The 57328-nt window shown below is 60.6% G+C and carries 54 protein-coding genes and 2 pseudogenes (1 of these 56 cut by a window edge); 23 read left to right on the plus strand and 33 right to left on the minus strand.

The annotated features are described in order from the left end of the window. The 5 genes and pseudogenes from BS629_RS20615 to BS629_RS20635 all read left to right on the plus strand — a co-directional run. Nucleotides 1–379: pseudogene (locus tag BS629_RS20615) on the plus strand (sugar ABC transporter ATP-binding protein); the annotation flags it as partial. A gap of 43 nt (nt 380–422) precedes the next feature. Continuing rightward, nucleotides 423–1973, plus strand: a complete 1551-nt coding sequence (locus tag BS629_RS20620; protein ID WP_077988429.1) for a GMC oxidoreductase — start codon at nt 423–425, stop codon at nt 1971–1973. Between the two features lies 1 nt (nt 1974). Next, a complete protein-coding gene (locus BS629_RS20625; protein WP_018241683.1) occupies nt 1975–3630 on the plus strand; it encodes a GMC family oxidoreductase in 1656 nt (551 codons plus the stop codon). Between the two features lie 24 nt (nt 3631–3654). Next, on the plus strand, nt 3655–4833 hold the full coding sequence (locus BS629_RS20630) for a Gfo/Idh/MocA family protein (protein ID WP_018241684.1): 1179 nt from the start codon (nt 3655–3657) through the stop codon (nt 4831–4833). After that, nucleotides 4830–6914, plus strand: coding sequence for an FAD-dependent oxidoreductase (locus BS629_RS20635; protein WP_018241685.1), 2085 nt, complete (start codon nt 4830–4832; stop codon nt 6912–6914). The genes BS629_RS20630 and BS629_RS20635 overlap by 4 nt, the downstream gene beginning before the upstream one ends. Nucleotides 6915–6961: 47 nt before the next feature. On the opposite strand, the gene BS629_RS20640 is transcribed toward BS629_RS20635, so the two are convergent. The 3 genes from BS629_RS20640 to BS629_RS20655 form a co-directional block, all read right to left on the minus strand. Then, nucleotides 6962–7144: a hypothetical protein gene (locus BS629_RS20640; protein ID WP_018241686.1), complete on the minus strand. Its 183-nt coding sequence runs from the start codon at nt 7142–7144 to the stop codon at nt 6962–6964. 108 nt (nt 7145–7252) lie between these two features. Beyond that, the gene (xth, locus tag BS629_RS20645; RefSeq protein ID WP_026188363.1) at nt 7253–8047 is read right to left on the minus strand and encodes an exodeoxyribonuclease III; all 795 of its coding nucleotides are present in this window, start codon (nt 8045–8047) and stop codon (nt 7253–7255) included. Between the two features lie 170 nt (nt 8048–8217). Then, the gene (locus BS629_RS20655) at nt 8218–8706 is read right to left on the minus strand and encodes a hypothetical protein (RefSeq protein WP_018241688.1); all 489 of its coding nucleotides are present in this window, start codon (nt 8704–8706) and stop codon (nt 8218–8220) included. A 291-nt stretch (nt 8707–8997) separates the two neighbouring features. Between BS629_RS20655 and BS629_RS20660 the strand changes: the two genes are divergently transcribed. Continuing rightward, the gene (locus BS629_RS20660; protein ID WP_018241689.1) at nt 8998–9519 is read left to right on the plus strand and encodes a hypothetical protein; all 522 of its coding nucleotides are present in this window, start codon (nt 8998–9000) and stop codon (nt 9517–9519) included. Between the two features lie 27 nt (nt 9520–9546). Here the strand turns inward: BS629_RS20660 and BS629_RS20665 are convergent, their stop codons facing one another. From BS629_RS20665 to BS629_RS39270, 3 genes are all read right to left on the minus strand, one after another. After that, the gene (locus tag BS629_RS20665; protein WP_018241690.1) at nt 9547–10170 is read right to left on the minus strand and encodes a response regulator; all 624 of its coding nucleotides are present in this window, start codon (nt 10168–10170) and stop codon (nt 9547–9549) included. 2 nt (nt 10171–10172) lie between these two features. After that, nucleotides 10173–11561, minus strand: a complete 1389-nt coding sequence (locus BS629_RS20670) for a sensor histidine kinase (RefSeq protein WP_018241691.1) — start codon at nt 11559–11561, stop codon at nt 10173–10175. Nucleotides 11562–11623: 62 nt separating this feature from the next. Then, nucleotides 11624–11800 (minus strand): hypothetical protein, encoded by a 177-nt coding sequence (locus BS629_RS39270; protein WP_018241692.1) that lies wholly within the window; start codon nt 11798–11800, stop codon nt 11624–11626. Between the two features lie 166 nt (nt 11801–11966). On the opposite strand from BS629_RS39270, the gene BS629_RS20675 reads away from it, so the two are divergent. Then, entirely contained in the window at nt 11967–12818 is an 852-nt protein-coding gene (locus tag BS629_RS20675) for a class I SAM-dependent methyltransferase (RefSeq protein WP_018517685.1), read from the plus strand. Between the two features lie 50 nt (nt 12819–12868). Here BS629_RS20675 and BS629_RS20680 read toward each other — a convergent pair whose 3' ends face one another. Further along, on the minus strand, nt 12869–13162 hold the full coding sequence (locus tag BS629_RS20680) for a hypothetical protein (protein WP_018241694.1): 294 nt from the start codon (nt 13160–13162) through the stop codon (nt 12869–12871). Between the two features lie 199 nt (nt 13163–13361). On the opposite strand from BS629_RS20680, the gene BS629_RS20685 reads away from it, so the two are divergent. The 6 genes from BS629_RS20685 to BS629_RS20705 all read left to right on the plus strand — a co-directional run bounded on the left by BS629_RS20685 (nt 13362) and on the right by BS629_RS20705 (nt 17215). Then, nucleotides 13362–13760 carry a DUF1236 domain-containing protein gene (locus BS629_RS20685; protein ID WP_018241695.1) on the plus strand — a complete coding sequence of 133 codons (399 nt, stop codon included), beginning with the start codon at nt 13362–13364 and terminating at the stop codon, nt 13758–13760. Nucleotides 13761–13921: 161 nt separating this feature from the next. Continuing rightward, on the plus strand, nt 13922–14089 hold the full coding sequence (locus BS629_RS39275; protein ID WP_018241696.1) for a hypothetical protein: 168 nt from the start codon (nt 13922–13924) through the stop codon (nt 14087–14089). After that, the gene (locus BS629_RS20690) at nt 14086–14667 is read left to right on the plus strand and encodes a BA14K family protein (RefSeq protein WP_018241697.1); all 582 of its coding nucleotides are present in this window, start codon (nt 14086–14088) and stop codon (nt 14665–14667) included. Before BS629_RS39275 ends, BS629_RS20690 begins: the two co-directional genes overlap by 4 nt. 122 nt (nt 14668–14789) lie before the next feature. Next, nucleotides 14790–15104 carry a hypothetical protein gene (locus BS629_RS20695; RefSeq protein ID WP_018241698.1) on the plus strand — a complete coding sequence of 105 codons (315 nt, stop codon included), beginning with the start codon at nt 14790–14792 and terminating at the stop codon, nt 15102–15104. 61 nt (nt 15105–15165) lie between these two features. After that, nucleotides 15166–16050, plus strand: a complete 885-nt coding sequence (locus BS629_RS20700) for a hypothetical protein (RefSeq protein ID WP_018241699.1) — start codon at nt 15166–15168, stop codon at nt 16048–16050. Between the two features lie 163 nt (nt 16051–16213). Continuing rightward, nucleotides 16214–17215: a L,D-transpeptidase family protein gene (locus BS629_RS20705; RefSeq protein WP_018241700.1), complete on the plus strand. Its 1002-nt coding sequence runs from the start codon at nt 16214–16216 to the stop codon at nt 17213–17215. Nucleotides 17216–17280: 65 nt separating this feature from the next. On the opposite strand, the gene BS629_RS20710 is transcribed toward BS629_RS20705, so the two are convergent. After that, nucleotides 17281–18072, minus strand: a complete 792-nt coding sequence (locus tag BS629_RS20710; RefSeq protein WP_018241701.1) for a phenylalanine 4-monooxygenase — start codon at nt 18070–18072, stop codon at nt 17281–17283. A 123-nt stretch (nt 18073–18195) separates the two neighbouring features. Here BS629_RS20710 and BS629_RS20715 point away from each other — a divergent pair, with 123 nt between their 5' ends. Further along, nucleotides 18196–18657 carry an Lrp/AsnC family transcriptional regulator gene (locus tag BS629_RS20715; RefSeq protein WP_003547665.1) on the plus strand — a complete coding sequence of 154 codons (462 nt, stop codon included), beginning with the start codon at nt 18196–18198 and terminating at the stop codon, nt 18655–18657. Nucleotides 18658–18689: 32 nt separating this feature from the next. Here the strand turns inward: BS629_RS20715 and BS629_RS20720 are convergent, their stop codons facing one another. Further along, complete coding sequence (locus tag BS629_RS20720; protein ID WP_018241702.1) at nt 18690–19190, minus strand: Lrp/AsnC family transcriptional regulator; 501 nt, start codon at nt 19188–19190, stop codon at nt 18690–18692. 129 nt (nt 19191–19319) lie between these two features. Here BS629_RS20720 and hppD point away from each other — a divergent pair, with 129 nt between their 5' ends. The 4 genes from hppD (at nt 19320) to maiA (ending at nt 23549) form a co-directional block, all read left to right on the plus strand. Continuing rightward, nucleotides 19320–20429: a 4-hydroxyphenylpyruvate dioxygenase gene (hppD, locus tag BS629_RS20725; protein ID WP_018241703.1), complete on the plus strand. Its 1110-nt coding sequence runs from the start codon at nt 19320–19322 to the stop codon at nt 20427–20429. A 63-nt stretch (nt 20430–20492) separates the two neighbouring features. Further along, on the plus strand, nt 20493–21854 hold the full coding sequence (hmgA, locus tag BS629_RS20730; protein ID WP_018241704.1) for a homogentisate 1,2-dioxygenase: 1362 nt from the start codon (nt 20493–20495) through the stop codon (nt 21852–21854). Between the two features lie 40 nt (nt 21855–21894). Next, entirely contained in the window at nt 21895–22920 is a 1026-nt protein-coding gene (locus BS629_RS20735; protein WP_018241705.1) for a fumarylacetoacetate hydrolase family protein, read from the plus strand. Beyond that, entirely contained in the window at nt 22917–23549 is a 633-nt protein-coding gene (gene maiA / locus BS629_RS20740) for a maleylacetoacetate isomerase (RefSeq protein ID WP_018241706.1), read from the plus strand. Before BS629_RS20735 ends, maiA begins: the two co-directional genes overlap by 4 nt. Before the next feature lie 108 nt (nt 23550–23657). Here the strand turns inward: maiA and BS629_RS20745 are convergent, their stop codons facing one another. Next, the gene (locus BS629_RS20745) at nt 23658–24128 is read right to left on the minus strand and encodes an MEKHLA domain-containing protein (protein WP_018241707.1); all 471 of its coding nucleotides are present in this window, start codon (nt 24126–24128) and stop codon (nt 23658–23660) included. A gap of 90 nt (nt 24129–24218) precedes the next feature. Between BS629_RS20745 and BS629_RS39280 the strand changes: the two genes are divergently transcribed. The 4 genes from BS629_RS39280 to BS629_RS20760 all read left to right on the plus strand — a co-directional run bounded on the left by BS629_RS39280 (nt 24219) and on the right by BS629_RS20760 (nt 28651). After that, nucleotides 24219–24386, plus strand: coding sequence for a hypothetical protein (locus BS629_RS39280; RefSeq protein ID WP_018241708.1), 168 nt, complete (start codon nt 24219–24221; stop codon nt 24384–24386). Nucleotides 24387–24540: 154 nt separating this feature from the next. Then, the gene (locus BS629_RS20750) at nt 24541–25872 is read left to right on the plus strand and encodes a COG3904 family protein (RefSeq protein WP_018241709.1); all 1332 of its coding nucleotides are present in this window, start codon (nt 24541–24543) and stop codon (nt 25870–25872) included. Nucleotides 25873–25955: 83 nt separating this feature from the next. Next, nucleotides 25956–27221: a patatin-like phospholipase family protein gene (locus BS629_RS20755; protein ID WP_018241710.1), complete on the plus strand. Its 1266-nt coding sequence runs from the start codon at nt 25956–25958 to the stop codon at nt 27219–27221. A 461-nt stretch (nt 27222–27682) separates the two neighbouring features. Beyond that, nucleotides 27683–28651, plus strand: coding sequence for a hypothetical protein (locus BS629_RS20760; RefSeq protein WP_129557783.1), 969 nt, complete (start codon nt 27683–27685; stop codon nt 28649–28651). 39 nt (nt 28652–28690) lie between these two features. On the opposite strand, the gene BS629_RS20765 is transcribed toward BS629_RS20760, so the two are convergent. The 7 genes from BS629_RS20765 to BS629_RS20795 form a co-directional block, all read right to left on the minus strand. Next, nucleotides 28691–30514, minus strand: a complete 1824-nt coding sequence (locus BS629_RS20765; RefSeq protein WP_077988430.1) for a TniQ family protein — start codon at nt 30512–30514, stop codon at nt 28691–28693. After that, entirely contained in the window at nt 30511–31557 is a 1047-nt protein-coding gene (locus BS629_RS20770) for an ATP-binding protein (protein WP_011651520.1), read from the minus strand. The genes BS629_RS20765 and BS629_RS20770 overlap by 4 nt, the downstream gene beginning before the upstream one ends. Beyond that, complete coding sequence (locus BS629_RS20775; protein ID WP_011651521.1) at nt 31554–33803, minus strand: DDE-type integrase/transposase/recombinase; 2250 nt, start codon at nt 33801–33803, stop codon at nt 31554–31556. Before BS629_RS20775 ends, BS629_RS20770 begins: the two co-directional genes overlap by 4 nt. Before the next feature lie 4 nt (nt 33804–33807). After that, complete coding sequence (locus BS629_RS20780) at nt 33808–34524, minus strand: hypothetical protein (RefSeq protein WP_011651522.1); 717 nt, start codon at nt 34522–34524, stop codon at nt 33808–33810. A gap of 228 nt (nt 34525–34752) precedes the next feature. Next, nucleotides 34753–35121, minus strand: a complete 369-nt coding sequence (locus BS629_RS20785) for a hypothetical protein (RefSeq protein ID WP_077988431.1) — start codon at nt 35119–35121, stop codon at nt 34753–34755. Between the two features lie 798 nt (nt 35122–35919). Further along, nucleotides 35920–36732 (minus strand): hypothetical protein, encoded by an 813-nt coding sequence (locus BS629_RS20790; protein WP_011651525.1) that lies wholly within the window; start codon nt 36730–36732, stop codon nt 35920–35922. Between the two features lie 79 nt (nt 36733–36811). Further along, nucleotides 36812–37402: a type II toxin-antitoxin system VapC family toxin gene (locus tag BS629_RS20795; protein WP_011651526.1), complete on the minus strand. Its 591-nt coding sequence runs from the start codon at nt 37400–37402 to the stop codon at nt 36812–36814. Between the two features lie 105 nt (nt 37403–37507). On the opposite strand from BS629_RS20795, the gene BS629_RS20800 reads away from it, so the two are divergent. After that, nucleotides 37508–37690, plus strand: a complete 183-nt coding sequence (locus BS629_RS20800) for a hypothetical protein (RefSeq protein WP_041936267.1) — start codon at nt 37508–37510, stop codon at nt 37688–37690. Between the two features lie 237 nt (nt 37691–37927). On the opposite strand, the pseudogene BS629_RS40560 reads toward BS629_RS20800, so the two are convergent. The 16 genes and pseudogenes from BS629_RS40560 to BS629_RS20880 form a co-directional block, all read right to left on the minus strand. Further along, a pseudogene (locus tag BS629_RS40560) lies at nt 37928–38032 on the minus strand (sugar-binding domain-containing protein); the annotation flags it as partial. 303 nt (nt 38033–38335) lie between these two features. Continuing rightward, a complete protein-coding gene (locus BS629_RS20810; RefSeq protein WP_077988432.1) occupies nt 38336–39469 on the minus strand; it encodes a hypothetical protein in 1134 nt (377 codons plus the stop codon). A 1-nt stretch (nt 39470) separates the two neighbouring features. Further along, entirely contained in the window at nt 39471–41387 is a 1917-nt protein-coding gene (locus BS629_RS20815; protein ID WP_041936547.1) for a mechanosensitive ion channel family protein, read from the minus strand. A gap of 12 nt (nt 41388–41399) precedes the next feature. Further along, nucleotides 41400–42413, minus strand: coding sequence for an HAD family hydrolase (locus BS629_RS20820; RefSeq protein WP_011651530.1), 1014 nt, complete (start codon nt 42411–42413; stop codon nt 41400–41402). Continuing rightward, nucleotides 42410–43372 carry a formylglycine-generating enzyme family protein gene (locus tag BS629_RS20825; RefSeq protein WP_041936268.1) on the minus strand — a complete coding sequence of 321 codons (963 nt, stop codon included), beginning with the start codon at nt 43370–43372 and terminating at the stop codon, nt 42410–42412. The genes BS629_RS20820 and BS629_RS20825 overlap by 4 nt, the downstream gene beginning before the upstream one ends. 109 nt (nt 43373–43481) lie before the next feature. Beyond that, nucleotides 43482–45098: an arylsulfatase gene (locus tag BS629_RS20830; RefSeq protein WP_011651532.1), complete on the minus strand. Its 1617-nt coding sequence runs from the start codon at nt 45096–45098 to the stop codon at nt 43482–43484. Between the two features lie 242 nt (nt 45099–45340). Then, a complete protein-coding gene (locus tag BS629_RS20835) occupies nt 45341–46642 on the minus strand; it encodes a BatD family protein (protein WP_077988433.1) in 1302 nt (433 codons plus the stop codon). Beyond that, on the minus strand, nt 46639–48192 hold the full coding sequence (locus BS629_RS20840) for a VWA domain-containing protein (protein WP_077988434.1): 1554 nt from the start codon (nt 48190–48192) through the stop codon (nt 46639–46641). Before BS629_RS20840 ends, BS629_RS20835 begins: the two co-directional genes overlap by 4 nt. Beyond that, on the minus strand, nt 48189–49178 hold the full coding sequence (locus BS629_RS20845) for a vWA domain-containing protein (RefSeq protein ID WP_011651535.1): 990 nt from the start codon (nt 49176–49178) through the stop codon (nt 48189–48191). Before BS629_RS20845 ends, BS629_RS20840 begins: the two co-directional genes overlap by 4 nt. Next, on the minus strand, nt 49165–49686 hold the full coding sequence (locus BS629_RS20850) for a DUF4381 domain-containing protein (protein ID WP_011651536.1): 522 nt from the start codon (nt 49684–49686) through the stop codon (nt 49165–49167). The genes BS629_RS20845 and BS629_RS20850 overlap by 14 nt, the downstream gene beginning before the upstream one ends. After that, nucleotides 49686–50624 carry a DUF58 domain-containing protein gene (locus tag BS629_RS20855; RefSeq protein ID WP_077988435.1) on the minus strand — a complete coding sequence of 313 codons (939 nt, stop codon included), beginning with the start codon at nt 50622–50624 and terminating at the stop codon, nt 49686–49688. The genes BS629_RS20850 and BS629_RS20855 overlap by 1 nt, the downstream gene beginning before the upstream one ends. Beyond that, nucleotides 50621–51598: an AAA family ATPase gene (locus BS629_RS20860; protein ID WP_011651538.1), complete on the minus strand. Its 978-nt coding sequence runs from the start codon at nt 51596–51598 to the stop codon at nt 50621–50623. The genes BS629_RS20855 and BS629_RS20860 overlap by 4 nt, the downstream gene beginning before the upstream one ends. A gap of 56 nt (nt 51599–51654) precedes the next feature. Continuing rightward, nucleotides 51655–53301 (minus strand): arylsulfatase, encoded by a 1647-nt coding sequence (locus BS629_RS20865; RefSeq protein WP_041936269.1) that lies wholly within the window; start codon nt 53299–53301, stop codon nt 51655–51657. Nucleotides 53302–53470: 169 nt separating this feature from the next. Then, a complete protein-coding gene (locus tag BS629_RS20870) occupies nt 53471–54703 on the minus strand; it encodes an alpha/beta hydrolase (RefSeq protein WP_011651540.1) in 1233 nt (410 codons plus the stop codon). Further along, nucleotides 54704–55684: a SphA family protein gene (locus BS629_RS20875; protein WP_049778367.1), complete on the minus strand. Its 981-nt coding sequence runs from the start codon at nt 55682–55684 to the stop codon at nt 54704–54706. A gap of 33 nt (nt 55685–55717) precedes the next feature. Then, a protein-coding gene (locus tag BS629_RS20880; protein ID WP_011651542.1) for an SH3 domain-containing protein crosses the window boundary here: on the minus strand, nt 55718–57328 show its 3' portion. The gene runs 987 nt beyond the window's last position; 1611 of the gene's 2598 nt are visible here — the last part of the coding sequence; the start codon falls outside the window, past its right edge; its stop codon occupies nt 55718–55720.

Genomic DNA, 57328 nt, shown 5'->3' on the forward strand with positions numbered 1-57328 from the left:
GTTCGGCACGCCGGCCGAGATCTATAACAGCCCCTCCAACATCTTCGTCGCCGACTTCATGGGATCGCCGGCAATGAACCTGCTCAACGCCACCGTCGAAAACGGCGCCGGCGGGCTCGAAGTCTCGCTGGAGCGGCCGAATGCCGCCCCGCTGAGGCTCCCAGTCATCGCAGGCAACAATGGCCTGACCGCCTATACCGGCAAACAGGTGATCTTCGGCATCCGGCCGGAGGCCTTGACCGATCCCGATGGCGCCGACCGCAAGGCGCGCTCGCTGACCGAGGGCGACTGCCTGATCGAGGTGGTCGAACCGGCCGGCTCCGATACCTTCGCCGTCACCAAGCTCGGCGGCAAATCCGTCGTCGCCCGCCTGCGCGCCGANGGAAACACAGGCGCGGATCGTGTGATGGCCAGGTGCTAACATGAGCAGTTCACCTGACATCGTCATCATCGGTTCAGGCATCGGCGGCGCCACGGTCGCGGCCGGCCTGGCCGTGACCGGCGCGCAGATATTGATCCTCGAAGCCGGCGATCATATCGCCGACCTTCCGGTCAACCGCGACCAACGCGCGATCTTCCAGCGGGGACATTTTCGACCGAAGGAAACCTGGTACGAGGCGAACGGCAAGGGATTCAATCCCGGAAACTATTACAATGTCGGCGGGAATTCGAAGTTCTACGGCGCCGTGCTGTCGCGCTATCGCAAAGAGGATTTTGCAGTCATCGAACACCGCGAGGGTGTATCTCCAGCCTGGCCGTTTCCCTACGAAGCCCTGGAGCCATGGTACTGCCAGGCGGAGCGCATGTATCAGGTCCGTGGCAGTCTGGGCGAAGATCCCACCGAGCCGCACCACACGGCTGCCTACGAATACCCGCCAGTCCCCGACGAGGCGCCGATTGCCGATGTTAGGGCGCGCCTCAAGCAGAAAGGCCTGCATCCGTTTTCCCTACCGCTCGGCCTGGATCTTGACGCCTGGCTCTCCAAAGCACGCACGCCATGGGATGCGCATCCAAACGCACGGGACGGCAAGATGGATGCCGAGACTGCAGCCCTCGCAGTGGCGCTGAGACACGAGAACGTGCGGCTCGAAACCACTGCGCGTGTAACGAGGCTCGACGTTGGAGCGGGGAGCCGGATCGACCAGGTGACCTACATCAAGAACGGGCAGACGGTGACTGTTTCGCCTAAGATCGTGAACCTCTCCGCCGGGGCAGTCCAATCATCCGTGCTTTTGCTGCGTTCGAAAAACGACCGCTTCCCAAAGGGTCTGGCGAACTCTTCCGACCAGGTGGGCCGCAACTTCATGAATCACAATGCGTCCGCCGTCATCGGGGTCTCGCCGCGGTTCAGGAACACCTCCATCTACCAGAAGACGTTTGCCTTCAACGACTTCTATCTCTCCGACGGGGAGGGCGGACCGCCCCTCGGCAACGTGCAGCTCCTCGGTCGCATCTCTGAAAAGGTCCTCAAGGGCTCTCTGCCGCAGGCTCCGGAGTGGCTTCTGCGCTTCATCACGGGCCATGCCATCGACTTCTATGCGATGAGCGAGGACGTTCCCAATCCCGAAAGCCGTGTCATGGTGGATGGAGATCGGATTGTTCTCCAATGGCAACGAACCAACTGGGACGCCCACCTCGCACTTGTCGCCAAGTTGAAGCGGATTCTGAAGTCGATCGGATTTCCGATCGTGCTGTCGAGACCATTCGACAAGCGCACGCCCTCGCATCAGTGCGGAACGATCCGCATTGGAAACGATCCCGCGACTGCGCCGCTGAACGCGTACTGCCGTTCGTATGATCACGAAAATCTCTTCGTCGTCGACGCCAGTTTCCTCCCCACCTCGGCCGCGGTGAATCCTGCGCTCACCATCGCCGCCCAAGCGCTGAGAGTGGCAGATCATATCGCGTCGAAGGACTTTGCAGGCATGACACAGGCGCTGGCGGTCGCCAGGCCGGATGCAACAGGACAGTAAAATGGGATTCGATTACATCATCACTGGCGCCGGTCCGGCAGGATGCGTTCTTGCGAACCGGCTGAGCGAAGATCCCGATGTCAGCGTGCTCCTGCTCGAAGCGGGCGGAGGCGACTGGAATCCGCTCTTTCACATGCCGGCCGGCTTCGCCAAGATGACCAAAGGCGTTGCCAGCTGGGGATGGGAAACTGTTCCCCAGAAGCACATGAAAGGTCGGGTGCTTCGCTATACGCAGGCGAAAGTCATCGGCGGTGGCTCGTCCATCAACGCCCAGCTCTATACACGCGGAAACGCGGCGGATTATGATCTCTGGGCTCGTGAAGACGGTTGCGAGGGCTGGGACTACCGCTCGATCCTTCCCTATTTCAAACGCGCGGAGGACAATCAGCGCTTCGCTGACGACTATCACTCCTATGGCGGTCCGCTGGGCGTCTCGATGCCGGCTGCGCCGTTGCCGATCTGCGACGCCTATATCCGTGCAGGGCAGGAGCTCGGCATTCCCTATAATCACGACTTCAACGGACGCCAGCAGGCGGGAGTGGGATTTTATCAGCTCACGCAGCGCAACCGCCGCCGGTCGTCGGCTTCGCTCGCCTATCTCTCCCCGATCAAGGACCGGAAGAACCTGACGGTCCGGACGGGCGCGCGCGTCGCCCGTATTATCGTGGAGGGAGCCCGTGCGACAGGCGTCGAGATCGTGACCTCGCGCGGCTTGGAGATCGTGCGCGCCGAACGCGAAGTGCTGGTGTCATCGGGCGCGATCGGATCACCGAAGCTGCTTTTACAGTCCGGCATAGGACCGGCCGATCATCTGCGGTCGGTGGGCGTCAAAGTGCTCCACGATCTGCCGGGTGTCGGCGAAAACCTGCAGGATCACCTGGATCTTTTCGTCATCGCTGAATGCACCGGCGATCACACCTATGATGGCGTTGCAAAACTCCACCGGACACTTTGGGCCGGGATTCAATACGTCCTGTTCCGCACCGGTCCTGTCGCCTCATCGCTCTTCGAGACCGGCGGCTTCTGGTACGCCGATCCGCAAGCCCGTTCTCCTGATATCCAGTTCCATCTCGGCCTGGGTTCGGGCATCGAAGCCGGTGTCGAGCGGCTCAAGAATGCGGGCGTGACACTTAATTCCGCCTATCTGCATCCGCGCTCGCGGGGGACAGTCCGTCTGTCATCCTCAGACCCGGCTGCCGCCCCATTGATCGACCCCAACTACTGGTCCGATCCGCACGACAGGACGATGTCCTTGGAAGGGCTCAAGCTCGCGCGCGAGATCATGCAACAGGCGGCGCTGAAGCCCTATGTCATGGCCGAAAGGCTTCCAGGACCGAAGGTCATGACCGACGAGCAGCTTTTCGACTACGGCTGCGCCAACGCAAAGACCGATCATCATCCGGTCGGTACCTGCAAGATGGGGACAGGGCCTGACGCGGTTGTCGGGCTCGATCTCAAGGTCCATGGCCTGGAAGGCCTCAGGGTCTGCGATTCATCCGTCATGCCGCGCGTGCCGTCCTGCAATACCAACGCCCCGACGATCATGGTCGGCGAAAAAGGATCGGACCTCATTCGAGGCTTGCCGGCACTTGCCCCCACCATCTTCGCCTACGAACGCAACGATGCGAGGCCTCGGGCCCGCGTCGAAATCCGGTAAGCCATCTCGAGAGGAGAGACGACAATGTCTGAAGTCAGAGTTGCAGTGCTTGGCGCCTCGGGCTGGATGGGAAAGGTCCATACGATGGCCTATCAGACCTTTCCGCATTTCTTCGGAGTGTCGGACGGAACTGCACGGATCGTGGCTCTCGTCGAAGGCCCCTCAAAGGCAGCCGGGGATCTTGCCCTCAGGGCGCCGGGTGCAAAAATTCTTCAGGATTGGAATCTCGCGGTCGCTGATCCGGATGTCGATCTGATCGATATCTGCCTGCCCGACCACCTTCACTACCAGGTGGCCAAGGCGGCCTTGCTGGCCGGCAAACATGTCTATTGCGAGAAGCCGTTGGCAAACACCGCCGCTGAAGCGCGGGAACTGGCCGACATCGCCCGGGCGAAGGGTGTCATTACCCGCGTTGGACACGCCTTTCCTCGCAATCCTGTCCATGATCTGGCGAAAGACATCATTCAATCCGGCGAAATCGGCGAGATCAAGCTGTTCCGCGGCTGCCAGCACGTCGACATGTATGGCGATCCCTACGCGCCCTTCATGTGGCGCGCTGATGGAAAGCTTGCGCCGACCGGGATCGTCGGTGATACCGGTTCGCACATCTTCAGCTTCATGGATTTCCTGGTCGGCCGCGTCAGTTCGTTGATCGCCGACAATCTCATCGTGACGCCGCGCCGGCCTGTCGTCGAGGGCCTTGCCTATGGCGAGCAGGTGAAACTGTCAGGCAATGAGACCTGGGCCGATATCACCAATCCCGATGCGACGAACCTGCTGTGCCGGTTCGAGAACGGCGCTGGCGGGATCGTCGATTTCAGCCGTGTCGCGACCGGCCGCAAGTTCATGCAGACCTACGAAATCTATGGAACGAAGGGCAGCATCGCCTATACCTATGACGAGATAAACCGGCTGCGCTTCTACTCCAACGATGACCGAACGGGGCGGCGCGGCTTCCGGGAGATCGACGTTGGGCCTGAAAACCCCACCTTCAGGGCTTTCCTTCCCCTGCCGAATTTCGGCCTAGGCTACAATGAAAGCAAGATCATCGAGGTGGCCGAGGTGATCCGCTCGATCGTTGCAAACCGGCCGATGTGGCCGACATTCGATACCGGCCATCACATCTGCCAGATCGTCGACGCATGCATGGAGTCTTCTCGCGAGAGGCGCTGGGTCGACATCCCGCTGGCTGAACGCCGATGACCATAGACGTTCCGCAGGAAATTCTTGACGCACTGACCGATGTCGACATGCCGCGGCTACCAACCGAGCCCGCTCCTTCGGAAGTGATCCGGCTCGCCGGCGTCGAGGTGCCGGTCTATCGAGCGGGTTGCGTCATTGTCGGATCCGGCGCGGCAGGTCTGCGAGCCGCGGTGGAAATGAAGCGGCGCGGCGATGACGTCGTCATCGTCAGCCAAAGCGCGTGGGGTGGAACCTCGGCCTGTTCGGGATCCGACAAGCAGACCCTTCACACTGCAAATACGGCGGATCAGGGCGACAATTACAAGGCGATGGCCCGAGCCATCCGCAGCGGCGGCGCAATGGACGAGGACACGGCCTATGTCGAGGCTGTGGGTTCGTCCCGGATGATGGCGTCGCTTCAGTTCTTAGGTCTGCCGCTGCCGCAGGATCTGCTGGGCGGAACGCTCAGATATCAGACCGACCATGACGAAGTCGGCCGCGCTACCAGTTGCGGCCCGCGCACCTCGCGCCTGATGGTCAAGGTGCTGGCCGAGGAGGCGATCCGGCTTGGAGTGCCGTTCTTCAATCAGACCACCGCGGTCAAGATCCTCACCGAGGGTGGTGAAGCTGACCGCCACGTCGTCGGCATACTCGCCATGCGTGCCAGCGACCGCACGGAGGAGAACCCGCTGGGCATCGCGCTGTTCGTCAGTGGGGTGATCGTGCTTGCGGCCGGCGGGCCTGGCGAACTTTATCGCGACAGCGTTTATCCCAACGGCTGCTTCGGTTCTCTCGGATTGGCGCTGGAGGCCGGCGTCGACCTCGTGAACCTGACCGAAAGCCAGTTTGGTATCGGAACACGCAGGGAAGGGTTCCCGTGGAATCTGTCAGGCACCTACGTCCAGGCGATCCCGCATATCTACTCGGTCGATAGCGAAGGCAGGGAGCACCACTTTCTGGCAGAGTATTATCGCAGCACGCAGGAGCTGGCGTCGAACATCTTCCGCAAGGGCTATCAGTGGCCATTTCACGCGACGCGCATGCTCGATTTCGGCTCAAGCCTGGTCGACCTTGCCATCGCTAGCGAAACAGCCGCAGGGCGGCGCGTCTTTATGGATTTCAATCGCAATCCCCTATCCGTGCCGGGCGATCTGCCGTTCAGTCTGGAAAGACTGGATGAAGACGTCCGCGAATATCTAGACAAGGCCGGCGCCGACCAGGACATGCCGATCGATCGCTTGAAGCATATGAACCCGCTCGCGATCGAGCTCTACCGCCGCTACAAGATCGATATTGCCGAAGAGCCGCTGGAATTTGCGGTCAACAACCAGCACATGAACGGCGGCATCATGGTCGACACCTGGGGCCGCAGCAATCTCGGCGGCTGTTATGCGGTTGGAGAAGCGGCGGGCACACACGGCGTGACGAGGCCGGGCGGAGCGGCGCTCAATGCCGGGCAAGTCTTCGGCACCCGCGCGGCCGAGCACGCCAGCGCCAGCGGCAGGGCGAAGCTGGCCGCCACGGGGGATATAACCGGCAACGCAGAAGCAGGCATCGCCGACCTCCTTGCCGTCCTTCGGACCGAGAGCCCGCTCACCGTCAAATCTATCCGTTCGCAAGTGCAGGCACGAATGAGCGAGAAGGCTGGCATCATCTGCGATCAGGAGAGCGTAGGCAGAGCCTTGGTCGAAGCGCGGAAACTGAACGCTGAAATTCGCGCCGACGGCATTGCCTATGGTCGCGCAGCGGAGGCGGTTCGAGGTGTGCAATGGCGGCATATGGCGCTCGCGTCGGAAGCCGTGCTCAGCGCACTTGATTTCTTCATTCGCAATGGAGGCGGCAGCCGCGGCGCGCGCGCCATATGCGATGCTACGGGCGAATCCCTGCCGCTTGCGAGCGCAGGGCCGTTGCAGGATTATCGTTTCCGGAAGGAACGCGAAGTGCATCGGAAGGAGCAGATCGTCGTTCGGCTTGATGGTGATGAGATTAGGCTTTCAACGCGTGCGAACCGCACTTTCGATGAAAGCGCCAGATCCTTTTTCGAGCGAGACTGGCCAGCCTGGTTGACGGGCCGCATCTACGATCTGGACGCTGGCAACTGAGGGGATGCCAGGAACTTGAATCACTTCGAGAAGGGTCCATGGGTTGATCAATCAGGATTCGCAACGGGTGGCTGAACCCGGACGCGCTCGGTATCGTCAGAACCTTCGGCGATGGCTTCCTCGCTTCTGCGCACCCGCCTTGGCGGATCCTTGCCTTCGACAGGCTTCGGCGACAGCTGATCATCGGCCTGGATCTCGTCGGTGTTCAGGTAGTTCTTGCTTTCGTCCATATCGGTCACATCAGGTTGGAGAATTGCGGGGCAGGAATGCGATCCTTCACATCGGCGGCGCTTTACAGGCTAACTCCCGGCGCCATGACAGGTTCCCTCGCTCGCGGCTCATAGGTCGGCTTCCGCCTCGGAAACGTCGAGCTCGATCATGACTGGCGCGTGGTCGCTCGTATGCTCCCAGCCGCGCGGCTTTCGCCGGACGGTCGCCGATCGCAGCCACGGTGCGACGGCCGGACAGAGCAGGAAGTGGTCGATCCGAAGCCCAGCGTCACGTTCGAAGCTGTTCCGCCAGTATTTCCAGAAGGTGTAGATCCGCTCTTCTGGATGCAAATGTCTGACGGCATCGGTCCAGCCCTGGGCGACGAGATGAGCATAGGCCTTGCGCACTTCCGGCCTGAAAAGGGCATCGTCCAGCCAGCGTTCCGGCTTGTATACGTCGATCTCGGTCGGCATGACGTTGAAGTCGCCGGCCAGGATCGAAGGCACCCCGATATCGAGGAGTTCGATGGCATATTCGTGTAGGCGACGGAACCAGCGAAGCTTGTAATCGAATTTTGCTCCTGGGAACGGATTTCCGTTCGGAAGATAGAGGCATCCGATCAGGATACCGTCGGCGACAGCTTCGATATACCGGCTGTGGGTATCGTCCGGATCGCCGGGAAGACCGCGCCGCGTCAGGATCGGGGTCTTGCCCTTCGCCAGGATGGCCACCCCGTTCCAGGATCTCTGTCCATGCCAGACGGCGCCGTAGCCGGCCCGTTCGATCTCCTTTCGTGGAAACCCGGTGTCGTCTGTCTTCAATTCCTGGAGGCAGACCACATCAGGGGCGTCCTCCTTGAGCCAGCGCAGTAGGATCTGCAGCCGTCCATTGATGCCGTTGACGTTATAGGTTGCAATTTTCACGATGCCCCCCGGAAGTCGAAGCACGGACAGGCTCTACAAACGCTCCTGAGTTTTCGCCTCAGGAAATCCCCGCCCGCAATCGTCCCAATGGAGGCGGCTCTCCACACCGTAATGTTCCGCCGGCCGAACCCTCTCGGGGTGATCGAGCGAGCCGACTGCCACTTGGCTCCTCAACGCGTCGCACCAAAGACGAAGGCGATGCCGGCGACGATTGCGACCGCTGTCAGCGGCTGCCGGCGTATGCGATCCTCGAGGTCGTGGACGAATGTGCGAGCCTCCGCCTTTGCCAGGCGGGCTGTTCCAGAAGCCAGATTTGAAGCGGATTCGGCCATCCGACCGGCTTCTTTCTGAAGAGCGCGCATTTTTTCGCGATCGATATCGGAGGAGCGGGCAGCTTCACCGGTCGAGCGCAGGGCTTGATCCACGAGCTGAAACTCGTCCTCCAGCTTGGTGGGATCGGGCTCCCGCTTCACACGCTCGGCCGCCTCGACGTCGCTGCGGCCGGCGGGAATTGAGGTGTGGGTGGCTGACACCGGATCGGACGCCGGAAAGGTGTCCTCGATTGCTTTGTCGAGTTCGCCTTTTCGGGTCTGCTTCCGCTGCTCTGCCTGCTCTTTTCGCATGGACTGGACTGCGGGGGATTCGTTCGGGTTTGCCATCGGGGTTTCCTCTGTTGCACTTCGACAAACAAAGCGACGACGAGGGGAGAAGTTCCATAGAAATGCTTCCTGACCTCACAGAATAACAGAGATGGAGAAGCGAGTGACTCTGGGCTTGCGATCGCTCGGACTTTTCTGGACGCCGAGTATGGCAATCAATTAAGCCGGACCAAAGTCTTGCCGGCGCCTACTACCTAGGTCGGTTGCAATTTGTCTGCGGAACAGCGAGAAATCTTACGCGTCATATTTTGCATGGGAAAACGGCGAAGAACGGACGAACGAGGCTATGGCATGAGTATCCGGAAACGCGATTTTCTGCGATTGGGCGGCAGCGCGGCTGTTGCTCTCGTCGCTGCCGCATCACCAGCCACATTGAATCTCGGCGGTTTCCTTCCTGTTCTGGCGGTGGAGCGCGCGCAGGCAAAAGACGGCAACAATGGGAATGGCAACGGCGGTGGGAACGGCAACGGTAATGGGGGAGGGAATGGCAACAGCGGCGGTAAGGGCAACGGGGGAGGGAATGGCAATAGCAGTGGTGGTGGCAACAGCAATGGCTCAGGGAATGGCAATAGCAATGGTGGGAGTTCCACCGGCAGCACGGGATCCTCTTCCTCTTCTTCAGGGGCGTCAGTAGGATCAGGAACGAGAGCGACGGCAGCGTCCGATGGCTCGATCGACGTCCGTCATTCGAACGGTATCACTGAAGTCCTGCAGCGCGGTCGCTACATTATGAAGGACTCGAAGGGCCGGACGATCATAAATCGACAGGCGACGGCCAGCGATGCCCGCCGGCTGAGCCGCTTTCTTCGCTGAAGCGTGATAGTCGGGCAATAACTTCTTTCAGCGCCGTTCGCGCCATTGCAGAGCCGCTTCCGTCCTGTTCGAGGCACCAAGCTTGCTCAGAATCTGGGTCATATGGTGCTTTACAGTCTTTTCCTGCAGGCTGAGACGCAAGCCGATATGCTTGTTTGACAAGCCTTGGGCGACAAGATCCATCACCTCGCGTTCCCGTGGCGTTAGACTGTTTTTGTCGGAGGTTCCGCCATTCAGCGAATTCTCCATGACCTTTGCCGACATCGTCGGCGAGATATATCGCGAGCCACGCAGGACGGTTTGGATTGCCTCGGCGAGGCCACGCGAACCGACACCTTTCAGAACATAACCCATCGCGCCCCGTTGCAGAGCTCCCAGCAAGGTGTCCACTTCCTCGGATACAGTCAACATCAGCACTTTCGTTGCGGGGCTCCGCGCCAGGACGTCACTGACCGCAGACAGCCCGCCGCCGGGCATCGAGACGTCGAGAAGCATGATGTCGGGGTGGTTGTCTGAGGCGATCATCGCCGCGTCGTCGCTGCTGGCTCCCTCGCCAACGACGACAAAGCCGCTGATCTCCGACAGGCTACGCGTTACACCCTCTCGAAAAAGCGGATGATCGTCCACGACGCCGATGGTGATTGATGTCATCGCTACTCTCCCACTTCCATTGGCTCGAAGATCATGGTCACGGTCGTTCCTTCTTCGCCTGTCTTGATGTCGAAGGATCCCCCCAGGCTGTCGACGCGCTCCCGCAACCCCACGAGGCCGAGGCTCGTTGGTCTCACCTCGCTCGGATTGAAGCCGTCGCCGTGATCGCTGACTTCGACACGAACATGACCCTTGCGCGAGACAGCCCTGACAGCCTGCTGAACGCCGCCACCGTGGCGATAGGCATTATTCAGGGCCTCCTGAATGAAGCGATAGATACAGATCTTCACGGCAGGAGGAAGGTCCGGTCCATCTTCGTTGATAATCGTTTCGACATGGGTCTCGGTCTTGTGTTGATGCGCTTCGACGACCCGCGTGACGATCTCGGTGATTGAGGACTTCTCGATCTGCGGAAGCACCAGTCCGCTGCAGATATTGCGGATCTCCGTCATCGCCTCGGCAAGGCTCGAGCGTATCCAGGCAAGCTCTTTTTCACGCGCTTCGGGCTGGGTGGACGCATTGATCAACATGTCGCTGTCGAGGCGCAGTGAGGCATAGGCAATGTGCTGGGCTGGACCGTCGTGCAGATCTGCACCGATGCTGCGCAGATAGGTTTCGTTCAGCGCTGCCGCCCGCTGGGAGGCGCGCTGCAGCCGTCGTTGGAGCCCGCGGTTTTCCGCCAGCAGTGCAGACAGTTCATCGACCCGTTCTTTGAGATCCTTGCGTTGTGTCTCGATCGTGCGGCTACCCCGGAACACCAGAACGGAGAGAACAAGGAAAAAGGTCGCCGTGAGAGCGGTGACGGCGCCCCAACTCCGGAGCCTGGCATGCGCCAGACTATCGCCCAGTCCTTGTGCTGTCTCGTAGAACTCAAGGACGGCGACCGCTTGTCCGGACCACGGCTGGAGCACAGGGTTATAGATCTCCATGAGCGGTTTGCCGAGCGCGCGCTCCTTGTCGCTTTCCGGATCGCTGGCGATTTCGTAGCGCGCGACGAGAGATCCTGCGAATGCTCTCTGCAGCTTGTCGCTTACCGCAAACTTCCTGCCCACCAGCTCCTTCTCGTTCGAATAGAGGATGGTGCCGTCGCTTCGCCACAGCTTGAACGAAACAAGGCGCTTGCCGAGCGCACCTTGACCGAGTGTCTCGTCCAGAGCCTGAGCACTCGCTTCATCAAGCAATGACTCTGTTTGCATATCGGGAAGTAGTGGCGCGATCACGCTGTCCACATAAAGCGCCGTCGCCGCGCCTGAATTGTGGATGACGGCCTCCTCTATCAGGTGGCTTACAAAAAAGCCTACCACGAACATGGCGGCGATCGATATGAGCCCACCCGCGATAAAGAACTGGGAGGCGAGTGAGCGGGCATTCCAGCGGCGAAGCCAATTCATTTTGATACCGGTAAGAGACTGCCCGATTAACCTACCGCGTCTTTAGAGTTTTCCAAACAGCGTCAGGGCACATTCCTGGTGTCGAAGACCTCGGCGCCTCTTATGCTCTGGGTCAGCCCGACGGTATCGCCCGACATGGCTGCGCCGAACACGTAGAGAAGGGCGGCCAGAACGATAACAAGGGCGAAGACGGACGCGTTACAGGCGTCATTCACTCTGGATCTATGACTCTGGTTCATGTTCGGATCTCCTTCAGTATCGTTCGAAACGGCGCGAGTCCGATGCGCGTTCCACCCCAGGGACTTCGGTCGGAGGAGGTTGGGACCAAGGTCTGACCCCAGTAGACATCAGCAGATTCAGGCATACTTCCTGGCCGACCGACTTGGGTTTGGAGGCTTGTGAGTGATGATTTCCATGGACTTCGAAGGCAGCGCCCGCGCCGCATCTGTCGCTTCTCTCCAGCCGTTCGCGGAAGGCGTCGCCGAATTTTACGATAGCCATCTCGTGCCGATTCTCTTCGAGCCCTATGCTTCGGAGATGGCGATCGTCGCCGAGCGATTGAAGCCGGGCAGCGTTCTCGAGGTCGCGGCAGGGACGGGCGCCTTGACTCGTGCTCTGCGGGCGACGCTTGATCCGGCAACGGAGATCGTTGCCACCGATCTCAGCCAGGCGATGATCGACGTTGGCGCACCATCACTGACGATGTCGCGGACCCACTGGATGCACGCCGATGCGCAAGATCTCCCGTTCGCGTCTTCGATGTTCGATCTCGTCATCTGCCAGTTCGGCGTAATGTTCTTTCCGGATAAGCTGAAGGCTTATGGCGAGGCCAAAAGAGTGTTGCGGAACGGAGGTCGTTTCCTGTTCTCGACGTGGGATTCAATCGAGGCCAACGACTTCGCAAGATGTGTGGACGAATGCCTGGGAAGCCTCTTCCCGTCGGATCCGCCGGATTTTTTCAGGCGCTTGCAATATTCCTACTTCGACCCCGATCCGATCAAGGCGCAGCTGACTTCGGCGGGGTTTGATGCGGTATCCTGCGATCGGGTCGAATTGACGTCAGTCGCGGCCACCGCGCACGACGTGGCTGCGGCGTTCTGCCAAGGCACTCCGCTCAGGGGAGAGGTCGAACGGCGGGTGCCGGAGGAGCGTATGCCGGAAATCGTCGCTCAAGTGGCCGAGCGCGTGGAATCGCGCTACGGAGCCCGTCCTTGCAGCGGCATGAGCGCGCTCGTCGTCGCCTGCCGCGCACCATAAGACTCCGTGGCGCAGGCTGTCGTCTCAATCAGGCGATACCGTCGCAAGATCTATCCGCCCGGGTATGACGGCTCGTCGGACTTCAACGGGTGCGCGTAGGAGGCTTCCTCTATCGCGCAGATGACGTGTCGCTCGATCACCAAACAGGTTTCGTCGTACTCTAGCACCAGGTTCGGATTGAACCGTCGCCTTCGAACGGAGTCGCGGGCTTCGACTGCCATCTGATAGGCTTCGAAGAGCTCCAGCTGCCACGGGTCGCGCGCTTCCATGATCAACTTCCGCATATGCGGCAGACGCATCGCCAGGCGCCTGCGTCCGGCTTCCCGGCGGTTGGATCGCGCCATCTCCTTCGATCTCCTGCTTATGCCCGCGATTATGCGGGTTCTCGATCTTGAAATAGCGTCGGCAACGGGCCTTGGAATGGGTTTGGGACCAAAGGCCGGGGTCGATCAGACTGAGGTCTGAGGCGTGGAACGACCCTGTGTCCAGCTAGTTGGTTGGCAGCGGTCGCGAAGGCCGCCTCGAAACCAGAAGGAGGAGAAAATGATCTCCAAGCTTATCGTCGGTGCGGCAACTGCCGCGACCCTCATGTCGGGCGTCGCATTCGCCCAGTCCTCGACCGTCAACGGTGCCGCCGGTGGCGCGGTCACTGGGGCGATCGTCGGCGGCCCCGTTGGCGCCGCCGTCGGCGGCGTTGCCGGCGCAGTCGTTGGAACCGTGCTCGATCCGCCGCCGCAAAAGGTCGTCACCTATGTCCGCGAGGCTCCGGCACCATCGGCGCGCGTGGTCGTGAAGGAGAAGGTCGTCGTCGGTCAGCCCCTGCCGGAGACGGTTGTCGTAACGCCTATTCCGGATGACCCGACCTATGCTTATGCGGTGGTCAATGATGAACGTGTCATCGTCGAACCGTCGTCCCGCAAGGTGATCCAGGTCATCAAGTGATCTGATCCTATCCGCGGCCTCTGCCGCGTCCTCCATCCGGAAATCATCGCTCAAAGTCCGGGAACCGCCGCACGACCGACGGCAGCGTCGTCGTGCGGCCAAAAACAGCCGATGCCCCCGGCGGCGACCCCCGCCGCCGGAGCGCCAGCGAGGAGAGGAACATGATCTATTCCGAAGAGAAATCCGGTGGTCTGGCCGTGCCGCTGATCGCCATCCTGCTGGCAATCGCCGGCATTCTCGCCGTGCTTGTCGCCACCGGCGGCCGACATAGCAGTGCCGCCGGCCGTGTCTGGGTTCCACAGGTTCAACAGCAGGGGTCGGGACAATGAAAGCCATCGCATTCGTTGCCTTTGGCATCTTAAGCTCGGTCGGGGCCTGCGTCGCTGCCGCATCTGTCGCATCCTATGTCGTGGCGGATTCCGAACCTCACGCCTTCAAGGAACTCGCAGCGCGCGATCTATGGACGCCGACGCCGGTAAAAGTCGATCCTCGGCAGCAGCCCTATGAACGAATTCCGCCTCTCTATTCCAGCTATGTGACCGAGGCGTCGGCGAGGATGGCGTCAGCGGCGAGGCCCGATTCGGCTCGCCCGCCAGCCGAACTTCAGACACCGCAGCCCAGACTTTCGGCCGCGCATCTTGCCTGGTGTGGGGAACGTTATCGCTCTTTCGATCCCGCGACCAACAGCTATCAGTCCTATAGCGGTGAGACCCGCGAATGCGCATCGCCGTTCCAGCGGACTGTCGCCGAGGCCGATGAAGGCGTCGGCACGAAAGTGAATGCACAGGCGGCAGCCCGGTGCGCCGCTCGCTACAAGTCGTATCGACCGGAAGACAATACGTATCAACCATGGGAAGGACCGCGGCGCAGTTGCGACATGTCGGATCTCTTTGCGACGAGCAATTGATTATCGGCGGTGGTCGCGCGGTGCGGATCACGCTGCACCAAGCTGGTGAATCAGACTAAAGTCCGTGTTGCAAACGCTACGGTTGTGATACCCGGTTGTATTAGAGTGTTGGAGATCAGGGGATGGCAACGGCGCTGATAACAGAAATCCAGCAGGCGCAGACAAGGCTTCCGCTCTTGAGCCGAGCGGATCGAGCAGCCCTTATCGTTCGCATCCTCCGCGAGCTGAAGACGCATCGGCGGGAGGTTCTCGCAAATGTGCCAGCCGAGCGCTGCGTATGGATCGACAGGCTGATTGCGTCCGTGTCCTCGACGATACCGGAAATCGTCAACATGCTGGACGCCGAGTTCAATCGTGTCTTGAGCGAGTTCGAAAAGCTTATCGCGACGCTCGATGACATCTCGCATACCGAGAAACGGTCGAAGACAATTCACTGAGAGGGCAGCCAAGCGAGCGCCTTATCGGAAACCGATCGCTGCGCGTTAGCGTTCTCCTTCCATGACCGAATCCAAATCCGCCGCTGATCACGACAAGGCTCCGTCCGGCGAAGACGGTGCGAAGCCCGGCGCGGACATTTCTTTCCCTTACGACAGGATGACCGTCGAGCAATTCCGAAGACGCTTCCCGCGTGCCCGCTGGAGCGATGCCCGCCAGGCCTGGTTCGTTCCCGGGCGGACGGCGTCCCGCCGCATCGGACGATGGCTTGCCGAGATCGAGTCCGAAGCCGACGCCCATGCGGACGCAAAGGGACGCGACGCCTTCGCCTTCGATCCCATCGACAGTCCATATCTCGAACTCGGCAAGGCAGGCTTCCGAATCCGCACGCCGTATTCGAAGACCGTCGTCGACGAATTGCGCGAGGTGCCATTCTCACGGTGGGACGGCGATCTCAGGATTTGGCACGTTCCCTTCCGGTCCTATGAGGAACTCCGGCGCAGATGGCCCGAGATCGAGGCGGCGGCTCGCAGAAACGAGCCGGAAGAGAGACGACGTCGAGCCGAGGAGCGGAAGGGGACCGAACAGGAGATGCGCAGCAAACTCCGCTCTGCGGAACGAAAGCGTCACCGTTACCCGCTTCAGAGCGACGACCTGCCGCCAATAGGACGTCCTGTGGTCACCGCCTATGGAATCGTCGTCTTTAGCGAAATCTCAGGCGAACTGGTCGACCCGGATGTCGTTGCGGACTTTTATCCCGGCGTGACCGAGGATCACGTCTGGGGATATTGGCGGGTGCCCACACTCGAAGAACTCATCCGCACCTGGCCCGCGAAAATGCTTCCGGTTCAGAACGCCGCGTGGTGGCTGCCGACGATCGAGGAACTGAGGCCGACCCGTCGCACGGCAAGGTCGCGCGCAACCAGGAAACAAGCGAAGACGCCGTGACCGCTGCTTGCTCCTTCTGATCAACTGGCGGCTGTACTGAATTTACTGAGGCTGGACGTTGAAATCATCGTGAACAGAAGCCGGCGGTTCCGCTGAAGACGTAGCTGTCGCCAAAATTCTCCGGCCGCTCTCGCGCAGTGGAACAAGTTCCGGCTCCAGCCATTTGTCGTCCATGAAAACAGCCCTGCCGATGTCGCTGCTCGCCCTGGCCATTTACGTTGGCGGCGCCGCCGCGCGGGAACTTCGACCCGAAGCCATCAATACCGCTTCGATTGCTTCCATTGGCGCGGAGAAGCCGGCTCCAGCAGATCCAGACCCGGCGATCGTCCGCCTTCAAGTTTTGCTCGACCGAGCGGGCGCGTCTCCCGGCGTGATCGATGGCCTCTCCGGCGAGAACGTCAACAAGGCCGTGGCCGGTTTCGAGGCTATGAACGATCTTCCCGTCGACGGCAGGCTGGATGCGGAAGTCGTCTCCCGGCTGGAAGGCAATGCCCCCATCGTCGAGAGCTACGTCGTCTCGGCCGACGATGCCAAGGGTCTCGTTGACAAGATCCCCGAAGACTATGGCGAGAAGGCAAAGATGCAGAGCCTGGGATATACGAGCGTTGCCGAGAAGCTATCCGAGCGGTTTCACATGGGGATCGATCTGGTAAACGCGCTCAATCCCGCTTCGCAGTTTGCGCCCGGCGATACGGTGTGGGTCGTGACCCCCGGCCCGCCGAGGGAAGGAAAGGTCAAGACGATCGAAGCCAACAAGAAAACGGGACAGGTGCTTGCCTTTGCCGGGGACGGATCACTGCTTGCCGTCTATCCCGCGACGATCGGAAGCGAAGACAATCCGGCGCCGTCGGGCAAGCATAAGGTCAAGGGCGTCGCCAGGATGCCGGTCTACCGATACGACCCGAAGCGCAACTTCAAGCAGGGCAAGAACGACAAGGTCCTGACGATCCCGAAAGGGCCGAACGGTCCGGTCGGCACGGTCTGGATCGACCTGACCGAGCCGACCTATGGAATACATGGGACGCCGGAGCCCAAGCTCATCGACAAGGTGGGATCGCACGGTTGCGTGCGGCTGACGAACTGGGACGCCGAAGAGCTGGCCGGCATGGTCAAGCCCGGTGTGCTGGTGGATTTCGTCAATCGAAGTTCAGCCACGCCGAAGTGAGGGGGAATCCATCGCGATCCCACTCTTCTCCGGCTTGTCGCTCGCGAGGTATTGCCTGCGGCGATTCACGAAGCTTTGGCTTCGAAAGCCGGCGCGAAATCACCCAATGATTTTGCCTTCAGGATCGTGGCCTCGATATCCTGCTCCACGATCGCTTCAAGATCGGCGAAGCTGTCGATGACATAGTAGATCGGCTGGAGGATATCGATCCGGTAGGGCGTCCTCAGCACGCTGAGCAGATCGAACGGCCGGAACTCGCACGCCTTGCCTTCCATTGCCGCCTTCGCTTCGCTTGGCGATGAGACAATACCCGCGCCGAAGCAGCGCCGGCCCTGCGGCGTATTGATCAGGCCGAATTCGACGGTGAACCAGAAGATGCGGAACAGATGCCATGAATAGCCCTTGCCGAGGCGGACGGCCGTCTCGCCGAAATGCCGGACGAAATTGGCATAGCTCTGGTTGGTGAGCATGGGGCAGTGGCCGAAAACCTCGTGGAACAGGTCCGGTTCCTCGATATAGTCGATATGCTCGCGACGGCGCAGGAAGGTTGCGAGCGGGAATTTGCCTTGCGACAGAAGTTCATAAAAGCGCGACGGCGGAATGAGCGCCGGCACGCCTTCGACGCCGAAGCCGGTGGTTTCGTTCAGGCGTCTGTTGACGTCGAGAAGCTGAGGCACCTTGTCTGGCTTCAGCCCCAGCATTTTGACGCCGTCCAGATATTCGCGGCAGGCCGTATCGGCCAGCAACTTCATCTGACGCCGGTAGAGTTCGCCCCATATCGCATCTTCATCCGGGGTGTAGTCATACAAACCGTCCGGGCCGGGCAGTTTGGCGGTGTAGCTGCTTTCCTTGGTCATAGGCTGATCCTCCCAGGCACGGCTCTATTCCTGCTATTATGATCCGGGTTTGGAGGATTTTCTTTTCTTTCATGCTGGCTATTGCCATAGTGATGGCAAATCTTCCCGAAAGTGACGCATAAAATGAAAGAACCTGGGAATTTCCGCCGCAAGCTTCTGCAACTCGTCCAGGCAGATGGTAGCCTTTCGCTGGCAGACTTGGCGGAAAAGGCCGGCATGTCGCAGAGCTCAGCCTGGCGGAAGATCCAGGAACTGGAAGCCGACGGCGTCATCCGCAAGCGGGTGACACTGCTCGATCCGGGCAAACTCGATCTCAAGCTCTGCGTCATCGCGCATGTGACGCTGGAGGATCACCACGAAGAGGCGGTTGCGTCTTTCGCTTCGGTGGTGCTGGAGCGGCCGGAGATCATGGAATGCTACGCCCTATCAGGCGCCTTCGACTACATGCTGAAGATAAGGGCAAGCGACGTGGAAAGCTACGAAGCCTTCATGACCCGCTATCTCATGCGCAACCCGCATGTGCGCACAGTGGTCTCGAGCTTTGTGCTGCGCGAGCTGAAATTCTCGACCGAACTGCCGCTCTGATTTAGATATCTGCGCAGGGCGATACCGTCACATCACCGCGTGCTGTCGCTATGCCAGTGTCCCGGCATGAGCACCGGAAAGCCTTCGAATGTTTTCAACGTGTCGAGCACGATCGACGTCTTCACGTGCTGTACGGACTCATGGGGCAACAGAACGTCGTTGACGAATTTGGAAAGGTCGGCGAGCCCGCGGGTCGCGACCGTCAGGTGATAATCCATTTCACCGGTCAGCGCATAGGCTTCGAGAACTTCAGGCAACCCGTTGATCAATTGCGAAAACCGGCGGGCATTGTCTCTGTTGTGGGTGGCAAGCGTCACGGAAATAACCACCAGCATATCCAGACCCAGCTTCTGCCGATCGAGGTAGGCGCGGTAGCTGCGGATATATCCCTCAGCCTCGAGTCTCGTTCGCCGGCGAGAGCATTGCGACGGTGAAAGCGCGATCCGCTCCCCCAGCTCGTTGTTCGTCAACCTGCCGTCCTTTTGAAGTTCCTGGAGCAGGCGCAAATCCAATTTGTCGAGCGGTTCATCCATTGCACGAAATCTCCAAAATACTCACGGATCGTGCATAATCTCTTCCTGGAGCATAAAGAATGCAAGAACTTTGCACGCGTTTTGGGCCACACTTTGCATAGAAATGCAATCTCCTCTGGAGGAAAGAAAATGGGTCCCTTCCCACATGATGCGCCGCCCTCGGAAATCACCGCCGACAATCCGGCCGGTACCGACGGCTTCGAATTCGTCGAATTCGCCCATCCCGAGCCTGAGAAACTGCGCGAGCTTTTCACACGCATGGGCTACGTCGTAGTCGCCAGGCACAAGACGAAAGACATCACCGTTTGGCGCCAGGGTGACATCAACTATCTGCTAAACGCCGAACCCGGCAGTCATGCCGCCCGTTTCGTCGCAAACCATGGCCCCTGCGCCCCATCGATGGCATGGCGCGTCGTCGACGCCAAGCACACCTTCGACCACGCGGTATCAAAAGGTGCGGTTCCCTATGAGGGGGACGACAAGGCGCTCGACGTCCCGGCGATTGTCGGCATTGGCGGCTCGCTGCTCTATTTCGTCGAGACCTATGGGGAAAAGGGATCGGCTTACGAAGCCGAGTTCGATTGGCTTGGCGAGCGCGACCTGCATCCCCAGGGGATCGGCTTCTATTATCTCGACCATCTGACGCACAACGTCTTCCGCGGCAATATGGACAAGTGGTGGGATTTTTACCGCAACCTGTTCAATTTCAAGCAGATCCACTTCTTCGATATCGACGGCCGCATCACCGGTCTGGTGAGCCGCGCCATCACCTCGCCCTGCGGCAAGATCCGCATTCCGCTGAATGAATCGAAGGACGACACCAGCCAGATCGAGGAATATCTGAAGAAGTACCGGGGCGAGGGCATCCAGCACATCGCCGTTGGAACAGAGGACATTTACGACGCCACCGACAGGCTTGCCGACAACGGCCTGCGCTTCATGCCGGGTCCGCCGGAGACCTATTACGACATGTCCTATGAACGCGTGAACGGCCATAGCGAACCGATCGAGCGCATGAAGAAACACGGCATCCTCATCGACGGCGAAGGTGTGGTGAATGGCGGCATGACGAAAATCCTGCTGCAGATCTTCTCCAAGACCGTTATCGGCCCGATCTTCTTCGAATTCATCCAGCGCAAGGGTGACGAGGGCTTCGGCGAGGGCAATTTCCGGGCTCTCTTCGAGTCGATCGAGGCCGATCAGATCAAGCGTGGTGTCATCGGTACTGCAGCGGAGTAAACTCTGCAGCGCCGCGCGTCTGGAAAGGTGCGCGGCGCAGGTGGGTTACGGGAGGAGTGAGCAATGGACCAGACATCGATCCAGACATCCGACGGTGAAGCCGCGACGGCAAACAGGCTGAAATATATGCCGGGGTTCGGCAATGACTTCGAAACCGAGTCGCTTCCCGGTGCCTTGCCGCAGGGTCAGAACAGCCCGCAGAAATGCAATTACGGTCTTTATGCGGAGCAGCTTTCCGGCTCGCCATTCACCGCGCCGCGCGGGACGAACGAAAGGTCCTGGCTCTATCGCATTCGCCCGAGCGTGCGTCACACCCGCCGCTTCTCCAACGCATCCTATCCGCTCTGGAAAACGGCGCCTTGCCTCGACGAGCACTCGCTTCCTCTGGGCCAGCTTCGCTGGGATCCCATCCCCGCGCCCGCGGAGAGACTGACCTTTCTCGAAGGGGTGCGGACAGTCACGACGGCAGGCGATGCCACCACCCAGGTGGGCATGTCAGCCCATGCCTACGTCTTCAATGAGGACATGGTCGACGATTACTTCTTCAACGCCGACGGTGAACTGCTGATCGTGCCGCAGCTCGGCGCCATCAGAGTGTTCACCGAAATGGGCATCATGGATGTCGAGCCCCTGGAAATATGCCTCATCCCGCGTGGCATGATGTTCAAGGTTCTCAAGGGCGGCGAGCAGACGGTCTGGCGGGGTTATATATGCGAGAATTACGGCGCCAAATTCACGCTGCCGGACCGCGGACCGATCGGCGCCAACTGCCTGGCAAACCCGCGTGACTTCAAGACACCCGTTGCCGCTTTCGAGGATAAGGAAACGCCTTGCCGCGTGCATGTGAAGTGGTGCGGAAAATTCTATGTCACGGAGATCGGCCACTCGCCCCTCGATGTGGTCGCCTGGCACGGCAATTACGCGCCTTACAAATACGACTTGCGGACATTTTCTCCGGTCGGCGCCATCAGCTTCGACCATCCCGATCCGTCGATCTTTTCGGTGCTGACCGCGCCCACCGAAGATGCCGGCACGGCAAATGTCGATTTCGTGATTTTTCCGCCGCGCTGGCTGGTCGCCGAACACACCTTCCGTCCGCCTTGGTACCACCGCAACATCATGAGCGAGTTCATGGGCCTGATCCATGGCCAGTATGACGCCAAGGAGGAGGGCTTCGTGCCCGGCGGCATGAGCCTGCACAACATGATGCTTCCCCACGGGCCGGACGCGCTTGCCTTCGAAAAGGCATCCAATACCGAGCTCAAACCGGTGAAGCTCGACCACACCATGGCCTTCATGTTCGAGACCAGGTACCCGCAGCAATTGACGAAATACGCAGCCGAGCTCGAAACGCTGCAGGATAATTACCTCGAGTGCTGGGACGGCCTGGAACGCAAGTTCGACGGAACCCCCGGGCTCAAGTGATGCATCAAGCAAAGACACCCTCCGGCACTGGAATTAAGATATGAAGCTTGCGACCTTGAAGGACTCCACGAGGGACGGCCGGCTCGTCGTCGTTTCCCGCGACCTGACCCGCTGTTCGGAGGTCGGTCACATTGCCCGGACCCTGCAGGCGGCGCTCGACGACTGGGAGCATGTGGCTCCGAGACTTCAGCTGATTGCCGAAGGCGTCGAGACCGGAGCCCAGCCGACGATCCGGTTTCACGAACATGACGCTACGTCACCTTTGCCGCGGGCCTACCAATGGGCCGATGGTTCCGCTTACGTCAACCATGTCGAACTGGTGCGTAAGGCGCGCGGCGCCGAGATGCCTGCAAGCTTCTGGACCGATCCGCTGATCTATCAAGGCGGGTCGGACGCTTTCCTCGCGCCGCGCGATCCGATCGTGGCGGTTGACGAGGCTTACGGGATCGACATGGAAGGCGAGGTCGCGGCCATTACCGGCGACGTCGCCATGGGTTCCAGCCCGGAAGCCGCACGCGGCGCCATCCGCCTGCTGATGCTCGTCAACGACGTGTCGCTGCGCGGTCTGATCCCGGGCGAACTGGCAAAGGGATTTGGTTTCTTCCAGTCGAAGCCGGCATCGGCATTTTCTCCGGTCGCGGTGACGCCGGACGAGCTCGGAGAGGCCTGGGACGGCGGCAAGCTACATCTTCCGCTGCTGGTGAGCTTGAACGGCAAGCCATTCGGCAAAGCCAACGCCGGTATCGACATGACCTTCGATTTTGGCCAACTGATCACCCATGCCGCCAAAACCCGTAACCTCCTGGCCGGAACGATTATCGGCTCGGGAACAGTGTCAAACAAGCTCGACGGCGGCCCCGGCAAGCCGGTGGAAGAGGGAGGAGACGGCTACTCCTGCATCGCCGAACTCAGGATGATCGAGGCCATCGACACCGGATCCCCGAGGACTCCCTTCATGAAGTTCGGGGATCAGGTCCGCATAGAGATGAAGGATAAGGCCGGTCATTCGATCTTCGGGGCGATCGAGCAGACTGTCGAAAAATACCAACGGGCCGACCCGCGATGAACGAGGTCGTTCTTTACGACTACTGGCGATCATCGGCGAGCTATCGCGTCCGCATCGCGCTCAATCTCTTGTGCATCGATTATAAGACCGTGCCCATCAACCTGTTGGAAGGGGCGCACAAGACCCCGGAATATCTGGCGCTCAACCCGCAGGGACTGGTGCCGACATTGGTGATCAACGGGAAAATACTGACCCAGTCGCTGGCAATCATCGAATATCTGGCCGAGCTTCGGCCGGAATACGGATTGCTGCCACCTGACATTGCCGATCGCCAGAAAGTCCGCGCCCTTGCCTATGCGGTCGCCATGGACATCCATCCGATCTGCAACTTGCATGTTGTGTCGCATCTGATGACCATGACGGATAAGGCCGATGCCCGCGAGGAATGGATGAAGCATTTCATTGCCGACGGACTGCGCAAACTGGAAGCCATGATCGGCGAATTTGATGGAGCATTCAGCTTTGGCGACAGGCCGACGATGGCGGATCTCTGTCTGCTTCCACAGGTCTACAACGCCCGCCGCTGGGGTGTTGATATCACAGCTTTCAGGCGCATCGCCGATATCGACACCAGATGCGCCGACATACCCGCTTTCCAGGCGGCGCATCCTGACCGCGTGAAATCGTAGCTCCATTGCGATAAAACTCGGATCAAGTCCGAGGACAGGAATGAGGGAGCAGAGAGCGTATAGCAAGAACCGCTAAGCTACGTTTGCCGCTCCCCCGGGACGGCGACATTACGCGTCCCGCCACGAAGGGAATATCGCAGCCTGGCCCAACCGCTTGCCGGTTTCATCGATGAGCTGCCAGACTGTCACATCCTCGATCCAGAAACGGCGCCCCGATTTCGCGATCCTGAGACCGCGCGCATTGTCGACAAAACCATCGTGCGTGACGGCGTCCAGCAGCCGCTGGCGCTCGGCGCGATCAGGCTGCTCGGCCGAAAGCCGCGACGGCAGCGCAGTAAATTCATCCCAGCTATATTCGAAGCAGTTCTGCGCGGTGCGGTTGGCGTAGATGAAGCGCGGGTCGGGCGCGGTGTTGTGAGCGAGGACCACGAAGGATGCATCGTTGTAGAGCCAGTCCGGCCCTTGCCCGTCCTGGACAAGTCGACGGCCGGTGATGCGCCGGTAGCTTTCGGTGAGGAGGGAGAAGAAATCGGCATCGCTCCTCAGATCGAGGGCGTGATTGTCATAGGCAAAAGTCACGAAGTGCCTCGTTGGTCGAATGCTTGGATGCAGGTGACATAATCGATATTCTTTGCATCGGTCTACAACGCTCGCCGCTCGGGAAGTAATATGGTCGATTTCAAGCGCGGCGGATATCGGTGGCAGGGCGTCGAACTGCTGGCGTTCAGCCGGCGCGTCCCGACGAATGCGGTCGCGATTATGCGAGGAACCGGCGTTTACCTTGTCTCATCACTTCTGATTGTGCCGCTTGCCAGAAGATCGCCCCTTGTGCATTGATCGGTATCAACATTCTCTGCGAAGCTATTGTTCTTCTGACCGTAATCGGCGTCGGCGGTCGCCGATGAGGTCGGGCTTCACGGGCAGGTGATTTCATCATCCGGCTATACAGAGCTGCCAAGCTATGCTGCGAATGACGACAGGAGAAATACAGGTGCTCGAGGGCTGGGTAAGAATGCGCAAATCCGTCTCGTTGATATCGCTGCTGCTGGCGTTCGTCGCCATGGCCGGAGAGGGGCATGCAGCAATTTCCTACCAACGTGTGGACGGCGCCCCGGGACGTGGTCTGGTGATAAAGGGCGTGTTTGAATTCTCCGACGATCCGACGCAGCTTGTCGACGAATACACGCAGTACCAAGCTGACTATATCAGCTTTGACTCGCCCGGCGGAAACGTGGTCACCGCGATCATGTTCGGCCGCGCCATCCGCGCACTGAATGCAAGAACGCTCCAGATCAGAGCCATGGAATGTGCATCGGCTTGCGCCTTCGCCTTCGTCGGTGGCGTCGAAAGGTTCGCCGAGCCGGGCTCGATCGGCGTGCATCGGATTTCCCTATCCGACGATGTCCCCATGGACAATAAATTGGCAGTCTCGACCGTTCAACTAATGACCGGCGAGATCATCGGCTATCTCACCGACATGGGGGTAAGCCCCAATCTGCTGCAGCTCAGCCTGTCGATCGACAGCACTGATATACGGTATCTTACCGCTGCGGAAATGCGAGACTGGAACATCAACACGCTCGAGGATATGCCCTCGGCACAGGAAAGCACGCCGCCCCCGCCCGGCGCCGCACCGCAGGAGAGCGCAACACCCGCCGACATGCCGTCAGACCCCGGCGCTTCCGAGGGGGTGGCCGCCTCCGAACCCGGCGACCTGACCACGGAGGCGGTTGATTTCGTCAACCGATACAATGACGAATGGTCAAAAGACAGTGCCTCGGCGTTGGCTTTTATGAAGGGCGTCTATGCGGACGAGGTCTCCTTCTTCGGAAACTCGGTCGACAAAGACGCTGTCCTGAAGGAAAAGGCCGCCTTCGCCCAACGCTGGCCGGAGCGCATCTACAGCGTCAAGCCGGGCTCCGTAACTGCCAGCTGTGCCGGAAAATGCGAAATGTCGGGAATTGTCGAGTGGTTTGCCGGAAACAGGGACACGGGTAAGACGTCCGCCGGGATGGCGGAATTCGCTTTCGTGTGGAACACGGCCTCTCTGCAGATCGAGTCCGAGACCGGAAAGGTGCTCGCCACGGACAAGGGGACCAAGGCACCGGATCGGTTGATCCATCAGTGGACAGGACTGGACGACATCTGCCGCACGAGTGTCGATCGCGACGGGCCCGAGACGCTACGGGCATGCAAACGGCGCGACGAACTCGGTCCGCTGCTCAATCGCGCGGACTGGTGTTATGGCCATAAGGACGAAGCCGGAATAAACTGGGAGTGGCACAAATGCGATGCCAACTCCCGCCGATATACGAGTCAGTAGCGCGCAGGCCCAAAGACGAGCGACCGTTGGTTTGCCCGGAGGAAGAAATGTTGGGAAACTCACATTCCTGAGTGAGGGTGAGCATGTCAGAAGAGCATGCCCCATCGAATGCCATCCTGCCGGGATCCGACGAACCCGACAAGCCGGCCGAGCGCTACCAACTCGGCCTCTGCCTTTCGGGCGGCGGCTATCGGGCCATGCTTTTCCATGCGGGATCGCTTGCGAGGCTCAACGAGGCCGGTCTTCTGGCGAAACTCGATATGCTCTCGTCGGTCTCGGGCGGATCTATCGCGTCCGGCCTGCTGGCCTATGTGTGGCCCCGGCTGGTCTTCGAGAACGGGGTCGCCGTCAACTTCAAGACTGAATACCTCAATCGCATTCTGGCCTTCAGTCAGGTGTTCGCGGATGGGCCGTGCTTCCTGAAGGGCGTGTTCAAGCCCTTCTCGAGCGCGGCGGAGGAAGCCGCTAAACTCTACGAGCGGCATCTCTTCGACGGAAAATCACCAAGCCTGAGCGATCTTCCGAGATCGCCCTGGTTCGTATTTTGCTCCAGCAATCTCAGCACCGGTTCACTCTTCCGGATGTCCAACCGCTATCTCGCGGATTACAGGATCGGGGTGTCGTTTCATCCGACACTTTCGCTCGCGACCGCGGTTGCCGCTTCGGCGGCATTCCCGCCGGTGCTGTCGCCGCTGCGATTGGACCTGTCGCAGTTTTCCTGGAAAAGGGAAAAGCTCGACGACAGTGTTGGCGAACCGGTTGCTCCGGGCAGGGCAATATTGAGCGACGGCGGCATCTATGACAATCACGGCATCGAGCCGGCGCTGAAACGCTGCGATTGCTTGTTTGTCAGCGATGCCGGAGCGCCTTGGCGATCCTCGACCCACGGATACTGGAACTATCTCTCCCAGCTCAAGCGCGTTCTCGATACCACCGACAATCAGGTGCGGTCGTTGAGGCGCCGAGACCTGATCGGTGGCTTCAAGGCCGCAAAACAGGCTGATAGGCTTGGCCTCGACGATCTCGCGAAATCGGCTCTGCGCGCGAGAACGCGCGGCGTCTATTGGTCGATCGACAGCAAGGACGTCGAGCTCAAGCCCTACGCGTCCTACACGCTGCCGCCGTCGTCGGTCGTTCCCTCGGAGGTCGGCACCTATCTCCATTTTCTGGGCGCGAAGGAGACGGAGTATCTGGCGAACTGGGGGCACTACGTGTGCGACGCGATGCTCAACCGGTTCTATCAATCGCCCTTGGCTCCATCGTCCGGCCCGCCATTGGTTGCCGGAACCGTGAAGCCGGCTTGGGCGGCGAGGGCCAGCAAGCGCCTGTTCGACCTTCTTCCCTTTTAAACGAAAGCCGGGGGCCGGTTAAAGCGGGGCCAGCGGGATCCGTTGAGATTGCACCAGCAGTCGAAAATCCTACATTAAGCCTGAGGAAGAACGAACGTATCGACCGGTACGATGATCGGTTGTTTCTGGCTCCCTTCGGCCGCGAAGCTGAAGGGCCCCCAAAGTTCCAACTTCAATATTGTTTATGAAAGTATGAGAGGCCCGGTTGCCCGGACCTCCCACGATATTTTTAGAACCGAAGAGTGTAGGCAGTCGCTGATTTTGACGCACAGGGTCTCGGAATTTCAATAACTTCGATATCGTCACAGCCAATTGATTTCGACGCAACAGCCAGATGAATTTGACGGCTCTGGCAAACCGGAATTCTTGCCGGTCTGTGCTGAACCGGATAGTCCTCGCCTTTCAATTTTGAGAGGTTCTTTTCCGTGATTTTGAGACAGCCACTTCCCCAAGGCGTCGCTTTGAATTTCAGCAATAGCTACTATTTCGGCGAGGAGCCTGCGATCGAGAGGAACAACCTTACGGCGGTGAGCGGAGCGACGTTGTCGAATGGCGTCGATGTTCGATGCACACCTGACGGATTGCTTGTGTTCGATTGCACAAACAGTGACCTAGGCAGCGTTGAGCGGTTGGTTTTCCAAGGGCAGGGTGCTGTTCCAGACGAAGTGACGGCCAGCAACGACCACGTCTTTGATATCCAGCGGCGGCGGATGACGTTCGCTGTGTATGTCGCAGCTTGCATCTACGGGACACACGGACGAAACAGCCATTCGGCTCTTTCAGGTATGAGATATCCAAGTCTGGGAGACATGGCGTGGATAACCATCGCGGATGGCAAGTTCATATCCAGACCTGAAGACATTGACCGTCTGCGGACGCCGGGGGGCGGAGATGCTTTGCGAAAGATGCCAATTCCACTAGCAACGGTAGCTCAAGGTCTCGAACTGGCTGATCGGCTACTTGCGCACGATTTCAACAACGCGGATCCGATACAGCTCCTCGCTATGGCCTATCAAGCAGTCGTTCTGCACGCTGCGCAGCATGCTTCCGCGAGCCTGGCATTGTCGGCGGTGGTCGTCGAAGCAGCTAGCCAAGGGACGATATGGGCGAGTGGAATCGTGAATAACACCACCAAAACTCTCGGCGCCGTTTTCCCGACGCAATTTCTAGGATCAAAATCTAGGAATGAAGTTAGAAGCATGACCCAGCAGACCATGGCCTCGGCGCTGCGTGATTGCGGCGTTTTCAGCGGCTATCTTTACGAGCGGATGGAAAATTTGAGGAACGCTCGTAATAAGCTGATGCACAAAGGGAATGATGCGACGCAGCGACAGTCAGGAGAGGCCTTGACCGCGATGCGCGACGTCCTACAGATCCTCTTTTCGGAACCTGGATTTGAGCTGAACGCGGGTTTCACAATGCGGTTTTGAGCGCGCGATGGAGGGGGCGACCGCTCGATCTTAGTTCCTTCAGATCGGTAAGTAGATCCGTTCCACGATGCACTGATCGACCTTGTCTTCAGGAAACGCCAAAGGGATGCCACGGTCCTGCCTGCGTCGACCCAGACCACGCGTACTGCAGCGTGTCTGTTGAGCGATCAGTGCGAACGTGACGTACTTTGAACTGAAATCTTCGAAGTCACTCTCGGCCACTATCCAGACCGGTGCGCGACTTTGATGGAGATGGATCCTTTCGGCGCGAAGGTAGCCCTCGCTCACGAGGTAGGTGAATGCCTTGGACGTCAGCAGCATCCGCTTGCGAACCTCGGCACGATCAAGAGCCGAGCCGGGCGCCTTCCAATACAGACTTTCAATTTCCGCTGGGTCAAATCGAAGGCCGGCGATCCCTTCGTCTTCCGCGCGTCCGCAACGCTTAAAACGTCCTTCGATCACAGCTTCTAGGATGCCTACATAACTGGTATTCGCAAGCTTCACCGCCTTGGAGATCGGCACCAAGGCCTTCGAACATGGCGTGATCGTATTTTTCATGATGCAGTCACGAAGTCTGAGCACCGCGGTCTTCGAATAGCGGTTCTGAAGCCGATAGCTTCTTTCACTGCCTCCGTCACGCTTCACGACCGGTTCGATCAGTCCTCCTTTGAGCAGGTACCAAGCGTGCATGCGATTGATGCCGAGGATAGCGGCGACCTCTTCCAAATCGATCATGTCCCGAAGCTTCCCGAGCGCGTTTTCAACGACCGCGACGGGAATGGTTTGTTCGCCGTCCTTCTGACGAACCGAGTCCAGATGGCCCATTTCGACTAGCAGGCGGCGCAGCGTCTGGTCGCTTGAGCCAGTCGCATCGACCAACGCGGAGACGGTCGTCCATTCGCTGTCCGTCACTTTTCCGAAGAACTCGGAGCCATTGATTACTCGCACTGTTTTGAGCGTGTGCGAGCGAATGCGTTCTCTTAACACGCCGTATTCTGGTTCCTTGAAATTGATCAGAAGGGCGGAGTACAGTTTCCCGTAGAGGGCCTGTCCACCAGCATAAGAAGCCCGACCATTTGATCGGATGTAATCCAGCAGTTCGGTGAAGCCGTGGCTCCCACGGACGATGAAGTCGAAAGCAGTGTTTCGCGCCTCGACCATAGCTTCGTTTGACAAACCAGCGAATGCCGTATCTCGTCCGTAGACGTAGGCAGTGCCGAGTAGTTCGCAGGCGGTGATGCCGACCGCCGGTGTGACGGTATCCAGGAAGTCCCCGTGGTTTCGCCGTCCTTCGAGCCGATCGCAGACGAAACGTTCGAACGCTGTCATCTGTCTTGGTACGCTCTCCAGAATCAATTCAGGCATCGACTCCGCGACGACCTCTAGCTGACTGATCAGGTCATATGGATGACGCTGGAGGCCAACGTGTTCGGCCTCAACGATTTGTGTCAGGTGGACTGGACAGGTCTGCACCGAAAGAAACATCCAATGCGGCCGAAGGCGTCGCCGGGCACCGGGCATAAGACCTTCATCCTGATCGTCTGAAAGGATGCAATGCGGGCAGAAACGCAACCGGCGTGGCCCGACGACCATTCTCTTCCCGAAAGTCGCCCCCGCGACGGTCACGCTCGCGTTATCGTTGGTGATGACGGCGCGGGCGAAAAGTTCGTCTTCGGAACGTCCAACTTGTCCGGCGACTCTTGCAATTTCATCCCGATCGCCCCTGAGGAAGGCCGCCCGATCGATGCCGAGATACCGGAAGAGGACCCGCGAGTTCGGCGCGGAATTAGCCCGCGCGAGGCGTGCGAACCAACTTGTAAGAGGCTCGTGCTCGAAGAGCGGGACGTCGAAAAGAGCGCTCACCCTTTCTTTCTCCGACGCTTAGGAGCCGAAGCCGGATCGACCAGGTAGCCCTTGTCATCCACCTCGCGCTGGATCTTCTGCCAGTCCGCTGACTTGAATACGTTCTGTTCGTCAGGGCAATCCCTGGCGAGGCGTGCGTACCCCTGCGCAAAATGGTTTGGAAGCAGGACGCCGCCGGCCTTGTCGTCCCAGATGCACTTTTCCAGCGAATTCTTGATAATTTGCACGGTCATGCCGAACCGCCAAATTCCGCCGTGCATGAGCCGCTGCACAAATTCGTGAATCAAAGGAAAGCCGATCCTGATGTCGCTTGCGTCAGCAAGCTTCTGCACCGTCTCGACCACTTTCCCGACTGTGGTCTCGTCGTTGGGCATGTCCTTTACGCGGATGATCGGTACGCGCCGATCCAACTGCTTGTGCTCGTCGCGATCCAAGATACCCTCGATCTCCGGAACACCCGACACGATGACCCAAATCGGATATGACGGGGTCTGCATCAAGTTTTTGATCGAGTTGCTCAGATGAGTGTACGCGTGGCTGGTCGGGGCCTCCAGCACATGCTGAAATTCATCAAGCACGATCACACGCGTGCCCATCTTCCTCATTCGATCGAGGAGGATATCGTTCCAGACGACGTCTTCGTTGGTCTCGCCGTGAACGGGCAAGCCGCTCTGAGCGGCGAGGCGCGCTCCCAGCTTCTTCCAGGTACAGCTCGGCGGCGTGACTGCACGAAGGCTCAACGACATCCTATTGTAAAGGCCATCGAAACTGGCGAATGACGGATGGTTGTCCAGAAGATGGTCCAACGCCTTCGACTTTCCGGCGCCGCTCTTACCCAAAATTGTAAGTGCGTACCCGCTCGTTGCGTTCCCCGACATGATATGGGCCAACATGATCTCGATCTCTTTCGCGAGTTCGTCGTCCACTGTCGTGGGAACATGAATGTCCTGGATTTTTTTGATTATTGCCGCACGATCGACCGTCTTGCGCGACGCCGTTCGGAGCAGGTGCTCCATCATGCTCGTAGCGGGCTGCTCAATCACGATTCGTCCTCTTCAGACTCACCAACATTGGCCGAGTCGGTATTGTAGCTTTCCATGATCTGCGCCCATGTGAGCACGCCGTCCGTTTCAGGGGGCTCTTCGACACTGGCGTCGACGTCGTGGCCGACGCTGGCGGGTAGTGGCGCAAACGGATCGGTCCCGTCGGTACTTCCGCTAGGACTATAGGTGCCGTCCCCGTAGTCGGTCGCCGCCTCGTCGACGATCGTGAATCCGGCTACGACCATTTTAGACCAATGATACATCATTTCCGGGGTTGCGATTGGCGAAGCGATGCCCGCAGCCGCCTTGCTGGCGTTGGCGAACACTCTCGCGTCGGCAAGGTTTTTTGCCGCGACCTTGGCGGCGACCTTGGCGTCCCGCCCGAATTGCGACTGCAGGTATTTCATCTGATCCAGCCAGTGCATCACCCTGACGCCCTTCAGACCATCCATCGCACACTCCACCTCGAACCAATCGCCGGCCGGTTTTTTGGAAAAGGGGTCCTTGACATGGATTTTGGAGAGGTCGATCTCGTTGACGCGGACAGACAGTTCGAGATCGTGGCGACGCAGACGTAGAGCCTGGAGCCTCCGATTCGAATAAGGAAGACCCAAAATTTGGATGCCGTAGTTCCCCAGCTTGTACTTGGCGACGATGCTGAAAGCCTCGGCATATTTCTCTTCGCTCGGAACCGGCTTCACACCGCCCTTGCCATTCTGGCTGAAGAAGCGCCACGCCTGGAGCGGGGTCATTCCCTGAAGGCCGCGATGCTTCGTATTGTGGTAGCAATCAACGATCAACATCACGATCAGATCGGCAAGCTGGTCGTCCGTGATGTGCCTGTGCTTCTTGGCATCGTATTTATCCCGAAGCAGGACGTTGCTGAACGTCTGGCCGGAGAGAAGATGGATGTAGCGCTGGTTGATCGTCCGGAAAAAGCGCTCCACTCTACCTCGCAGGTGCGGATGCTTTGACGGAGGGATTGTCACGTTCCCGGTATATGACATTACCGCCTGTTGGAATTCATTCGATGTGTAGCTCGTCCCCGCGTCGACGTGAACGCTCTCCGCGGTTCCTTGCTGCACCCACGAGGTCGTCGTTCCGTAGAGCTGGGTCTCGAACTCCTTCGAACGGGCGACCATCGCAAGTGTAGCGACGGCCGACGCTCCGTCTGGCCCGCCCCATAGAAGTTTCATGCCGCAAACCGATCGGGAGCAAGCATCGAGAGCAACGGAGAGCCACACTCTGCCGTCGTTCTTTTCGCCGATCTTCTCTTCGATGCGGCGCTGCACCTCCGGATGGAGATAGTCCCAGATTCCATTCCTCACGAGCAGTCGGATGACGTCGAGCTTGTGTTCGTCCATTTCGACGACTTCCAGCGGTCGCTGTGGCTGGTATCCGCGACGGGACATGCCGAATTTCCGGATCACCCTCATGGGATCGCCGGCACGGGCCACCTCATTGCTGAAATTTCCTAGGTCGTCGATGATCCGTTGAAACGTTCTAAGTGACGGGACATCGAACCGGGGCATTTCACTTGCCTCGCGTGCATCGTTAGCCTCCGACATTTGTACATAGCAGTCGAGCTTGGTCGGCCTGTCCTTGCTTTGAAACTTCTGAGCATATTCGGCGTGGAAACGCAGCTCGTCGGTGGTGAAGCGCGACTCCTGGCCGACCCGGCCCCGATGACGGGGAGCGAGAGATGTCGGCTCAAGTTCGTTGTCCTCGAAACGCTCGACGAGCCTTCCGAATTGCCGAGGACCGGGAATGACGGCGCGCTTGCCGGTCTTCGGAGGAATGAGAAACTCGTTCTCCGCCTTGAACGCCGCGATGAATTTCGCGTAGCCGGCGTCGGATCGCGGGTAGTATTCTCCGGTCTCGTATCGGTCGAGCTCGAGTTCGAGGAATTCGGCTACCATCCGCACCCGGAAGATCGTCGCCGCCGACATGTCGAAGATCTTGATCCCCTTACGTCTGGCGATCGCATTCTTGGCGCTGAAGTATCCTTCTTCCCATTCGATCTGCTTGTGACGGAAGAGCTCGGAGATATCTGAATATTCGAGTGCCTCCGTCCTCGGCGGGTCCTTCCCGTCGCAGGTTTCGATGAGGACGCCATCTTCCCACTCTGAACCGTCGTTGCCGGTCTTCTTGGATTTCAGGCACCAGTCACGGGCTTGGTACCGAATGAGGTCGTCCTGGGTAAACGTGTATCTGGTGTAGTCGAGCACGGACGCGGTCACTGGCATCGGTTCAATCCTTCGAAATCGCACCGATCCACGATCCCTCCGACATGATGACGTTCTCGGGGGTCGGGTGGTCGAAAATGGCAAGTTGCCTGTCGATCAGGTCCCAAACGGCAGTCCAGATGTTCGCCATAGGGAGATCGGGCAGGAGTTGGGCGAGATGCCAGACCTTAGCGCGTCCGCCGTGCTCCAGCAGTGCATCATGCACGCGCGACGTCTCGGAGTTGTTCCGGACCTCGCGGGTGTGGAGAATGTTCTCGGCCGCGTTAACACGACCTTTCGTGATGTCCCTGTTGGTGACGAGAACGAACCGATCACCACTGTTTTTGGGAAGTTGGTTATTGAGGAGTTTAACCAAACCTGCAGTGGCGCGAGCGGTGCTGCCCTCCGCCTTGACGACGAAATACGTAATCGCGCCACCCACCGCGGTTCGCCGGACGTCGACGATGTGAAGGATAGTCTTGCCCTCGACGATCACGCTATAAGGTCCGTCTTGCCCCTTGATCGCGAGCGTGTCGTGACGGGCGAGCAGGATCTTCACGAGACCCGCTTCTAGGTTGCTCTCCAGACGATGGTAGGTGTTCGTGGAGCGATCAAGGATCACAACACGACACGACGCGATAGTCTTGACGAACTCCTCTTCCTCGACCTCATCGCCGAGCGTCCCCTTGAACGGGATCTCGCGGTCAAACTCGCCGCGCTGAGGCGGCGTTCCAGTCCGCACACCCAGTTCTTCGTTATATTTCGAAGCCTCCTACCTTTCTCGTGACGGTCGAATTCGCGAAGTTGGTCTCGTTTGCGATGGGACGTTCGAGGATGTCGAAGCCCTGGTGACGTGAGTGCATCATATCGATGAGTGCGGCGAGCATGGTCGTGGATCCTATCCTGGCGTACCTTTAGGGAAGACATGCCGGAGACGAACGCCGGCGTGCCTCGTGATGGTCTGGCGCCGTCAGGCGGCGTCGCTCAGCAGGGCGATGTCATGCCCTTCAGCCTCCGCCAGGCGGTACTGAAACGAGGCGATGCGGTTGCTGAAGGTGCGCAACGAGCACGGTCGCAGCTCGTGTCCGGCCGGTCTCCAGTCGTTGAGGTCCTCGATCTCGGACTGCATGGCGGAATAGGCGGCAAACATGCCGAGCGCCCCTTCGACGTGCATCATCGCGTGCTTCTTCTGAAGCGCGACGTTGGTCGCGGAGAAGCAATGCTTGTCGGCCTCGAGGTCGAGGGCTTCGACGATCTCCTCCACGTCGACGACGCCGTACTCCTCGTCGAGTTCGGAAAGATAGGTGCGGGGCAGGATGGACTCGATCAGGTCGCGCATGACTACGTACTCCTTGTGCTGCGACAAACTCTCGGTTCGGCAGGACGACGGCGCAGCCGGCTCGGCGCTCGAAAGAGCGCGCGAGTCCTAGGCCTGCGATGCAGTCCTGGTAGGCACGACGGGGAAATTGGCCGCGCTACGGCCGCTCGGACGTCAGCCTATCGGCTTCGCGACGCGTGCGAGCAGGGCGGTGGCGGCGATGGCGGTCATAGGACCGCGGGAGAACAGCTCAATCACAGGCAACCTCCGGAAGGAGCCGCCGGGCCTCATGGCACGCGACGGACAGGATGAACGAGACGACGACGAATGTCGCGTCAGGCTATCTGCGGAAATTCCGCGTTGTTCCGGGAAACGTTGCGAGCGAATGCCGAGAAGGCTGTATTCTCGTAACCAGACATTTCGAACCCTCATTCCAAAAATCGGTGGGAAGAACTTCGGGACGGCCGAGCCCTCATCGCGGGCACGGCGCAGCTCTGTCGACGCCTACGGGGCCAAGCGGGCAGGGGGCCCGGCTATTATCGACATGACTGCAGTCATGGCATGCTCCTCAAGGCCGGTCCGCCGACATGACGGACCTTACGGCCGGGCTGCACCATAATTCGACAATACACGCAATGCAAGAGTATTTTCCGATGGCATGCGGGCGTGCGTCTTTTGATCAATTTTCAATCGCGACGCCCTTTCAGTATGTTACGACGTCATACGCTTAACAAACTGTCAACTCTCTCGAATCCTGTCCCGATTTGGGACTGGAGACGCGCACGCAAGGATTCAACTAAAGCGCGCAAGGATTCGCATTTATAGGGACAAGTCAGAGACCACATCGGAATAGGTGTCCGCCGCTTCGCCGCAGGGCGGTTCCACGGCTTCGACATGCCATGGCGACTTGACGATCGTCTTCCAGATCGCGTTCTCGGTGAGCAGCTTGATCGCGGGTATCCCTTCCGCCGCCGGAAGCTGCATGAGGCCGAGCTGGTCGAGCGACTTTCCGAACGTTCTTACAATTTGCGACGCGGCCCAGTCGGGATCTTCGACGTGCCACGCGGCCAGGACGCCGTGGCGCACTCCGGGAGACCGGTGGTCAAGCATGGACACGACTTCGACGGAAGTACCGTGCACGGCGCCGACGAGCAGGCGGTCCGGCGTCTCGTGCGTCCAGAGGACGTGGCACCAGCCCTCGCGGACGTCGACCGGCCGCGGGTCCTCGGCGGAGGTCGTTTCGCGGAAGTACTGCAGCATGTCCGGCAGGGCGAGATCTTCCAGCAGGTCAAAAGTCCGCCCCGCCTCGCTTGACCGCGGATCGAGCTCCTTCAAGGTCCGAAGATGTTCGAAGATTTCGTGAGCGAGAGCCCGTGAAGGCTGACCAAGATGATTGCAGAGGGTGAACCAGTCACGTGAACTTTCCCCGGCGACGGATTTGAAGGCGCCCTCAAGAATGAGCGCTGAATACCGCCAGTCGCTGGGTTTTACTCCGGGCGTCCCGTCGATGAAGCCGAGCATGGTCTTCGCACTGCGACGCCGCTTCCCGAGTTCTGTCGCGAGCTGGGGATACACTCCCCACCCGTGGGTGTAGGGATAGTTGTTCGGCGCCATCATGAGCCTGATCGACATGGGAATCTCCTGGTGAGCGTACGCCCCACCGTCTCTTCACATGTCGCAAGGTACAACGCCTTTCGCCGTCCCCCGGTGACTAGGATCGGCGGTCGGGAACAGGCCAGCTCGACTGGATCACGTCGTCGTTTGCTGCCTCTCCGACATACCAGCCGACGGGCGGCTCCACATGCCAGACGTCCGCGCGAGGATCGTAGACGCCGGGGAGTGGGAAATGCTGATGGATCAGGCAGAAGTCGGCGGCGTTGAGGGTGGCGATTGGGAGCTGGTGGGCGATGGAGAGGGCCGCCAACATTGTGTCGCAGCCCAGGTTGACCCGGTCCTGTTTGATCGTCCTGCCATACCTGTCCTTCTTTTCCGGAGTGAAGAAGAAGTGCTTGAGAGGGGGGTGCGCGGCCATCGCCCCGAGCACACGGGCCGCGGCCACGTCCATTTCAGGCTGAACCATACGACTGGCGAGAAACTCCTCGAACCAGGCGAGCAGTTCGATCGCCTTCTTCGAATTGTGCCGCTGCACGTTGCGGATGCCATATTCAGTCTCATAGATGGTGATCCACGAGACGGCGAGCGATCCGCGAGGCAGTTCCGCCAGCCATTCCCAAACCCAGTCCGGAGGCTCGGGAAGATAGGCCACGCTGATTATGTTGGTATCAACGAGAATCTGCCCCACCGGCTCGCCGCTTCCAATTGTTGGTCCCGTCTAAACGAAGGTATGCTAACTGCTTTGCGCCTGTTAAAATGTTACCGTTCGAATCTTTGTTGGCGGTGGAATGGAATGAACCCGGTCTGGACGGCCAAGGACCTCGAGAGAAATCTTGCGCGGGTGCTGGAACAGGCAAGAACCGTTGGTCCGCAACGGATTCGCGACGAGACGGGTATTTATGTGCTCAAGATCGAAGATGACTTCAGTAAGCCGGATGCCGCCGATTCTCTGTTGAAGTTGCGTCCCAAGGGCTAGATTTCGGCGCCCCCACGGCAAGGATTCGTTAACTACGTTCCAAGCTTGAGGCCACGTTACCAGAAGTGCCGACAAATTTGTCAGCAGGCGCTACGGCGCCAAGCGGTGATTGGGTGCCTTCGAGATCGGCAGCTTAAAATTTACTGACAGACAGGTCGACTGCCCGATCCCGCCGAAATCCCCGCGGTCTTGCGATCGGCTTCGAGCCATCGCAACTGGTTGTTATCACGCCTCGTCCAACAGCATCTCCGCGGTGATCTTATCCGTCACCAGGATGTTCACGTATCCGCCACGCAGCGCGGCTCGGATCGCAGGAACCCCGTCTTTTCCAATAGCTGCGGCGAACGGCTACGCGACCAAGTTAGGACCGTCGTCGATACGGTCGGCGCAGGCGAGACGTTCGATGCCGGCGTGCTTGGCGTCACTCGAGAGGCAGTGCCTGCTCAGGGCACGAGTTCTGCCGGGAAGGGGGCCTCACGATTTCGCTTTCTCGCCAACGTTTGCTTAAGTTGTTCTCTCGCCACATGGCGGCAGAGTGGATCGTGCCGGAAATCTTCGACAAGATGTCGAACAGGCGCGTTCAAAATTGACGAACTGGTATGACGATCTGAGGAGATCAAAGCTCTTCCGCCGGCTCGCCCACCTTCAAAGTAGCAAAAGTCTTTTCACGATCGGACCGAGCTGGGAATACGGCAGGTACGATGCGCCGACCACTAACATCGGCAGCAGTGCCGGCACCAGAACAGGCAGGACGTTACCCTTGTTGATCAGCATCGCGGACGTCTTCATTGATGCGAGGTAGACCGGTTTCACATCGCGGAATTCCGCCACCTCTGGCTCTCTTTCATCACCGACGACATTATCTCCGAGCGTCGCACGTTCGCTCCATCGCTCGAAATCCGTCACCTTCGAGAGAGACAGCAGGATCGTCTTCCTTTTCAGACGGGAGACTTGCATGGCGACGCCGACGAGTGGAACAGCATAGTAGATCACGACCACCACCAGCCACGCCCCGCAGACGGCGGTGAACAGACCGGGTGTCACGGTCTCGCGCTGCATCACATGGCCGACGCCGGCCGCGAAGACGGAACTCACCGCAAGCGTGAAGAGGCCATAGCCGGCTTGGTAATAGCTGAGGAAGCCGAGGCCGCCATGGCCGTCGGGATGCGTGACCACGAGACGGAGATGGCACCTTGCGACGCTCGACAGGAATAGGCACCAGATCACATGCTTCCATACGAGACGCGTCAGCAGGAACCAGTAGACGGTGTTGCCGACTGCCAGGCACCAGAAGCCTGTCATCGAAATGCTTCCGTCGTCGACCGCCCATGGGGGCGCGGATCCGCCAAGGAACGTGGACGCATTGAAGACCGTCGCGGCGAGCGCCAAACCTAAGCAGATGAGTTCCGGAAAGCCGGCAGTTGTTCGAGCGCCTGCATCACGCAGGGCCTTCCGGGTGTCTGGGATGGATTGCGACGACACGAGCGGAATCCTAAAGAGGATTGAAACGCACTCGTCGAGGGCGAAACCGATGGGCTTTTCCGCCAGCGTCAGCAGGACCGGCGCGATCAGGAACTTTGCCCACGCTCCCCAGTCGTGAAGGAAGAGGCCGGCCCCGTGTCCGCCGCTGGTCGCCAGCAGAAGCAGCACCGGGATTGTCCAGCATAGGCCTGCGAAGACGAATGCCCGCCATCCGCGCTTGCGTATGCCAAGCCGGGTCATCAGCTCGTAGAACGGCCCGCCATGCATGATCCGCAGGCGATCGTCGTCGCTGGCCATTCTACCCCTCCGCGGCCACCACCTTGGCTTGCTGCGTGCGTATCGCGGCCGCCGCAGCGGCAGCGCCGTCCCTATCGTCGCCGCCGACCTGCACCGACGGCGTCGCGAATTCGATGCCGTTCGCCTGGAAAGCCTCTCGAATTTTCGCATAGGCCTTGCGCCGGATATAGGTTTGCATTCCGGGCACTGTCGTCATCGCAAAGCTGAGAACGATGCCATAATCGCCGAACTCCTCGACACCCTTCATCTTCAGCGGCTGGATAAACATCGGCCCCAGTTCCGAATCGGCCTGCAGCTCGGCGCCGATCTTTTTCGCGAGCTTGCGCGCCTTCTCTATGTCGGTGTCGTAGCTGACATTGACCCGGAATTTGTCGATGACCCAGTCGCGGCTCATGTTCTCGACGGCGCCGAGCTCGCCGAACGGAACGGTGAACACCGGGCCGCGGTGATGACGAAGCCGCACCGACCGGAGGCTGAATCCCTCGACGGTCCCTTTGTAGCTCTTCGCCTGAATGTATTCGCCGACACGGAAGGCGTCGTCGAGCATATAGAAGACCCCGCTGATGACGTCCTTCACCAGCGTCTGCGATCCGAAGCCGAGCGCCACGCCGAAGATGCCCGCACCTGCGATCAGCGGCCCGATTTCGACGCCGAGCTCCGCAAGCACGATCAGCCCGGCGATAGCCGCCACCATCACGGCCAGCACGTTCCGGAAGATCGGCAGCAGGGTGCGAAGCCGCCCCCGCCGGGCAGCCTGCGAAGGATCGTTTCCAGCTTCGGCCTGCACCGAGAGGCGCCGGTCGATCCACGACTTCGCCAGGTGCCATGCGAGATCGGCAAGCAGCAGGACGACGACGCTCTTCAGAAGTCCGTAGGCCACCGAGGCCACGGCAGGATCGCTGTGAACAAGCGAGTTGGGATCGACCCTCCACACGATCGCCACCCATGCGACGGCGATGGCGACAACGACGGCCCGGCTGCCGCGGACAAGCAGGACGCGCTTGGTGCTATCGGGTTCCGAGCGAATCGTGTCGGCTGCCGTCTGACCGGCGAACCGAAGCGCCGAGGGCAGCGTCATCGCGTAGACGCCCAGCCAGAACAGACCGCGGAGACCGACGCACCAGAGTGCCCAGATGATCACGAAGGCAAGGCAGAGCGCGATGCGCATGCGAAGGGGCCTCTCGGACGAGGAGACGACGCCCTCAACGGCCAGGGCGAGAAGAACGATCGAGAAGCAGAACGAGATCGCCGCCGTCACCGAGGGGTCGACCGACAAAGGCCGGCCGAGGCTTGCCGCTGCGATCCCGACGATCGCGGCCCCCGCGAAAATCTTCGTCCGCCTGCGAGCGGAAATTGTCAGTACGGCCGTGTCGAGCAGCGCCGAGATCGCCCGATATGCCGAGAGCGCCAGCAGCGAGACGAGGAGTACGATGCGTGGGAGTGCAGGCCAATCGAAGGCAAAGTAGACGGCGGCCATCGCCACCGCAGAGATGCCAATGGCCAGCAGGCGCTCCTGCAGCCCTTCCATGCGCCTTCTTGATCGCGCAAAAAGACGTTCGGCGAAAAGTCCGACTGCCATCAGCCCAAGGAATGCGACGAAGACAGGCAGCCGGCCATGGGACAGCGCATCTTCTCTCGTGCGAGCAGCGGCGGCCATCACCTCGGCGGGAATCCTTGGCATTGCCTGAACGACACCATCGATCCGGCTCCGGGTGGCAGCCTCCCATGTGGCCAGCCCGGAGTCCGCTTGCTGGACAGTCGTAAGTGCCGGGCCGGGCGCTTTCTCCAGCCATGCCCGGACCTCGGGATCCTGCAGTAGCCGCACGAGGTCGTCGACCTTCTGCGGCCGCGGCGCTTCCTGGGCAGTGGCGACGACGGACATCAACACGAACAGGAGGAGTCCGCCGATCCATTTCATGCGCATGTCCTTCTATTTCTCGAATGAGAAGACCTTCTTCCAGTCCGCCTTCATATCGACAACCAGCCAGTTGCGGCGCTCCGCTTCGTCGAGCGCCTTGTCGAGCTTGCCGATTTCGCTGTTTCGATCGTAGGCGACCTCCCGTTCCGCATCCGTGTGATGGACGATCATCGCAAAGCTTGGACCCTTGGCGGTGACCCATCGCAGCATCTCGTAGTCGCCGTCAGAATTCCCGGCCACGAAGATCGGCTTGCGCCCGATGAACTTGTTGATGCCGGAAGGCTTGCCGGCGCCATCGTCGACGAAGTCGATCTTCGGCAGCCTGTTGAGCACGGGCTCGTCGCCGACAATGGCATATTCCGTCGTAATGGTGCTGCCGACCACCTGTTCCGGCGGGATGCCGTACATTTTCTCGGTCATCGGTCGCATGAATTCGACGCCGCCGCCGGAGACGATGTAGGTCTTGAAGCCGTTGGCCCTGAGGTAGTCGAGGAGTTCGCGCATCGGCACGAAGGTCATCTCGTCGTATGGTTTTGCGGTTTTCGGGTGCTTGGCGCTCGCAAACCAGTCGGTGACGATCTTCGAGAACTGGTCCGTCGTCATCCCGGCATGCGTCGTCATCGCGAGATCCATGATCCCTTTCTCGCCGCCTTTCATCACGCCCATCGGATCGCCTGCCAGCACCGACTTGAACGGCTCCTTGGCCTGCCATTCAGGGTGCTCCGGTGCGAGCGTCTTCACACGGTCGAGCATAAAAGCAAACTGGAAGTAGATGGGTTGCTCCGACCAGAGGGTGCCGTCATTGTCGAAGACCGCGATCCGGTCTTCGGGAACGACGTATCCCTCGCCGCCCTCGGCTGTCGTTGCCTTGACGAAATCCATGATCCTGGTCTTCGCCGCGGTATCGTTCCAGGACGGCAGGACCTCCTGCGCCATGGCCGTTCCGACGACGCCACTGACGAGTAGCAGCGCGGCGACGAGAAATGATGCAAGCACGGTATCGGAAGCCTGGAAACGTCTTCTCATTTCGCTTCTCCTTCGGTGCGCCTGACGCAGCGGAAGCCGACATGGCTGGTGGACGTATCCTCGGGCTCGGCGTGGCGGGCGGCAGGACGGTAGCGTCTGCAGTAGTTTGGGGCGCAGAGATGGGAGCCGCCCTTCAGCACCCGCCGCGCTATCCGGATTTCCGGCTGGCGCGGATCGTAGCTCGCCTCGGCGTCGCGCCCGCGTGGGTTGCTCGGAATGCAGCACGAGTGCTTCGCCGGTTCGGGATGCCGGGTCGACCAGTAGTCGCTGGTCCATTCCCAGACGTTGCCGATCATGTCGTAGAGGCCGAAGCCATTCGGCGGGAACGATCGCACAGGCGAGGTGCGTTCGTGTCCTTTCGGCTTCGTCGAGTGGATAGGGAACGTGCCGCTCCAGGTGTTTGCCATCGGCACACCGCCCGGCGCGAACTCGTCGCCCCATGCATATTCCGCATCATCCAGCCCGCCGCGGGCGGCAAGCTCCCATTCGGCTTCCGTCGGCAAATCGAGCCCCGCCCAGTGCGCATAGGCAGCGGCGTCCGCGTAGGCGACATGCACGACCGGATGGTCGAGCTTGCCGCGCAGATCGCTGAGACCGCCGAGGGGGCGGCGCCAGTTCGCACCGAACTTGAATGTCCACCACTGGGAGATGTCAGCGCCGCTGACCGTTTTCGGCTGCGTGAACACCAGCGATCCCGCCCTCAGCATCTCAGGCTTCGCGCCGGGATAGTCCCTCGGATCGGGAGCTTTCTCCGCGACGGTGACATATCCCGTCGCCTCGGCGAATTGCTTGAATTGCCTGTTGGTGACCGGCGTTTCGGCCATCCAGAAGCCGTCGACGGTCACGGGATGGGCCGGGGCCTCTTCCGGATAATGCTTGTCGGATCCCACCGTGAAGGTACGACCGGGTATCCAGATGAATCGGTCCCGTTCCGTCATGTTGTCGAATGCTAAAGCCATCGCTGTCTCCAGAACTGATGGGCTGACCTTAGCTCTCGCGAAGCAGTGTCCCGGCCACACCGGAGCATTACCAAGCTTCATCTAGCTTCGCGACTAGCGGCCTCGATCTCTATCTCGACGCCGGAGAGGACAACTGTTCCACGACCTTGTCGAGATTGAAGCTTGCGGGTTTTTGCCTCGGCGGAAAGTCCTTGAAACTGCTCAGCCAATTTGCCGCCAGTGCTTGCAAGGGAACCTGAACAAAAGCGTGGTCCGCCAACCATTTGTCGTAAAGAATTGACTCATCTCCCCGTTCGAAGGGATCGGCGCGCAAGTTGAACAGCTTCGGAATGCGCAGCTCTTCAAAACCGCGCATCCAGACGCCGATGCCCTCATGGTTCTGCTCCATGAAGACTGCCTTCCAATCATCGTAGCGAAGCGAGACAAGCTGGCCGTCATCGTTCCAGTAGATGAATTCGCGCCGCGGCGCGTCCTTCACCTCACCCTTGAAGAAGGGAATGAGATTGTAGCCGTCGAGATGGACCTTGAAGGTCTTGGTGCCGAACTGGCCGCCCTTGAGGCACTTCTCGACGATATCGGGATCACCGCCTGCGGCTGCGAAAGTCGGCACCAGGTCGTAATGCGCGAAGGTTTCGTTGAAAACGGTTCCGGGCTTGATGGTGCCAGGCCAGCGGATCAGCATGGGAACCCGGTAGCCGCCTTCCCAGTTGGTCGCCTTCTCCCCGCGAAACGGCGTGTTGCCGCCATCCGGCCAAGACATCACTTCCGCGCCGTTGTCCGTCGTAAAGACGACGATGGTGTTGTCAGCCACTCCGAGCTCTTCGAGCTTCTGGAGCAACTGCCCGACATAGCCGTCCAATTCCACCATGCCGTCCGGGTAAGGTCCCAAACCCGTCTTGCCCTCGGATTCCGGCTTCAGGTGAGTCCAGACGTGCATCCGGGTTGGATTGAAGTAGCAGAACCACGGCTTGTCGGCCTTCTGCTGCCTGTCGATGAAGTCCATCGCAGCGCCCAGAAATTCCTGATCCACCGTCTCCATTCTCTTGGTGGTGAGCGGTCCGGTGTCTTCGATCCGTCCGTCGGCAGACGCCTTGATGACGCCGCGCGGCCCGAAGCGTTTGGCGAAATCGGGATTCTTCGGGTAGTCGGGGTTCTCAGGTTCTTCCTCCGCATTGAGATGATAGAGGTTGCCAAAGAATTCGTCGAAGCCATGGTTGGTCGGAAGGAACTCGTCCTTGTCACCCAAGTGGTTCTTGCCGAATTGCCCGGTTGCATAGCCGAGTGGTTTGAGAAACTCGGCGACGCTCGGATCCTCTGCCCGCAGACCGATATCCGCGCCGGGGAGCCCGACTTTCGTCAGACCCGTGCGAATGGGAGATTGCCCAGTGATGAATGCGGCGCGACCGGCAGTGCAGCTCTGTTCGCCGTACCAGTCCGTGAACATCGCGCCTTCGGTCCCGATACGGTCGATGTTCGGTGTGCGGTAGCCCATCATGCCGTGATTGTAGATGCTCGCATTGAACCAGCCTATGTCATCCGCCATGATCATGAGGATGTTCGGCTTGCGCCCACCCCCTGACGACGAGGCCTGTTGCGCTATCGCAAGACCGGGCGCTGACAATGACACCGCACCTGCAGCGAGGGCAGTACCTGCCGCCAGCAGATCCCGTCTACTAATCCCCTGCCGAATTCCACTAGGCGCTCTATTCTTCATTTCATTGACCATTGGCGTGTCTCCCGGCAAGGCAGGTGGAACCTAGGCCCTCAGGCTAGCGACACGTCAAAATGAGGGAAGCACGTTACTGTAAACCTGACGGGGTGTTACAGTAACAACTTCGCGTCGTGGGAAGCCGTGGCGTCGCCGCTCGACGCGATTGGCGGATCAGCGATGTGAATCCAGTCGGAGATCAGGCAACGTAGACGCAGATTGCCGCTACGCGTCCGCGCACCAAGAGAACCTCGTTACCGTTACAATGGGCCTTCCGTTGGATTCAGGTCGGGCAAGGCTGGCTTGGCTGGCCGACGATCGGCGGTCGGCAAGGTAATCGCCGACGCCAGCGCCGCCCGGTCCCACTGCACGTCGCGCGACCTGAAGAGCCGCCGCTCGAGGATAGCCAACTGAACCGTGAGGCGCGGACAGGCCTCCGCTTCCACCCACTCCGACGTTGTCCGGTATCCCAGCTTGCGGCTCCAGTCCTGAAGCCCCCGGTAGACCGCGAGGTCGTCACCTACTCCAATGATCGTTCGTATCCGGCCCAGCCTACGCCGCGGAGAATTCCGGCCCCGCGCGCGCGCATCCGCCACCCAGGTGCGAATGGCCGGTAACCGCCGCCATGCGAAAGCGGCGACCGCCAAATCGATGGCGCACAGCGAGAGGACCAAAAGCCAACCTCTCCGGGCGCGGCTCGCATGGGCATTCACGTCGCCTTGAAGCTCGGGCTGGATGCGTTCCGTCACTGCAGCCTGCGCGACGACGACGTCGGTGGCGGGAAGGGCCGCGGCCGAAAGGACGTGCCCGTCAACGTCGAACCACGGATACGAAATCGCAGGAAGCGGAAAGCGCCCCGTGCTAGGGGCCGTATAGACGACCGTCTCGGTCCGCATGCTGCCAGTTTCGACGCTGCGGCCGATCCCCCGCTGCTCGATGCCGTCTGCAAGTACCGGAGGCTTTTCGTACAGCGACATCCCCGCAGTCGTGCCGAATTCGACCGGAGGTATCAGCATCGCCTGTGTGTCCTCGGCAAAGACGACGACCGTCCTCACCAAAGCGTCGCCTACCTTCAGGCTCGCCGGGTCCCTGTCGAAGAACTGCGTCATCGTCAGGCCGCGTGCGGCGAAGGGAGTAGCGGCCTGGTGGGACGAAGCGCCGACCTCGAAGGAGGGAAGGGCGACCTTCACAATCGCCTTCGTCGAATTGCCATTGGACGAGAAGCCGAGATCGATCTCGACCACCGGAAGCTGGAAGGACCCCGCCTTTTCCGGAACGACCGCATAGCTTCTACGGATCCCGGCATATTGCGTGCCGTCGATCGTCTGCACCAGGTTCTGAGCGCGGTCGGTGGACAGCGTTACAAGCGCATCCGGCACATCGAAGAGCGGAAACTGCGGCGGCGATGTGAAGAATTCCGGCGCGAACACGTCGACGACGACGTGCACCTGCTGGCCGGGAACGATGCCTTCGGCGCCTTCGATCGACGCGCGCCCGAACGGCTCGGCTGCGAAGACGTATGTAGAAGTCAGAAGGCCGATCAGGAGCATGAGCAATCTCATTGCGAATTCCTTCCCGCCTCGATCGAGAACTTGCGGGCCATCAGGTCGGCCGGGCTGACGTTGATGTTCTTCATCCACATCTCGGAGGTCTGTTCGGCGACGTTGATGGTGCCTTCCTTGCCCTGCTTTCCCTTGTCGTCGAACTGGATGCTGTCGGGCGCTTCGCTCGGCTGCTCCGGCTGCTCTTCGTGCTTTTCCTTCTGGGCCTCGAGGAGCTGCTGCGCGACGGCGAGGTTCGCAATCGCTTCCCCCCAGTCCTTTCGCTTCTGAAGCGCCTTGCCGTAGGCGGCGACGGCTTCGTCGAACTTTCCGAGATGAAGAAGGGAGTTGCCCTGGTCGTACCAGCTCTCGGCGGTATCGACGGAAGCAAACGCGTCGACCGCCTCCTGAAACTTGCCGGCTCGATAGAGCGCGACGCCCCTCCACATCGGGTCGGCGAAGTGCCCAGCAGCGGCGTCGAAGTCGCCGCGTTCGAAGGCGATCCGCCCCTGCTGGTCCTGCGTCAGCCACATGTCCATCAGACCGTCGGCACGTGCGCTGTCTGGCGAGAACATATGGACCGCCAACAGCACGGCGCTGGTTCGCACCACCCACCCCTTGCGGAAGGAGAACGCCATTGCGACCGACAAGGGCAAGATCAGCCACCAGCCCAGGTCGCGCCAGCGGTCGCCATCTTTGGCCTGCTTCTGCGTAAAGTTCGCACGCACCCGCTCCGCTATCCACCGCACGTCCGTGTCGTCATCGGTCACCGTCGCGACGTCGGCTCCGGTCTCCTTTTCGGTTTCCTCCAGCCCGGCGAGGTCGAGCTTCGAGAACAGGCGTGATCCGGAAGCGTCGGAAGCGAATCCTCCGTCGTGCGTCTTCACCGGACCGCCGGCCGACGTGCCGACACCAAGGATGATGATGCCGTTCGAATTGGATTCGATCGCCTTCGAAGCCGCGTCTTCGACTCCGTCGGTCAGCAGCAGGATCGTGCCCGACGCCTTTTCCTTTTCGAGGAGCTTGTCCGCGAGCGACAGGGCGGCTGCCGTGTCCTTGCCGGGCCTCGGCATCAGCCGCGTCGCCAGAGCATCGGAGTAACTTTCGAGCAAGGCAGCGTCCTCTGTCGGCGGCAGGACGAGATGGGCGGTGCCCGCATAGGCGACGATCGCAGTCCGGGCACCTTGCCTCGTATCGATCAAGTCCTTGATCTTCAGCTTGGCGCGCTCGATCCGCGACGGGGTCACGTCAATGGCATCCATCGTCTGCGACAGATCAACCGCGATGACGAGAGGCGCGGTGTCCTCGACGAACGGCGGCGGTTCACGCTGCCACGTCGGGCCTGCCGCGCCGACGATCCCGGCGACGAGTACCCCTGCCAGGACCCATGACGGCCGGATCCTCGAGCCTGCCGACCCGTCGACCATCAGATTGTCGAGCAGATGCGGCGCGATCATGCTCTTCCACTGCGACCGGACGTCGCCCGAGCGGGACGCCAGCCACAATATCAGTGCCGGCAACAAAAGCAGGAGCAGCAGCCAGGGGCGAATGAAGTGAAAGTCGGCGATCATGCAATGGCTCTACGGCGAACGAAGCCGACTGCGCCGGCAGACGCATGAAATCCTGCCAGCAGCAGAACGGCTGCCAGCAGCGGCCATTGAAATAGCTCGACCCGCGGCCTCCACGACAGCTTTTTCTGGTCTCCCGGCGTGATCTGGTCGAGCACCTGGTAGATGGACGCGAGCTGCGCCTGGTCGCCGCCGAAGAAGTATCGACCGCCGGTCTTCTCCGCGATCTTCTGCAGCGTCGCCGTGTCGAGCTTGTCCTCGCCTGTTGCTAGCGGGTCGCCGATACCGACGGCATGGACGACGACGCCTTTCGACTTCGCAATCTCGGCAGCCTTCAGCGGCGGCATCCGGCTTGCGGTGTCGTTGCCGTCCGTCAGAACGATCAGCACCTTCTCCGGAACGGTCGTCTTCTCGAACATCTTGACCGCCAGCCCCAACGCGTCCCCGAGCGACGTCCGCGGTCCTGCCATCCCCGGCACGGCGTCGGCGATCATCGTCTCGACCAGTGCGTGGTCCATGGTGAAGGGCGCGAGCGGGTAGGGGGCATCACCGAAGGCGACAAGGCCGATCCGATCGCCGGGCCGCCTGCCGACGAAGTCGGCGACGACCTGCTTGACCGCGTCGACACGGGCAAGCGGCTTCCCATCCGCGCCGGGGAAATCCTTCGTGTCCATCGACTGCGAAAGGTCGAGCGCCAGAAGAATGTCGCGCTGCGGTTCGACCTTCTCGATCGGCGGCTCGACGAATTGAGGACGGGCGAGCGCCACCACCACGAGGCACCACGCGGCTCCTTCGCACAGGATCTGTGGCCATGTCCTGCGGGCGATCACCGAACCTTCGGTCGGTCGCACCCCGGCCGCCTCGGCCACTTCGGTGAAAAAGGGCAGTCTGATCGACGCGGACGTTTCCCGATGCGGCGGGAGCAGCCACCAGACCAGCAGGGGAACGGGGAGCGTCAACAATAGCCATGGGAGATCAAGCTGGTACATGGTGACGCTCGATCCAGTTGCGGGCGGCGGCCACCAGGTCGCTGCAGACGTTCGATGGAAGGTCGGCGACGACCTCCGCACCATGGTATTCGAAGTCGTCCAGCAGCCGCTCGAGGGCATGCCCGGCACCATCCAGATCATGCTCCTCAAGAAAGCGGGTCCAGGCGTTGGCCGAAAGCGAGGCGACTTCAGTACGGGGCCAGGCCGCCAGCGCCGTTCGCTTCAGGACCTCGCAAAGGTCTCGAATGCCATCGCGCCGGGTCGCAGAGTTTCGAAGCTGCTCGTCGATGACGGTCAGGAGGGCCAAGGCTTCGCGCCGGTATGCGTCTGCACGATAACGCAAGATCCATCGGATGCCGGTCAGAGCCAACATCACGAGCAGGGCGCCCGCGAGAACGCCCCACCCCCATGTCTGCGGCATCCATGACACCGGTTCGAGCGTCGCGATGTCGTGCAGTGATCGCAGTGCCGCTTCCGTTATCGGATCAGGTTTCGCCGTCGGCTCCATCAGCGTCTCCTCTGTCGCCAGGCGGACTGCTCGAGAAGTCGCCGAAGCTGAGGCGCAGTCTCCTCGGCGGCAGAGACCGGCAGCATCGCCAGTCCGAGTTCGTGCTGCCATGCACGAAGTTCCCGCCCACGTTTCCGCGCGAAGGCGTCTATCGAGGTGCGGACGCTTGCTGTTCGAAGCGCCAGCTCCGCCTGCGGACCGCCGCCGCTGACGACGATGTCGCCGGAGACCGGCAGCTCCAACAGGAAGGGATCGTAGACGAGAATGCAGACGACATCGTTGCGGGAGGAGAGGCGCAGGAGAAGGTCTCGGGTAAGCTCCGTATGTCCGTCGAAGTCGGAGATCACCACCACGAGGTGGTCGTGATGCGCGATGTTCGAGACGGTTTCGAGCACGGCGTCGAGCTGTCCGGACGCCGCCGCCGAGGCCGCATCGGCCCTCAGTTCCTTGTTCTTTTCGGCGATCCGGTTCGCGAAGGCGATCACGGCGTTGCGACCGCGATGCGGCTTCACCTCGCTGGTCCCACCGTCGCCGAAGACGAATCCGCCGACCCGGTCGCCGGAACCAAGGATACGCCAGGCGCAGAGCATCGCGGCTTCCGCTGCCGTGACCGATTTCATCGAGCGCCTGCTGCCGAAGAACATATTGATGCGCTGGTCGATGATGATCAGAGCCGGGCGTTCCTTCTCTTCGGAATAGACGCGGACCACCGGTCTGCTGGTTCGCGCCGTGACGCGCCAGTCGATGGAGCGGATGTCGTCGCCGGGTAGATAGTCGCGAAGTTCTTCGAAGATCAGTCCCCGGCCGCGCATCGCCGACTGCATGCGGCCCGCAAGCTGCTGGTGGCTGCGCGCCTTCTGGACGAAGCTCAGATCTCGGGCTCTCGCTTCGAGCGCGACCAGTTCGTCCGTCGAAACATAGACGCCCGCATCGCTCATGAGACCGCCACCAGTTCGACGATGCGGTCGATCACCTTGTCCGGCGTGGTATTTGACGCATGCGCCTCGTAGGACAGGATCAGCCTGTGGCGAAAAACGTCGTGGACGATCGCCTTGACGTCGTCAGGGGTCACATAATCGCGCCCCTTCAGCCAGGCATAGGATCGCGAAACCTTGTCGAGGCCGATCACACCGCGAGGGCTGGCACCCACCTGCAGCAACCTCGCGAGATCCTTGTCGTAGCGGTCGGGATAACGCGTGGCGAAGACGAGCGCTACCATGTACTTCTCGACGGGCTCTGAAACGGTAACAGCGCCGATTTCCTTCCGGGCGTCGAAGATGGCCTGTGGGTTCAGCTTCTCCGGCAACGGCGGCTTCGTGCCGCCATGCGTCTGGTTTTCCTCGTCGCGGTTGAGCCGCATAATGGCCGCCTCCGACGTCTCGTCGGGATAACCGACCTCGACATGCATCAGGAAGCGGTCGAGCTGGGCTTCGGGGAGAGGGTAGGTGCCTTCCTGCTCGATGGGGTTTTGCGTTGCCATCACCATGAAGAGTGGCGGCAGCGGATAGCTCTTGCCGCCAACGGTGACCTGCCGTTCCTCCATGGCCTCGAGCAGAGCGGACTGCACCTTGGCCGGCGCGCGGTTGATCTCGTCCGCCAGAATGAGATTGGCGAAGATCGGCCCCTGCTGGAACTTGAATTCGCCCTTGCCGCCCTCGCTGAAGTAGATCTCGGAGCCGGTAATGTCGGCCGGCAGAAGGTCGGGCGTGAATTGAACGCGTGAAAGCTCTGAATCAAGGTTTTTCGCCAGGCTCTTGATTGCTCTGGTTTTTGCGAGGCCAGGCAGCCCTTCGACGAGTAGATGCCCATTGGCAAGTAGGCCGAGCAAGAGCCGCTCGACCATCGCCTCCTGGCCGATGATCGACTTGCCGATGCGCTGGCCGAGCTGAAGGACGTCTTCACGAGCTGACATGGCACTCTCTATGATTGAGGGATAGGCGCGCCGGGACCCGGCGCGTCCATATCGGGCTACTTCTCGATGCCGCGATCCTTGAAGGACTGGTTGATCGCCTTGTCGACCTGGTCGCGCACTCCTTCGATGTTGAAGCTGGCGACGCGCTGGCTCGGTGGATACTTGACGAAGGTCTCGAGGAAGGCAGCGCCCTGCAACTGACCCTTCACAAGCAGGTAGTCGTTACGAACGACGAAGTCGTTATATTGATCCGACACGACGTCCGCCCGTTCGTAGGGATCCATGCGCAGATTGAACAGCTTCGGGATCCGCCAGGTGACGAGCGGGTTCTGCCAGACCGCGAATCCGCCGGGGAGCTGCTGCTCTTTGAACACCACCTTCCAGTCGTCGTAACGCGTCGCAACCAATTCGCCGTCGTCGTCGAAGTAGTAGAAGTCGCTGCGGGCGCTCTTATCGGTCTTGCCGGTGAGGTAGTCGAGCTGATTATAGCCGTCGAGATGGTTGCGGAAGCTGGTGGCGCTGCCCTCCGGCTTCCAGCCGCTCAGGAGGCGGCTTTTAACGTCGGAATCACCGGCGGCCGCAAGCAGCGTCGGGAACCAGTCGAGGCCGGACATCATTCCATTCGAAACCTGGCCCGGTTGAATGCGCCCCGGCCATTTGATCATGGCGGGCACGCGGAACGCGCCTTCCCAGTTGGTATCCTTCTCGCTCCTGAATGGAGTTGTTGCAGCGTCCGGCCAGGACCACTGGTTCGGCCCGTTGTCGGTGCTGTAGACGACGATGGTGTTGTCGGCGATCCCGAGTTCGTCGAGCTTTTTCAAAATCTTTCCGACCATCTGGTCGTGCTCGACCATGCCATCGGCATATTCGTTTCCGACCATGCCGCTCTGGCCCCGCATCGACTCCCGCACGTGCGTGAAGACGTGCATGCGAGTCGCGTTCATCCAGGTAAAGAACGGCTTCTTCGCCTTCACCTGGCGGTCCATGAAGTCCATAGCCGCGGCGCTGGTCTCGTCGTCGATGGTTTCCATCCGCTTCTTGGTCAGCGGGCCGCTATCCTCGATCTTGCCGTCGGCCGACGCCTTGATGACGCCGCGCGGAGAATAAGCTTTCAGAAACTCCTGGTCATCCTTGGGCCAATAAGGGGCTTCCGGCTCCTCTTCGGCGTTCAGATGGTAGAGGTTGCCGAAGAATTCGTCGAAACCGTGCTTGGTCGGCAGGTACTCATCGCGGTCGCCAAGATGGTTTTTGCCGAACTGGCCGGTCGCATATCCAAGCGGCTTCAGCGCCTGGGCGATCGTGATGTCGCCGGCCTGCAGGCCGACCGGAGCACCGGGTGCGCCAACCTTGCAGAGACCGGTGCGCAGGCATGTCTGGCCGGTGATGAAGGTCGAGCGGCCCGCCGTGCAACTGTTCTCGGCATAGTAGTCGGTGAACATGATGCCGGCCTTGGCGATGCTGTCGATGTTCGGTGTCTTGTATCCGACGACGCCGAATGAATAGGCGCTGATGTTGGTCTGTCCGACGTCGTCGCCAAAGATGACGAGAATGTTCGGCTTTGAATTTTCCGTGGTGGCCGACGGAGTGGTCGCCGCTGGCGCGGGCTGCTGTGCGAAGGCCGGCGCGACGATGACGGCCGAGGTCATGGTCATCACGACCGCGGCCGAGGCTGCAAGAAGTCTTCGATGGGTGGGCGTACTCATCACGAGATTCCTTTCTACTAGCGAATGCGTCTGGCTTGTCAGGCGGAGTGCGTAGTTTTCGTCGGGTTCCTATGCGCCGCGATACTGTGCTTCAGGCGCAGCAAGGGGGTAAGCTTGTAACAGTTACATTGCAGGCAGCCGGGGGTAACAATCGGTCCAGGCTGCGGGTCTACTGGGTCAACGGCTTCGACTTTCGATCGCTTTCGAGGTCTTCTCCCACCTCCCTGCCGGACGGCCGCCGCGTCCTCACAGGCTGTTCGACGATCGTCAGCGGGGCGGCGACGGCCGCGCCCGCGACCGTGCCCACCGTGCGCGCCGTCCCGCCCACGACTGCGGCGACGCCTTGACCGAGAGAGACGTTGGAATCCGTCAGCGTCTGCCCGGTCATCAGCCTCTGCCCGATGAGCTGGACGATCTCCGGGCTCTCAGCGAACTTGCCGTGGTGCAGGCTGTCTTCGGTCTTGACCTTCGTAAGATCGATGGCCGTGATTCCGGCTTTCTCCAGCCGCGAGCGATATGGCTCCTTCGACGGATCGATTGCGCCGAGACGCGACACGTTGCCGGTGATGAAGCTCGACGCTGCGAGCGCCCTGTCGTCCTGGGAGACGAAGATCGTGAACTGCGGTTTCGGATCGCCCAACTCGACGAACTGCTTAGCGAACACCTGGATGTCGATGTCGGGCGAGGCGAGGATAACGTTGTGTATCTTGGCGTTGACATGGCCGTCGCGGATGCCCATCTGCCGCAGCGATTCCATCGCCAGCCACGTGCCCATGGAATGCGCGAGGATGGTGATGTCTTTCACTTCAGGATCGGCTGCGAGGACGCGCAGGGATTGTTCGAGCGCCGTGCGCGAATAGTTCGTGCTCTCCTTGTCGTATTCGTATCCGGTGAGTTGCGCGCGTGACGGCCAGGTGAATAGGATCGGCGTCGCCTGCATGCCGCTGTCGTGGACGATCTGGGCTAGGCGGAAGACCGAGTCCTCGTATGTGTTGTTGAACCCGTGGATGAAGACGAGCGCATGCCCGCCCTGGATATGCTGGCGGAACCATGCCCGCCCTTCCGGAATGGTGTCGATCTGCTTCACCCGCGTGACGGCAAAGTCCGTGGCGGGATTGGGCGGCAGCCGCTGCGGCCACTGGACGGTGCCCGCCTCGCGCTTCGGCGGAATGGAAACCGCAACGTCGGTCATGGAGGGCTTCGGGCTACGCTCGCCATTGAACAGCGTCCTCGCGTCGCCAGAAGGCTGCCTGGTCGTCGCCACCAGCATGTCCACCTGCGCCGTGCTCGTTCCTGCCGCCAGCGGAACAGGCTGCATGACGCCGCTCGGGTGCCCACAGCCGGTTAGCGCCGGGAGGAAGCCGATCAAAGCGGCAAGGAGTTTCAGTTGCAAATGCTTCATTTACTGCGCCGCTATGTTCATGGGCTTGGTGATCGACAAGGGCATCGAGATCGTCAGATAGACGACATCTCCCTCGGCGCGGTTTTCGGCGGCGAACTCGTGGAAATACTTGATGCGGGTCGATATCGGCACTTCGCCCGCTTTGAACGTCCAGCCGATGGTCGCGCCGATGGCCGCGACGCGCCCCTTGAAGTCGCTGGACGCGCCGGCGCCGCTGTCGCCGCTCACCTGGTCGTAGTAGTATCCAACGAGACCGGCGTCGAACTGCTCGTTGAAGTGCTGGACGGCCGCCCACTCGACATGGAACTCGTTGCCCGTGCGGTAGTCGGTGGCGGGGTTTTCGGCATTGAACGTCATGCCGACCACCGCCGACAGGTCGAGGCCGATCGTCGGATCGAGCCAGGTCACGCCGGCCGAAACGTCGGCGCCCCAGTGGTGGAAGGCTATGTTCGATATCTCGCCGTCCTGATAATCACCGATCGGCACATTGACCAGAAGGCTGGTCTGCCAATGGAAGTTGCCGGCTTCCCAGCCAAGCAGGGCGCCAAGGACCGGATCGCCGACGGTGAAGACCGGATCGGAGATCGATCCTGACGCCGTTCCACCTCGTGGTCCCGCCAACGTTACGTCGGCGTCGGTATTCTTCCAGCCGACAGGGACGGTGAGCGACAGTCCGAGGTGACCACCGGCAACATCCTCCGGAAGGATCCAGAGCACGGTAGGCACCTCGATGACGGCCGAGCCTTCGACGCCGACCGCCAGTCGTCCACCTGATGGCAGCGCCCGTCCGCCCCCGAGATCGCCCGTGTACATGTAGATGTCGTTCGAGAAGAACACGCCGGGAGGCGGCGTGATCGCACTTGCGGGAAGCTTCGCGCCAAGCAGATAGAAGCCCGCGCCGCCCTCGGCCGCCAGTGCAAGCGAAGGAAGCAACGTTGTCGCTGCTACTAATGCCAGGCGTCTGCCAAATTCAGAGGTCATCGAAGTTCTCAATCTCCAAGATTTCTACGAGGCTCAACGTCTGCGGAAATGTCCGCCGCCACCGCCGTGGAAGCCGCCACCGCCGCCGCGGGAGCCGCTAAATTCACGGCCCCCGCCGCCGCCGATCTGCCGTCCGCCGCCGAACTGTCCGATGTCGCGGCGTCCGTAGCTGCGCGAGAGGTCGCGCTGGTTGCCGAGGTGGCGGGCGACGCGGTCGAGGCCGAGATTGTCCGGAGCCTGTTCGCGGACCTGCTGGCGAGGAGCAGCGTTCTGACCGTTCTGCACGCGGTTCTGGACACGGTCCTTGGCTGCGGGATTTTTCTCCACCCGGTCCTGGATGTTCTGCGCACGCTCGGGAGCATTCTGGCGGATGCGGTCGGCGGCTTCCGCATGCTTGGAAGCAAACTGCTCGCCGACGTTCTTCAAGCCTTCGGTCGAAGGACGATTGACAGGATCCCAGCCGTCGGGCGTGTGCTTCTGCCATTCGCCGTTCTCGCGGCGATAGACGTTGCCGTCGTGCCCCGCATAGATGTCGCCACCCTTGCCGCCGGCGATGAAGCCGCGGTCGCCCGAGGAGCTGTGCCAGTGGAGGCCGGCGGCGTTGCCCGTCGAACCGCCGCTGACGCGGGCGAACTCGCCGCCGTGCTTGACGGCAGCCGTGCCCCACGACCCATAGACGTTGGTGCCGCCGCGCGCCGCGACGGCGTTTCCGGTACGTGGATTGAACGCGGCGACGAAGCCACGCGAACCCGCCGGGCCGGAGACGGCGCCGCCTCTGACGTAGGTGCCGGTGCGAGGATTGTAGGCCGCCCCGCCGGCGATGCCACGATAGGGACCGTAGGCGTAGCCGTAGCGGCCGAAGGTGCCGAAGGCAGGATTGTAGAAGGCACCGACGCCGTAGGTGACGGGCCTGGGATAATAGGGCCAGTAACCGCCCGCCCAGCCGAAGTCCCACCAGGGACGGTAGGCCCATCCGGTTCCCCAGACGAGGGCGTCCCATGCGAGGTAGACCCCGAGATACCCCGCGGTATAGCCGTACCAGACGGCGTCAGGCTCCGTGTCGTAGACCCTGACATAGGTGACGTTGTAGACGGGAGAGGAGGCCGGGATTTTGTAGACTTCGTCCGGAACGGCTTTCGCCACTTCAAAGGGTCCGATCGGCGTGTCGCCGACGAACCAGACCCCATCCTTCAGCACGAAGTACTTCTCGCCGACCTTGATCACCTGTTCGTTCGAGTTCACCGCATAGGAGAGACTGGTGCCGTCGATTGTCTCGAACTTCGGATCGCCGCTGTAGGCGACGTCGACCTTGACGGTTCCGTCGGTCGCGACGCGGGCCATCTGAGGGATGCTCGCCTTCAGGCGCGCCTCGGCGCTTTCCGACGTTCCCGGCACCGACGCCCGAACCGCGTAGTAGGGCGCATCCTGCGGAATGTTCTGGAAGTCGGCAGGCAGGTTCGGCGTCGCAAACGTCCAGGGCCCGTCGAGCGACGGCGCCGAGAACCAGCGACCCGAAAGCAGCACGTACCATGTCGTGTCGAACGGGCGATAGAAGACGTCGCTGGTCGTGTTCGAGGCCCATTCCAGTCCCGTGCCGGGCACCTTCTGCAGTGCGGGCTTTCCTTCGAACAAGAGGAGTTCGGC

It is taken from the genome of Rhizobium leguminosarum bv. viciae USDA 2370 (assembly GCF_002008365.1).
Taxonomy (GTDB): Bacteria; Pseudomonadota; Alphaproteobacteria; order Rhizobiales; family Rhizobiaceae; genus Rhizobium; species Rhizobium leguminosarum.

Bases quoted from the DNA above. Each gene is read 5' to 3' on its own strand.
- hmgA (WP_018241704.1), top strand. From the start codon at position 20,493: ATGGACCAGACATCGATCCAGACATCCGACGGTGAAGCCGCGACGGCA.
- BS629_RS20810 (WP_077988432.1), bottom strand. From the start codon at position 39,469: ATGGCCAGCGACGACGATCGCCTGCGGATCATGCATGGCGGGCCGTTC.
- BS629_RS20785 (WP_077988431.1), bottom strand. From the start codon at position 35,121: ATGCGCGACCTGATCGAGTCCATCCTGCCCCGCACCTATCTTTCCGAA.
- BS629_RS20790 (WP_011651525.1), bottom strand. From the start codon at position 36,732: ATGTCGATCAGGCTCATGATGGCGCCGAACAACTATCCCTACACCCAC.
- BS629_RS20735 (WP_018241705.1), top strand. From the start codon at position 21,895: ATGAAGCTTGCGACCTTGAAGGACTCCACGAGGGACGGCCGGCTCGTC.
- BS629_RS20850 (WP_011651536.1), bottom strand. From the start codon at position 49,686: ATGGAGCCGACGGCGAAACCTGATCCGATAACGGAAGCGGCACTGCGA.
- BS629_RS20830 (WP_011651532.1), bottom strand. From the start codon at position 45,098: ATGGTCAATGAAATGAAGAATAGAGCGCCTAGTGGAATTCGGCAGGGG.
- BS629_RS20855 (WP_077988435.1), bottom strand. From the start codon at position 50,624: ATGAGCGATGCGGGCGTCTATGTTTCGACGGACGAACTGGTCGCGCTC.
- BS629_RS20700 (WP_018241699.1), top strand. From the start codon at position 15,166: ATGACCGAATCCAAATCCGCCGCTGATCACGACAAGGCTCCGTCCGGC.
- BS629_RS20815 (WP_041936547.1), bottom strand. From the start codon at position 41,387: ATGAAATGGATCGGCGGACTCCTCCTGTTCGTGTTGATGTCCGTCGTC.
- BS629_RS20870 (WP_011651540.1), bottom strand. From the start codon at position 54,703: ATGAAGCATTTGCAACTGAAACTCCTTGCCGCTTTGATCGGCTTCCTC.
- BS629_RS20720 (WP_018241702.1), bottom strand. From the start codon at position 19,190: ATGGATGAACCGCTCGACAAATTGGATTTGCGCCTGCTCCAGGAACTT.
- maiA (WP_018241706.1), top strand. From the start codon at position 22,917: ATGAACGAGGTCGTTCTTTACGACTACTGGCGATCATCGGCGAGCTAT.
- BS629_RS20670 (WP_018241691.1), bottom strand. From the start codon at position 11,561: ATGAATTGGCTTCGCCGCTGGAATGCCCGCTCACTCGCCTCCCAGTTC.
- BS629_RS20685 (WP_018241695.1), top strand. From the start codon at position 13,362: ATGATCTCCAAGCTTATCGTCGGTGCGGCAACTGCCGCGACCCTCATG.
- BS629_RS20800 (WP_041936267.1), top strand. From the start codon at position 37,508: ATGAACCCGGTCTGGACGGCCAAGGACCTCGAGAGAAATCTTGCGCGG.
- BS629_RS20710 (WP_018241701.1), bottom strand. From the start codon at position 18,072: ATGACCAAGGAAAGCAGCTACACCGCCAAACTGCCCGGCCCGGACGGT.
- BS629_RS20640 (WP_018241686.1), bottom strand. From the start codon at position 7,144: ATGGACGAAAGCAAGAACTACCTGAACACCGACGAGATCCAGGCCGAT.
- hppD (WP_018241703.1), top strand. From the start codon at position 19,320: ATGGGTCCCTTCCCACATGATGCGCCGCCCTCGGAAATCACCGCCGAC.
- BS629_RS20690 (WP_018241697.1), top strand. From the start codon at position 14,086: ATGAAAGCCATCGCATTCGTTGCCTTTGGCATCTTAAGCTCGGTCGGG.
- BS629_RS39275 (WP_018241696.1), top strand. From the start codon at position 13,922: ATGATCTATTCCGAAGAGAAATCCGGTGGTCTGGCCGTGCCGCTGATC.
- BS629_RS20630 (WP_018241684.1), top strand. From the start codon at position 3,655: ATGTCTGAAGTCAGAGTTGCAGTGCTTGGCGCCTCGGGCTGGATGGGA.
- BS629_RS20825 (WP_041936268.1), bottom strand. From the start codon at position 43,372: ATGGCTTTAGCATTCGACAACATGACGGAACGGGACCGATTCATCTGG.
- BS629_RS20875 (WP_049778367.1), bottom strand. From the start codon at position 55,684: ATGACCTCTGAATTTGGCAGACGCCTGGCATTAGTAGCAGCGACAACG.
- BS629_RS20835 (WP_077988433.1), bottom strand. From the start codon at position 46,642: ATGAGATTGCTCATGCTCCTGATCGGCCTTCTGACTTCTACATACGTC.
- BS629_RS20680 (WP_018241694.1), bottom strand. From the start codon at position 13,162: ATGGCGCGATCCAACCGCCGGGAAGCCGGACGCAGGCGCCTGGCGATG.
- BS629_RS20715 (WP_003547665.1), top strand. From the start codon at position 18,196: ATGAAAGAACCTGGGAATTTCCGCCGCAAGCTTCTGCAACTCGTCCAG.
- BS629_RS20695 (WP_018241698.1), top strand. From the start codon at position 14,790: ATGGCAACGGCGCTGATAACAGAAATCCAGCAGGCGCAGACAAGGCTT.
- BS629_RS20675 (WP_018517685.1), top strand. From the start codon at position 11,967: ATGATTTCCATGGACTTCGAAGGCAGCGCCCGCGCCGCATCTGTCGCT.
- BS629_RS39270 (WP_018241692.1), bottom strand. From the start codon at position 11,800: ATGAACCAGAGTCATAGATCCAGAGTGAATGACGCCTGTAACGCGTCC.
- BS629_RS20665 (WP_018241690.1), bottom strand. From the start codon at position 10,170: ATGACATCAATCACCATCGGCGTCGTGGACGATCATCCGCTTTTTCGA.
- BS629_RS20625 (WP_018241683.1), top strand. From the start codon at position 1,975: ATGGGATTCGATTACATCATCACTGGCGCCGGTCCGGCAGGATGCGTT.
- BS629_RS20655 (WP_018241688.1), bottom strand. From the start codon at position 8,706: ATGGCAAACCCGAACGAATCCCCCGCAGTCCAGTCCATGCGAAAAGAG.
- BS629_RS20820 (WP_011651530.1), bottom strand. From the start codon at position 42,413: ATGAGAAGACGTTTCCAGGCTTCCGATACCGTGCTTGCATCATTTCTC.
- BS629_RS20660 (WP_018241689.1), top strand. From the start codon at position 8,998: ATGAGTATCCGGAAACGCGATTTTCTGCGATTGGGCGGCAGCGCGGCT.
- BS629_RS39280 (WP_018241708.1), top strand. From the start codon at position 24,219: ATGGTCGATTTCAAGCGCGGCGGATATCGGTGGCAGGGCGTCGAACTG.
- BS629_RS20775 (WP_011651521.1), bottom strand. From the start codon at position 33,803: ATGCCAGTGACCGCGTCCGTGCTCGACTACACCAGATACACGTTTACC.
- BS629_RS20635 (WP_018241685.1), top strand. From the start codon at position 4,830: ATGACCATAGACGTTCCGCAGGAAATTCTTGACGCACTGACCGATGTC.
- BS629_RS20755 (WP_018241710.1), top strand. From the start codon at position 25,956: ATGTCAGAAGAGCATGCCCCATCGAATGCCATCCTGCCGGGATCCGAC.
- BS629_RS20620 (WP_077988429.1), top strand. From the start codon at position 423: ATGAGCAGTTCACCTGACATCGTCATCATCGGTTCAGGCATCGGCGGC.
- BS629_RS20845 (WP_011651535.1), bottom strand. From the start codon at position 49,178: ATGTACCAGCTTGATCTCCCATGGCTATTGTTGACGCTCCCCGTTCCC.
- BS629_RS20840 (WP_077988434.1), bottom strand. From the start codon at position 48,192: ATGATCGCCGACTTTCACTTCATTCGCCCCTGGCTGCTGCTCCTGCTT.
- BS629_RS20865 (WP_041936269.1), bottom strand. From the start codon at position 53,301: ATGAGTACGCCCACCCATCGAAGACTTCTTGCAGCCTCGGCCGCGGTC.
- BS629_RS20860 (WP_011651538.1), bottom strand. From the start codon at position 51,598: ATGTCAGCTCGTGAAGACGTCCTTCAGCTCGGCCAGCGCATCGGCAAG.